This window comes from Levilactobacillus lindianensis, assembly GCF_003946095.1.
GTDB lineage: Bacteria > Bacillota > Bacilli > Lactobacillales > Lactobacillaceae > Levilactobacillus > Levilactobacillus lindianensis.
In genome coordinates this window covers 57672-99994 of record NZ_RHOD01000009.1, presented here as the reverse complement: position 1 = coordinate 99994, position 42323 = coordinate 57672, and the positions used below count along the sequence as shown (strand labels likewise).

Here is a 42323-nt window from a genome sequence, read left to right as displayed (position 1 = left end):
GTGCTAGTGCGCCACGTTGAAAACGTGATAAAGTAGATGTACCCAAAGTAATCACTCCCTATATTGGTTGGAATTAGCTACTACCATTGTAAGTGATTGCTTTGGGCTTTTTAATTTCTGTTCGGATTAATTATAGAATTTGCCAGATAATCAAAAAGCTTCGGCACTGCCGAGGCTTTTTTTCGGGTTACTATTCAAATGAGAGTTCCACGAGGTAGGTCTTTTCCGCAGTGATGTAGCCGGTGGTAATCCAGACCTCTTGGTAATCTAATTTGGAGCTAGTAGTGCGCTCAAAGAAGTCGGCCAGGAGATCGCCGTTCTTTGCCAGGAAGTCGTCATCCATCCGGCTAACCAAGAGGTGGTTAGCGGGGAAGTAGATTTCGGGGTCCGATACCGTTACGGAATCGGGGACACCAATGGCGACAACGTTGCTATTGACCTGTGGAATGAAGGTCACCTTTTGTGGGTGCCGATGAATATAGGTTAAGACATTATAGATTGAATCTGAATTACTCGCCACGGTTCGATTACTCCCTTCGGTGTCTTCATTGTAACAAATATTTGGGGCTTTACCAGTGTCTAGTTTGTTTCGAAATCCTGTATTGCAAACGGATTTCAGGCGAGTATAATTATCGCATATGTAGTTTATAGAGTTACTCGATTGTCAATTAAAGAAAGAAGGCCAAGATTCAATGATACGACTTGCCCGAAAACATTTGGACTGGTGGGCGGTATTCCTGGCAGTGGCATTTATGGTGGTTCAAGTTATCTGTGATCTGTCATTACCCACGCTGACCTCTGATATTATCGATAAGGGGATTGCTCAAAATGATATCGGTTATATCTGGTCAACCGGTGGACGAATGTTACTGTTAAGCTTCATCGGTGTACTGGGTTCCGCGGGGAACGTTTACTTTGCGGCAACTCAGTCGCAGAAGATGGGGCAACGCATCAGATCGTCGATCTTTAAGAAAGTGACGTTCTCCTCAACCGAAGAGTTTGAAACGGTGGGGAATGCCTCTCTGATTACCCGGACCACCAATGACGTGGTTCAGATTCAAAACGTCATGGTGCAAATGCTCCGGATGATGTTAATGGCGCCCATTATGTTGATTGGTGCTGGGGTTCTGGCTTACGTCAAGAGTCCTCAACTCACCATGGTTTTCCTGGTGGCATTGCCTGTATTGGCAGTGTTTACCGGTGCGATCATGTATTTTGCCGTGCCATTATTCAAGAGCTTACAAAAGAAGATTGATCGCATTAACTTAACCTTTAGAGAAGGGTTAACGGGGGTTCGTGTTATTCGTGCCTTTAACCAAGATCAATTTGAACAAGATCGGTTTGAAGAGGCTAACCAGGACTACACGAAGACTGGGATTAAGGTCTTCATGATTGTTTCCCTGATGTTCCCCGTGATCACACTTATTATTAGTGGAACTAATATCGGAATCGTCTGGTTTGGGGGACAATTGATTGCCAACCAAACGATGGCGGTGGGGAACTTAGTGGCGTTTATGACGTACGCAACGCAGATTCTGATTAGTTTCATGATGGTTTCGATGATCTTCGTCTTCGTGCCGCGGGCCCAAGCCTCAGCTGCACGGATTAACGAAGTCATGGATCTGAAGTCTAAGATTAACGATGCCGATCAACCCGTTAGCTTGAAGGACAGCAAGTCGAGCCTGGAGTTTGACCACGTGAACTTCCGCTATACTGGGGCCGAGGAACTCGCCCTAAAGGACGTGAACTTCAGTGCCACAGCGGGCCAAACGGTCGCCATTATTGGGGGAACCGGGTCAGGTAAGTCCTCACTGGTTAACCTGATTCCGCGGCTGTTTGATCCGGAGAGTGGTCAGATTCGGGTCAACGGGACCGCGCTAACGGCAATTAGCCAACACGATCTCCATGACGTGGTTTCAATTACCCAACAGAAGGCGGTGCTCTTCTCCGGAGATATTCGAGAGAACATGACCTACGGGATGGCTGATGCTACGGATGACCAAATTTGGCATGCCCTGGACGTTGCCCAAGCTAGCGACTTCGTCAAGGAAGAGGGCGGCCTCGAGGCCGTTGTCGAACAGGATGGGGCGAACTTCTCTGGTGGTCAACGGCAACGACTCGTCATTGCCCGGACGATCCTGAAGCGCGCCAGTGTCTATATCTTTGATGACTCCTTCTCCGCGTTGGACTTTAAGACGGATTCCCTGTTACGACAGGAATTACGCAAGGATCAACAGGTTCAAGACGGGGTGACCGTCATCGTGGCGCAACGGGTCTCAACGGTTGCTGATGCCGACCTAATTTTAGTGGTCGATGAAGGTCAAATCGTGGGTCAAGGCACGCACGATGAACTGAAAGCAACCAACAAGACTTACCAAGAAATTCTCGAATCTCAATTGCGGAAGGGGGATGTTGTCGATGCGTAATGGACGTGGATCGGCCATGAAACAACGGCCACAAAGTTTTTGGAAGACGACGTTCCGCTTATTCCGCTATATGAAGCACTGGTTGCTTGGGATCTTCATTGTCCTAGCCTTTGCCGCAGTTGCGGTTATTTTGCAGATTAAGACCCCTAAGATCTTAGGGAAAGCGACGACTGAGTTATTTAAGGGCGTCCTGAAGGGCCAAGCTGAACTGAAAGCGGGGCTACCAATTCATGGTTTCCCCGTTGACTTTGGTAAGATTGGTCAAATCTTACTGGTCGTTGGAATTATGTACGGGGTTGCGGCAATCTTTAACGTAATTCAGTCGATTATCATGAACTGGATCGCCCAAAAGGTGGTCTATCAACTGCGGAGTGACCTGAAACACAAGATGCAACGGTTACCAATCAGTTATTACGACACCCATAGTAATGGGGACTTGATGTCCCGGATGGCCAACGATATGGATAACATCGGGGGAACTTTACAACAAACCCTGTCACAATTGGTGACGAGTGTTCTGACCTTCTTTGGGGTCTTATACATGATGCTCACAATTAGTGGTTGGCTAACCTTAGTGGCCTTACTTTCCGTGCCACTGAGTCTGGTGGTTGTGATGATTGTGGCCCCTAAGTCACAACGCTTCTTCGCGGGTCAACAAAAGAACCTGGGGCTGTTAAACAATACGGTTGAAGAAACGTATGCTGGCCATACCGTGGTTAAGACGTTCAACCGGGAACAAGCCACACAGGAACAATTTGAAGAACATAACAAGAAGTATTATCAATCGGCCTGGAAGGCGCAATTTGTCTCCAGTCTGATCTTCCCATTGATGAACTTTGTAAAGAACTTGGATTACCTGGCTGTCGCCGTTATCGGTGGGATTCAGGTGGCGCATGGTCAAGTAAGTTTGGGGAACGTGCAGGCCTTCCTGCAATATACTAACCAATTCTCACAACCGATCACGCAGATGGCCAACTTGACCAATACGATTCAAGCGACAATTGCTTCCGCAGAACGGGTTTTCGCCGTGCTGGATGAGGATGAGATGACCGAACCGGAAACGACACCTTTGCCAACGGCTACCGCGGCTGGCGACAGTGTGATCGAATTTGATGACGTTGCCTTCCAATACAACGAAGAGAATCCGTTGATTGCGGACTTCAATCTGAAGGTCAAGCCGGGTGAGATGGTGGCCATTGTCGGACCTACTGGGGCCGGAAAGACCACGATTATCAACCTGTTGGAACGTTTCTACGACGTTAACTCCGGTCAAATCAAGTACCGGGGCCAGAATACGCAGACGGCCAAACGATCGGACCTTCGCCGGAACTTTGCCATGGTGCTCCAAGATACCTGGCTCTTTACCGGGTCGATCTTCGACAACATCAAGTATGGTCGTGAGAATGCCACGGAAGACGACGTTTACGCCGCTGCCAAGGCTGCTCACGCCGATACCTTTATCCGCCAATTACCGGAAGGGTATGACACCATCTTGAATGAGTCTGCAACGAACATCTCACAAGGGCAACGTCAATTGTTGACCATTGCCCGGGCGTTCGTAGCGAACCCAGATGTTTTAATTCTGGACGAAGCGACGAGTTCCGTGGATACGCGGACTGAAATGTTGATTCAACACGCCATGGAACGGTTGTTAGCCGGCCGGACCAGCTTCGTGGTGGCCCACCGACTCTCGACGATTCAGAATGCCGAGAACATTGTGGTCATGAATCATGGGCACATCGTTGAAACGGGTAACCATGACAGTCTGTTGGCTGCCAATGGATTCTACGCCGACTTGTATAACAGTCAATTTACTGGGAACAACCTAGCCTAATTTAGTCAATTGAAATGAAGGGAGTGAGACAAAAGTCTCACTCCCTTTTTGGACTGCGAGCGTCTACAGTCGAAACGTGCGACAAAAGGCAGTCAACTCCGCTTAACGCCGATAGACCAACCATCCAAGACCGGGATTCTACGTCGATCGACGTTAATACCCATTGACTAACCACCTTATGGCACACGCTCCTTTTGGTAAGCATTTGGTAAAGTTCTACCCTTCAATCGGAGACACCGTTGCATTCGGTGACGGCAGATGGGTAGAATGGGAGAAAGAAACAGGAGGTGGCAAGATGGGTTATCCACAAACGAAGGCGGCCCTTCAACGGCTCGTCACGGAACACGTGGTGCCGGGGGTTAGTTATGCCCTGATCGACGGCGATCGGGTCGAGACCGGTCAGATGGGGGTGGCTGCACTGGTTCCTCAGCTTGAAGAATTACGGCCAGGGATGCAATACGACGTGGCCTCCCTGACGAAAGTCGTGGGAACCCTGTCGGTAACCTTACAACTCCTGGCACAGGGTCGGCTTAGTTTAGAAGATTCGATTACCCGGTGGCTACCAGAATGGGGAGATTCGCGGGTCACGGTGCGTCACTTGTTGACGCATACCTCCGGAATTACGGGGTACATTCCTAACCGGAACAAACTACCGGCTGATGCCTTGAAGACGGGATTGTTGGGGCTCCATGTGGGACCAACATTTAATCAAAAGATGGTTTACGCCGATGTGAATTACATTTTTATGGGGTGGATCATCGAACAGATTCTAGGGATGCCCATCCAAGCGGCCATTACCCAACGGGTGTTGGAACCCTTGGGAATGCGGCACAGTACGTTTACGCCTAGTGATCCGCGACAGTGTATTCCGACAGCGGTTGAACCCGGGCGGGGACTAGTCAGGGGCATTGTTCACGATCCCAAGGGTTGGGTGTTAGGCCGTCACTGTGGTTCGGCTGGTCTGTTCAGCACCGTTGATGACCTGGTGCTCTTTTGCCAAGCCTACCTGCATCCCGAGACGGCGGCCGGGGTATTGCCGCCGACACTGGTTCATGACTTACTCCGGGACTGGACACCCACCGGTCATGCTGGCCGATCCCTTGGCTGGGCGCTGACCGCAGCCGCCTGGCCCCAGCCACATCGGGTGCTGTGGCATTCCGGGTTCACGGGGACCTATCTGGTTTTGGATCCCGTGGCCGATCAGGCGATGGTCTTTCTTTCCAACCGGGTTCATCCCGTGGCCCCGAATGAACCCTATCTCGATCAGCGAAACGCGGTGATCGGCACCTACTTAGCTGAGAAGACGCGTTCATAAAAATGATCATAAAAATGCCGCTTCGAGAAATATTCTCGAGGCGGCATTTGAATTAAAACTTAGAAGGTTGCGGGAATCGGTAAGGCTTCCTGTTGGCTGAAGTCAGCCGTGGGGAACTTTCGTTTCAGAGCAGCAACCAAGAGGTGTTTGGCGATATCACCGTTCCGGGTCAAGATCGGGCCGTGGAAGTAGGAGCAGTAAACATTCTTGTAGATCGCCCCTTCAGTACCATCCTCGCCGTTATTGCCCTTGCCGGAGACCACATTACCCAAGGGGCGTTCGTCGGTTCCGAGGAACGTCCGACCCTGATGGTTTTCAAAACCGTGGTAGGTTTCACCGGTCTCTTGATTCTTGATGACGATGTTGCCAATGAACCGGTTGTGGTCCTGGGCCAACGTATAGTGGTCGAGGGCGCCGATCCCAGGCAACTTTTCACCATCAGCCCCAATGTAGTAGTGGCCGAGGAGTTGAAAGCCCCCGCAGATGGCCAACAAGGGACCGCCAGATTCGATGAACTTAGTCAGTTCAGCTTTTTTGGTTTGGATATCTTGGGAAACGATGGTCTGCTCGAAGTCTTGGCCACCTCCGAAGAAGGCGAGGTCGTAGTCATCGGCATGGAAGTCTTCTTCCAGGCTGACTACCTTAACGTTTAAATGGACGTCCATTTGTTTGGCATAGTAGTTTAACGCCAGAATATTCCCGACGTCGCCGTAGGTGTTCATGAGGTCACCGTACAGGTGAGCCACGTTTAATTCGTAGGTCATACGCCCAATCCCTCCTTGATGTAGCCCTTGGCAGCTAAAATCTTACGCATCTGTAACATGGCCGTGTAGGTGGCCAGAACATAGACCCGTTCGGTTGGGACCTGCTTGATCTGTTCCACAACCTTTTCCAGGTCGGGTTCCACGATGTGGCGGCTGTCCGGAATTCCAGCTACCTTGAGGCGGAAGGTGATGTCCTTGTAGCGTTCACCACCGGTAATGACGGTGGGAATATCCAGATCGGCCAGTTGTTCAAAGTCACCATCCCAAATCCAACTCGTATCAATCCCATCGGCATAGTTGGCGTTGAGCAGGCCCACCAGTGAAAATTGATGGGTATCTGTGCCAATCATGTGGAGGACTTGGTCTAATCCCACAGGATTCTTGACCAGGATAATTGTGACCTGTTTGCCATCGACATCGATGACTTCTTGCCGACCAAAGACTCGTTCGTTAGCGGTAAAGGCTTGAGAGATCTGATCGGGTGAAACCTCAAGGAAACGACCCACGGCATAGGCTGCCAGGGCGTTGTAGATGTTATACGTGCCGCCGACCCCTATCGTGTAGGAATGGCCGTCTAAGTCAAAGGTTGATGATGTTGGTGTCTGTTCGCCCAACTTGGTCAAGCGATAAGTCAATTCTGGCCGGTGAAAGCCACAGTTGGGACAGAAATACTTCCCTTGATTGCTGTAGGTTAAGGAATGATAGTGTAGGATGTGTTCACAAACGGGACAGAGAACCCCGTCCGTGTTGGGCTTGGCCTTGAAGTCACCGTCTGGTTGGTCGTCAAAGCCATAGTATTGAATGGGGTTAGGGAGTTCCTTAGAGTTAAAGATCGGTGAATCCCCGTTGGCGATGATGGTGGCGTTGGGTGCGAGTGCCACACCATCTAAGATTTTCTGATAGGTCGTGTAGATCTCGCCATAGCGGTCCATCTGGTCACGGAAAATGTTCGTGAAGACAAAAGCCTTCGGTTGAATGTACTTGGTGACCTTGATCACGTTAGCCTCGTCGACTTCTAAGACGGCGATAGGCCGGCCAGTCTTGGGACGCTTGGCATTCAGAAAGGTCGTGACAATCCCTTGTTCCATGTTGGAACCGGTAGGGTTCGTCAGAATTGAGGGGTACTTCTGACCCAACACGGAGACGGTGAGGGCCGTGGTCAACGTCTTTCCGTTGGTCCCGGTGATGACGATGACGTCGTAGTTGGCCCCCAGTGACTTCAGAATGTTGGGGTCGAGCTTTAGGGTAATTTTTCCTGGGAGAGAACTGCCCCCGTGAAGGAAGGTGTGGAGAAACCAATAAGAGGATCTCCCCGCAAAGGTAGCAAAGCCGCTTCTCAATGACATGAATTGTCGCTCCTTAATCGCGCTAATTTTTTAAAATTGCCGTTTCATTAATATTCAAACATTCATTTTAGCATTTTTTCCGTAAATAGGGGAGCAGCGGGCCTGAACTTTGTTAAATCGCAAGGAAATTTTGCGCCGTCTAAGGTCGAATTTTCAGGTGTAATCAGCTATAATAGATAGAAACTGTCAAAAAGGTGGGAGTAACGTGGCACAGCTATTTTTTCGGTACGGTGCAATGAACAGTGGGAAAACGATCGAGATTCTAAAGGTCGCACATAACTACGAGGAGCAACACAAGCGGGTCATCATCATGACCAGTGGCCTGGACACCAGAGACCAGGTTGGTTACATTGCCAGTCGAATTGGGCTGAAGCGAGAAGCCCATCCAATTTTTTCGGAAACGAACTTATATGATGAGGTTAAGCGAATCGACGAACATGCCAACTGCGTGTTGATTGATGAGGCGCAGTTTCTCACCAAGGATCACGTGTTGCAACTGGCGCGTGTAGTTGATGAGTTAAAGATTCCCGTCATGACGTTTGGCTTAAAGAATGACTTTAGAAACGAACTGTTTGAAGGATCCAAGTACCTGTTACTGTATGCAGATAAAATTGAAGAAATGAAGACCATCTGTTGGTTCTGTGCCAAGAAGGCCATTATGAATCTGCGGTTCCACGACAATCAACCGGTTTACGAGGGCGAACAGGTCCAAATCGGGGGCAATGAAGCGTACTATCCCGTTTGTCGGCGGCATTATTTCAATCCACCTTTAGATCAGATCGGTAAATAACGAAACGAGGTTAAGTAGAGAATGGACGAGATGTTTGACAAATTGCAAGCTGTGGCTGACCGCTACGACGAGCTAAATGAATTAATTAGTGACCCCGCTGTCATTGCGGATACCCAGCGTTTCATGAAGCTTTCGAAAGAAGAAGGCGAGTTACGAGAAACGGTGGACAAGTATCATCAATTCGAAGATGTCACCCAGCAGATCAAGGACGACGAGGACATGTTGTATGAAAAGTTAGACGACGACATGGCCACCATGGTTAAGGACGAATTAAAGGACCTGGAAGCGCAAAAGGAACAGTTGGAAGAAGATATCAAGCTGTTGCTCCTGCCTAAGGATCCCAACGATGATAAGAACATCATCATGGAAATCCACGGAGCAGCCGGTGGGGATGAAGCCAGTTTATTTGCGGCCGATCTCTTCAGCATGTACTCCAAGTACGCCGAACGCCAAGGTTGGAAGATTGAAGTTGTCGATGAGAATGCCACCGAAGTTGGTGGATTCAAGGAAATTGTCCTCATGATTACTGGGGATAAGGTTTATTCGAAGCTAAAGTTTGAAAACGGTGCTCACCGAGTTCAGCGGGTACCCGCGACTGAATCAGCCGGTCGGGTGCATACCAGTACGGCGACGGTGGGGGTCATGCCTGAGGAAGAAGACGTCGATATCGACATCGATCCTAAGGATATTCGGACCGACGTTTACCGGTCTTCCGGTGCCGGGGGTCAACATATTAACAAGACCTCTTCGGCCGTGCGAATGACCCACTTGCCAACTGGGATCGTCGTGGCCATGCAAGACGAACGGTCACAACAACAAAACCGGGCTAAGGCCATGCAGATTTTGCGGGCCCGGGTCTACGATTACTACAAGCAACAGGAACGTAGCGCCTACGATGCCGAACGGAAGTCCGCGGTGGGGACGGGTGATCGGTCCGAACGGATCAGAACCTACAACTACCCACAAAACCGGGTGACCGATCACCGGATTGGATTGACCTTGAATAAGCTTGACCGCATCATGAACGGGGAACTCGATGATATCATTGACGCCCTGATCCTATCCGACCAAGCAGCAAAATTGGAAAACTTAAAGAACAATGACTAATGCCCACACTTACCTGACGGCATTGCGGTGGGGTGAGGACCAGTTACAGGTGACGTCGGCCGATTCGGTTGCAGCACAATACCTGTTACTGGAGAGCCATCAGTGGTCATTCACCCAGTTGGTCCAGCATTATCGTGAGCTAATGCCGAGTGTCGAGTGGGAGACGTATCAGAAACAGATTGCCCGGATCGCGGCCGGTGAACCGGCCCAATATGTTTTGGGACAGGCCCCGTTCTATGGACGAGATTTTCGGGTCACGTCAGCCACCCTGATCCCCCGCCAAGAGACGGAGGAGTTGGTGGCCTGGATCTTAGACGATGTTGTCGCTTCCGACTTACACGTTTTAGACGTGGGTACTGGGAGCGGCGCCATTGCCGTGACGCTTAAGGCTGAGCGACCCGAGTGGACGGTGACGGCTACGGATATTTCGGCAGCGGCCGTGGCGGTGGCTCGTGAGAATGCCACGACGCAACATGCCGACATTCAATTTGAAGTGGGGGATCTATTGGCCCCAGTGGCTGGCCAACGGTTTGACGTGATCGTGTCTAATCCACCGTACATCGATCGGTCTGAGACGGCCGTGATGGATGACAGCGTGAAACGATTCGAGCCCGACCAAGCCTTATTTGCGGCGGACCACGGTCTGGCATTTTACCAACGATTTGCCGCGACATTAGCTCAATATTTAACGCCGAACGGTCAGTTCTTTGCGGAGATTGGCTATCGCCAGGGAGCCGCGGTACGAGCTATCTTTGAGACGGCACTACCCGCGGCAACCGTGACGATTCGCCAAGACATCAACGGACAAGACCGAATGGTTCGGGTACAGCTCTAACTTTAGGGAATGGGAGAGAAGAGACGGAATGGAAACTAAGATTTTTAAACCCAATCAAATTAGCGAAGCGGCCGCTGCCATCAAGGCAGGCCAACTCGTGGCCTTTCCTACCGAGACCGTGTATGGTCTAGGCGCGGATGCCACGAATGAAGCCGCTGTGAAACAAGTCTATTTGGCCAAGGGACGTCCCAGTGATAATCCATTGATTGTCCACGTGACGGGTCAAGCGACCGTAGAACAGTATGCCGAACCCTTATCAGATAAGGCTAAGGCCCTCATCAAGGCTTTTTGGCCGGGTTCACTGACGTTGATCTTCAAGTTACAACCAGGGGTGTTATCACCAGCTGTGACCGGGGGATTGAACACCGCGGCCTTTCGGAATCCGGATAATCAGGTGACGCTGGACCTTATTAAAGCGGCTGGCGTGCCGTTAGTCGGGCCATCTGCCAACACCTCGGGCAAGCCTAGTCCAACCTTAGCCAAGCACGTTTATCATGATTTGAATGGTAAAATTGCAGGTATCTTGGATGATGGTCCAACCAGAGTGGGGGTCGAATCGACAGTCTTGGACATGTCGACCGACGTCCCGACCATCTTGCGTCCGGGAGCCGTAACTGAGGAAGAACTCGAGGCGGTGATTGGTCCTGTGCGTTCCACCCATCATAAGGTTGGTGCGACCGAAGTGCCTAAGGCGCCGGGGATGAAGTACAAGCATTATGCCCCCAACGCTCAGGTCTACATTGTCGACCACGTGACGGACTGGGCGGCGGCTCTTAAGTGGGCCGGCGAGCAGGACGCCGCGATTGGGGTCATGGCGCTCGACCACACCTTGAGTGGCTTAACGTTACCCCAAAATGCCGAATTCTTCTCACTGGGTCGCGACTTACCAAGTGCCAGCCACCGGCTATTTGCCGGATTGCGGCATTTTGACCTGGAGTCACCCGTCAAGGGGATCTTAGCCCAAGGCTTCTCAGATGAAGGTTTGGGAGCCGCTTATATGAACCGGATCAATAAGTCTGCGGGCCAGGTTCACTTCACAAAAGATCAATTATTATAAGTTTGATGAGCAAGGCGGTCCCGCCAGAGCTGAAAGTTTGGTAAAATGAAACCAACTACAGTTCAGGAGGGACCGCCATTGAATTTTAAAGAACAGGATCCAGCTTTATGGGGCGCCATTGCGCATGAGGAACAGCGTCAAGAGGATACGATTGAATTGATTGCCTCTGAAAACATTGTCAGTCAGGCCGTTCGTACGGCTCAAGGCTCCGTTCTCACCAACAAGTATGCCGAAGGTTATCCAGGCAAACGGTACTACGGGGGAACCCAGTACATTGACGTCGTGGAACAGTTGGCAATTGACCGGGCTAAGAAGCTCTTTAACGCCGAGTACGCTAATGTGCAACCCCATTCCGGTTCTCAAGCCAATCAGGCGGTCTATGCGGCCTTTTTGAAGCCTGGGGACACCATCCTGGGGATGTGTCTGGATGCTGGGGGCCATTTGACTCACGGCGCCAAGGTCAACTTCTCCGGGAAGCTCTACCAAGCTTACAGCTATGGCTTGAATCCAGAGACCGAACTTCTTGACTACGACATGATTCGTGACCTCGCCTTGAAAGTGAAGCCACAATTGATTGTGGCCGGGGCTTCGGCTTATTCACGCACAATTGATTTCCAAGCCTTTAGAGATATTGCCGATGAGGTTGGCGCCTACCTGATGGTAGATATGGCCCACATTGCTGGTTTAGTGGCGGCGGGACTGCACCCATCGCCAGTGGGAATTGCTGACGTGGTCACCACAACGACACACAAGACTCTTCGTGGGCCACGAGGTGGTCTCATCCTGTCTCAGGCAGAGAATGCTAAGCGAATTAACTCCGCCGTCTTCCCAGGCACCCAAGGGGGTCCTCTGGAGCACGTGATTGCGGGGAAGGCTGCCGCCTTCTTTGAGGATCTTCAGCCAGAGTTTACGGACTATGCCCAAGCCATCATCGATAATGCTCACGCCATGGCCGATGAATTTAACAAACTGCCAACGGTCCGGGTCGTTTCTGGCGGAACTGACAATCACCTGATGACCTTGGATCTTTCCGCGACCGACCTCAATGGAAAACAGGCACAAGAACTATTGGATAGTGTGATGATCACAACGAACAAGGAAGCCATTCCTAATGAAACCTTGAGTCCATTCAAGACCTCGGGTATCCGGTTAGGAACGCCAGCTATCACGACGCGGGGCTTCAATCCAGACGACTGCCGTGAGGTGGCACGACTGATCGTGAAGGCCGTTTTGAATCCTGATGACCAGGCAGTTCTGGCCCAAGTTCGTGAACAGGTTGCAACGTTGACCGCGGCTCATCCACTGAGTGCGTTAGATTAATTAGCGAAAAAACGTTTTCATTTTAAATTAGTCCGTTGCAATGGCTTAGATAATGGTACAATTGTAAGAAATCACAAAGGAGCGTTTATTCATGGGGAAGTTTCAAGTACTTGACCACCCGTTGATTCAACACAAGTTAACAATTATTCGGAACAAAAACTGCGGCACTCGTAGTTTTCGCGAGGTTGTTAACGAAATTTCGACGCTGATGGCATACGATGTTTCACGCGATATGCCACTGCAAGACAAGCAGATTGAGACGCCAATGGGTCAGATGACGGCAAAGGAGTTATCTGGTAAGAAAGTTGCCATTGTGCCGATCCTGCGTGCCGGTATCGGAATGGTCGATGGCATCCTAGAACTGATTCCAGCCGCTAAGGTGGGTCATATTGGGATGTACCGTGACGAAAAGACCTTACAACCCCACGAATACTTTGTTAAGTTGCCGTCTGACATTGACCAACGACAGATTTTTGTTGTCGACCCAATGTTGGCTACCGGTGGTTCTGCTATCATGGCAATCGATGCCTTGAAGAAGCGGGGGGCTAGCAATATGAAATTTGTGTGCTTAGTATCAGCACCAGAAGGCGTTAAAGCCTTACAAGAAGCCCATCCAGACGTTGACATTTACACGGCTGCTTTGGATGATCATTTAAATGAAGATGGCTACATTGTTCCGGGATTAGGCGATGCGGGAGACCGTTTGTTTGGGACAAAGTAAACTTAATTTTCAAGTCTGACCGAGTCCCCGGTCAGGCTTGTTCTTTTTATGAAAATATGATGAGTAAGCGACCAAATCGGCGGTCTAATGGGCTCTGACTGGAAGCGTTCTCATTGTTTTCACAGCGCTTTTTGCAAAGCTATGAAAGGAAATGATTTTCTTCGTGAAAAAAGGGAAATAGGCTTTGTCTTTTACCTATTTTGGTGGTATCATTTTTATTGTGTTTGAGCACGCTTTCTTGCGCTCAAAAATTCGCAACAATGGTCTTAAATGATTACAGGTTGAAAGGACCAGGCGAAAATGTCTTTGAAAAGAGGTGATATTAGGTGGGAAGTGGTACAGTTTCAACCTTTCAAATTTGGAAGTTAACATTTAGTACTGCTAATGTGTTGTCAGGTTTGGTGGTGTTCATCCTGGCATTCGCAGTTATCTTCTTTACGTCTCGACATGTTTCGATGCGGCCTTCAAAAGGCCAGAACTTTCTCGAATGGTTAATTGACTTCACCAATGGTATCTTAAAAGGGTCAATTCCAGCCAAGGAAGTTAGTGGATTTGGACTTTGGGGATTCACGTTATTCCTGTTTCTCTTTCTTTCAAACCAACTTGGTTTATTCTTCAACGTTGCAATCAATGGTTCTGCAATTGTTCGAAGTCCAACATCTGATCCAATTGTAACGTTGACGATGTCAATGATGACAGTTGTTTTGGCTAATTATGCTGGTCTCAAAAAATGGGGAACCAAGGGGTACTTGGCAAGCTTTGTTAAGCCATCGCCAATGTTCTTAGCATCGAACTTGTTTGAACAAGTCTCAAGTTTTCTGACTCTCGGTCTTCGTATTTTCGGGATTATCTTCTCTGGTGAAGTTTTACTGGAAATGGTTTGGTCTCTGGCTGAACTAAAAGGTATCCCTACGTTGATCGCGGCTGTACCAATTGAAATGGCTTGGCAAGGACTCTCAGTCTTCTTGGGCTCCATTCAAGCATATGTTTTCTTAACACTATCTTCAGTATACATTGGTCGACAATTAGAAGGTGAATAGGCAGTAAGCCTATTCCAAATTCAAGGAGGAAATATTAATTATGGGTGCATTAGCAGCAAGTTTTACTATGATGGCAGCAGCATTAGCAGGGGCATTCGGTGACGCGATCGTTATCGTTAAAACCCTTGAAAGTATGGTTCGTCAACCTGAAATGGCCGGTCAATTCCGTACCACGATGTTCATTGGTGTTGGGTTAGTTGAAGCTATGCCAATCCTGGGCTTCGTTGTCTCACTGTTGTTGATGAACAAGTAATGTTCCAGGTTACTTTGGATTCAGCAAAAGTTGACAATGAAGGAGGTGTCAATAGATGCTCTCACATTTAGTGATTGATGCAACTCTCTACAACGGTGATTCGATCTTTTACGTTGTAACCTTCCTTCTGTTAATGTGGCTCGTCAAGATTTTCGCTTGGGGTCCCATTACGAAGATGATGCAACAACGGTCGGATAAAATTTCCGATGATATTGACCACGCCGAGAAGTCACGGGCCGAAGCTGCTGATTTAGCAGACCAACGTCAGGAAGCCCTAAAAGGTTCCCGCGTTGAAGCCCAACAAATCGTCAGCACGGCGAAGAGTGATGGACAGGAACAACGGGGTCAGATCATCAATAAAGCCGAAGCCGATGCACAGGCCTTGAAGGCCAAAGCCAAGGACGACATTGCCCAAGAACGGGAAGCCGCTTTGGTTGGTGCACGGAACGATGTGGCGGATTTATCTATTGAGATTGCTTCCAAGCTAATTCAGCGTGAATTGAATGCTAGTGATCAAAAAGAATTGATCGATTCTTATATCGAAGGGTTGGGGAAGCCACATGAGTCTTAATCGAACAACTGCAGCGAAGCGTTACGCCAAAGCATTGTTTGAACTCCTGGCCGAAAAGGACCAGTTAGACTCCGGTTACAGTGATCTTCAACAGCTTCGGCGAATCTTCGAAGACAATCCTAGTTTGAGTACGGTACTTTCGAATGCTAGTTTAGAATTGGACAAACGAGAAGCCATGGTTGCTGATTTAAAGCGCGATGCTTCACCTTATATCCAAAATTTAATTCAAATGGTCTTTGACTATGATCGTATGGACATCATGGTCGCCATTATCGAGCAATTTCAAGTTTTATATGATGAAAAGCAACAAATTGTCTATGCAGATGTCACGACTGCTGTTCCGTTGGCTGGAAACCAAGCCGACGTCCTCAGCCAGACATTTGCCAAGCGCGTTGGGGCCAAGAAAGCAATTTTGCGGTGCCAAGTCGACGCTTCTATTCTGGGCGGAGCCATTGTTAAGTCTGCCGGGATTGTCTATGATGGCAGTCTCCAGACCCGCATGAACCAGTTGCGGCAACGACTTTTAGCTTAGATTCTATGGAGAAAGAGGTGAAACTTTCATGAGCATTAAAGCTGAGGAAATCAGTGCTCTAATTAAACAACAATTAGAAAACTATACAGATGAACTCTCAGTTGAGGAGACTGGTACAGTAACTTACGTTGGTGACGGGATTGCCCGTGCCCACGGTTTAGACAATGCCCTTCAGGGTGAATTGTTACTGTTTGATAACGGGGTTTATGGGATGGTCCAAAACCTCGAAGCCAGTGACGTTGGTATCGTTATCTTGGGTGATTTCACTGGAATCACTGAAGGCGACACCGTTAAACGGACTGGCCGAATCATGGAAGTTCCCGTTGGTGATCAATTGATTGGCCGAGTTGTTAACTCATTGGGTCAAGCAATCGACGGTAAAGGGGACATCAAGACCGATAAAACGCGACCAATCGAACATAAAGCACCAGGTGTTATGGAACGGCAAGGGGTTAGTGAACCCCTACAAACCGGGATCAAAGCCATTGATGCCTTGGTTCCAATTGGCCGAGGTCAACGTGAGTTGATTATCGGTGACCGTAAGACTGGTAAGAGTTCCATTGCGATCGATACCATCATTAATCAAAAGGGTCAGAACATGATCTGTATTTATGTGGCAATTGGTCAAAAGGACTCAACTGTGCGGTCACAAGTTTCCACTTTGGAAAAGTTTGGCGCCATGGATTACACCATTGTCGTCAGTGCCGGACCATCTGAACCTGCACCATTACTGTACATCGCACCATATGCCGGTGCAGCCATGGGTGAGGAATTCATGATGAACGGCAAGCACGTGTTAATCGTCTATGATGATTTAACCAAGCAAGCCGATGCTTATCGTGAACTTTCCTTGATCTTACGGCGGCCACCAGGCCGTGAAGCTTACCCTGGGGATATTTTCTACACCCACTCTCGTTTACTCGAACGGGCAGCCAAGTTGAACGATGAATTAGGTGGCGGGTCTATGACCGCGTTACCAGTTATCGAAACTAAGGCTGGGGACGTTTCTGCTTATATTCCAACCAACGTTATTTCCATCACCGACGGGCAAATCTTCTTGAATAGTGATTCCTTCTATTCAGGGATTCGGCCAGCCATTGATGCCGGGACTTCAGTTTCTCGGGTTGGTGGGGATGCTCAAATCAAAGCCATGAAGAAGGTTGCCGGGACCTTGCGGTTGGACTTATCCGCTTATCGGGAACTGGAATCATTCGCACAATTCGGTTCCGACTTGGATGCCGCTACCAAGGCCCGTTTGGACCGTGGTGCTCGGACCGTGGAAGTCTTAAAGCAAGGCTTGCATGAATCGGTACCTGTTGCCAAGGAAGTTATCATTCTTTACGCCTTGACCCACCGGCACCTTGACAAGCTCGAAGTGAGTGACGTTTTACGTTACCAAAACGAATTGTTTGCGTTTATGGACACGTCTTACAAGGCACTTGAAGATGAAATCACCAAGACTGGTAACTTACCAGAAGGCGATGCATTGGATGACGCACTTGCTGAGTTTGATAAGACTTTCCAACCGACCAAGCATAATGCTGAAGCGGACGACGATGATTCAGCAGAAAACTAGAATTGCTTGAAGGAAGGATGGTGAGAAAAAATGGCTGAATCTATCCATGACGTTCAACATCGGATTTCGTCAACCAAGGCAACCCGACAGATCACTGCCGCGATGCACATGGTGTCGACTGCGAAGTTGAACAAGATTCAGAAGCATACGGCTGGCTATCAAGAGTACGTCTCAAAGATCAAGTCAGTGGTCATGCGCTTATCTCAGTCTCAACTGTTTGATAATTCCTCAAACAAGTTACAGGCAGACCGTCCAGTTAAGAAAACGGCTTATTTAGTCATAACTTCTGACCGCGGTATGGTGGGGAGTTATAACAGTAGTGTCTTGCGCGAAGCCAATGAATTCATTGACAAGCAGACACCCAACCCAGATGACTATATGATTCTGGCTGTTGGGGGTACCGGTGCAGACTTCTACAAGAACCGGGGCATTAACGTGGCTTATGAATATCGTGGTGTTAGTGATGTTCCTGAGTTTAACGAAGTCCGGGAGATTGTAAAGACTGTGACGACGATGTTTGATAACGAAATCTTTGACGAACTCTACGTTTGTTATAACCATTTCGTTAACCGCATTACGTCGTCATTCCGGGGTGAAAAGACATTGCCAGTGGACCGTGAAACACTTGCGGGTGAAGCTGTTAGTGAGACGCCTACGTCCAATCTTGCCAACGATTATGAAACAGAACCTTCAGCGCAGGAGGTCTTGGATTCTATCCTGCCACAATACGCTGAGAGTCTGGTTTATGGTGCTATTTTGGATGCCAAAACTGCTGAACATGCATCAAGTTCCAATGCGATGCAGTCAGCCACTGACAACGCTGACGACCTGATCTCGGATCTGCAATTACATTACAACCGGGCTCGGCAAGCAGCGATTACGACTGAAATCACCGAAATTACTGGTGGTCAAGAAGCCTTAAAGAATTAATGACGGGAGGAATTAACGAATAATGAGTACTGGTAAAGTTGTTCAAGTTATCGGACCAGTTGTCGACGTTGAATTCCCATTAACTGATAAATTACCCGACATCAACACCGCCTTAAACATCAAGCGTGATGATGGCACTGTCCTTGTAACCGAAGTTGCCCTTGAACTGGGTGACGGGGTTATGCGGACGATTGCCATGGACGGTACTGATGGTCTTCGCCGGGGCATGGAAGTTGAAAACACAGAGTCTTCCATTTCTGTTCCCGTTGGTGACGACACCTTAGGTCGAGTATTTAACGTTTTGGGCGATCCAATCGACGGTGGTGCCGAATTTGGGCCTGATGCCCAACGGATGCCAATTCACCGTGACGCACCAAAGTATAGCGAATTGAACCCTACGACCGAAATCCTAGAAACTGGGATCAAGGTTATTGACTTACTCGAACCTTACGTTCGTGGTGGGAAGATTGGGTTGTTCGGTGGTGCCGGTGTTGGTAAAACCGTTTTAATTCAAGAATTAATCCATAACATTGCACAAGGCCATAACGGGATTTCCGTCTTCACCGGTGTTGGTGAACGGACTCGTGAAGGTAACGATATGTATTGGGAAATGAAAGGCTCCGGCGTTCTGAAGCAAACGGCCATGGTTTATGGTCAAATGAACGAACCTCCTGGTGCCCGGATGCGGGTTGCCTTGACTGGTTTAACAATTGCGGAATACTTCCGTGATGTTAAGGGCCAAGACGTTCTGTTATTTATCGATAACATTTTCCGGTTCACGCAAGCCGGTTCTGAAGTTTCTGCCCTGTTAGGTCGGATTCCTTCAGCCGTTGGTTACCAACCAACGTTGGCTACTGAAATGGGTCAGTTGCAAGAACGGATCACGTCAACGAAGAATGGGTCGATTACCTCGATCCAAGCCGTTTACGTGCCTGCCGATGACTACACCGACCCTGCTCCTGCCACGACTTTCGCCCATTTGGATGCCACGACTAACTTGGAACGTTCTTTGACGCAACAAGGGATTTACCCAGCCGTGGACCCACTGGCTTCAACGTCAACTGCCTTGGCTCCTGAAATCATCGGTCAAGAACACTATGACGTTGCAACCGAAGTTCAACACGTTTTGCAACGGTACCATGAATTGCAAGATATCATCTCGATCTTAGGGATGGATGAACTTTCTGAAGAAGAACAAACGATTGTTAACCGTGCACGGCGGATTCAATTCTTCCTGTCACAACCATTTACTGTGGCTTCCCAATTCTCTGGTTTACCAGGGAAGTACGTGAAGTTGGAAGATACCATTGATGGATTCAAGCAGATTCTGGAAGGCAAGTATGACAAGTTGCCAGAAGATGCCTTCCGTAACTGTGGTGGCGTCGAAGACGTCGTGGCTAAGGCCAAGGAAATGAATGACGCCGTCGCCAACAACTAGGGAGGAATTCTAATTGGCTGATAAACCAGTTTTATCCGTTAGCATTGTGACTCCCGATGGTCGGGTCTATGAACAGAAGGGTGACTTTCTGATTGTGACCACGTCCTATGCGCCGATGGGGATCTTGCCAAATCACGTTCCCGTCCTTGCGACGTTGAAAGTTGATGAGGTTCGTTTCAAGCATGACGGTGAACAAGACCGGATTGCCGTTAACGGTGGATTCATTGAGTTCTCCAATAACGTGGCAACGATTGTTGCCGACAGTGCCGAACGTCAGGCTGACATTGATGTCAGTCGGGCGCAAAGTGCTCAGGAACGGGCTAAAAAGGCGATTGAAAAGGCAAAGGCCGAGAAGGATCCCGATACCTTAGCACGGGCTGAAGTGGCATTACGCCGGGCTATTAACCGGATTAACGTTGCCAATCACTAAGCACGATGCGAGACAATAGTTCTGAATAGAACTCAGAAGCAACTTTCCTCTAGGGGAGAGTTGCTTTTTTGTTGCCATCGATCTCATTCTTTGGCGTTTTAAGTTGGTCGAATGAGCGTTACATATCGGCCAAAGTGGGGTAAAGTTCCTGGCTGATCGGCTTAAAAAACAAATTAATTTCCGAACGATAGGTGGCTTTTTAACTTGAAAATAGTGGTGACGATTCGCGGAGATCAACCGCTGTTTTTGAAATAGTTTCACGACGTAAAACCTTTTAGGTCACCGTTTGGTCGGTCACCGGTCACAAACGGATGAAATGTAATATTACAAACGCCGATTTTACAGGAATTTCGGGGACAACCATGAAAAATTATGATATAGTGAGTGAGAATGTTTAGAAAGGATTGGGCGAATGAAACTCATTGGGTTACAGGGAATATTAACGATTATTAGCCATTTAGCCTTTATTGCCCTCGCGTTTTGGGCAATATCAGCGTTACACATTGAACGGTTAATGACGTTTTACCCGCGTCAGTCACGAGTGCTTATCGTGATGCTGGCGGTGGCCATTGGCTTTGGCTGCAGCTCATTCTTCCTAGACTTCATTAATAATGTTCGTAATCTGGGCTATTTACTTTAAAGCAGCAAATGGCTCATAAAATTCTTTGGAGGTATCCCATGGAAAAAATTATCGTTCATGGTGGGAACCGCTTAACTGGTGTGGTTCAAATTGAAGGGGCTAAGAATGCGGTTCTTCCAATTTTGGCGGCGTCAATTCTTGGCCAAGATGGCCTCACCCACTTAGCAAATGTTCCGGTTTTATCTGATGTTTATACGATGAATAAAGTCTTACGCTTCCTGAATCTCCGCGTTGATTTTAACGAAGAACAACGGGAAGTCACGATTGATGCGACACGCCAAGTCTCTAGTGAAGCACCTTTTGAATACGTTTCCAAGATGCGTGCCTCAATCGTTGTGATGGGTCCGCTTTTAGCGCGGTTGGGTCATGCTCGGGTTGCCTTACCTGGTGGTTGTGCCATCGGGACACGCCCAATTGACTTACACTTGAAGGGCTTAGAAGCCTTGGGTGCCCGGATCGAGCAACACGATGGCTATATTGAAGCCTTCGCTGATCGTTTAGTCGGGAGCCACATTTACTTAGACTTCCCTAGTGTTGGGGCCACTCAGAACATTATGATGGCCGCTTGTTTAGCTCAAGGAACGACGGTGATCGACAACGTTGCCCGCGAACCTGAAATTGTGGACCTGGCCAACGTCTTAAACAAGATGGGGGCACACGTCCGCGGTGCCGGAACGGAAACGCTCCGAATCGACGGGGTAGAGAAGATGCACGGGACTGAACACAATGTGGTTCAGGACCGGATCGAAGCCGGAACCTTTATGGTCGGCGCTGCTCTGACTCACGGGAACGTCTTGATCAAGGACGGTATCGTTGAACACAACAAGCCACTGATCTCTAAGTTACAAGAGATGGGTGCCACGGTTACGGAAGAGCCAGAAGGTATTCGGGTCATTGGTCCAGAACAGTTACAACCAACGGACGTGAAGACCCTGCCTTACCCTGGGTTCCCAACTGATATGCAGCCACAGATGACCATTTTACAGTTGGCCGCTGCTGGCACGAGCACCATGACCGAAACCGTCTTTGAGAACCGCTTCATGCATCTGGAAGAATTACGACGCATGAACGCTCAGTACCAAGTGAATGGCCGAACTGTTGTGATGCACGGGCCAACTGACTTTAACGGGGCTGAAGTCGCCGCTACCGACCTGCGAGCCGCTGCGGCACTAGTCTTAGCCGGTTTGGTTGCGGACGGGTACACTCAGGTTACCAATCTGAAATACTTAGATCGTGGCTACTATGATTTCCACAAGAAATTAACGGCATTGGGCGCACAAGTTGAGCGCGTCACGGTCGCTGATAATGACACTGTGGTGTTAAAAAATTCACACGTAAATAACTAGACAACGAGGGGTGGCATAAGGCCACCTTTTTGTTTGATCGAGAAATCATTTAGAGTTTAATGAGAGTATGTTATAATGATATGTTGAAAATTGGCATTTAAAATCAGGAGGGCACATAAGTATGGCGAAAGATATTGGAATTGATCTGGGGACTGCGAACGTTTTAATTTACGTGGTCGGCAAGGGTATCGTATTAAATGAACCATCCGTCGTAGCAATTGACACGAAGACGGATAAGGTCCTGGCAGTGGGTTCAGAGGCTTACCGCATGGTGGGTCGGACTCCAGGGAATATTCGGGCAATCCGTCCCTTGAAGGATGGGGTCATTTCCGATTTCGACATCACTGAAGCCATGCTCTCCTACTTCATTAATAAGCTTAGTGTTAAGGGGTTCTTGTCCAAACCAAACATTATGATTTGTGCGCCAACCAACATTACCGAGATTGAACGGAAGGCCATCATTCAGGCGGCCGAGAAGTCCGGTGGGGCGAAGGTTTACTTGGAAGCCGAACCTAAAGTCGCCGCATTAGGTGCTGGGATGGATATCTTCAAGCCTAGTGGTAACATGGTTATCGACATGGGTGGGGGAACCAGTGACATTGCCATCCTGTCCTTAGGGGACATCGTGGCGAGTCGCTCAATTCGGGTCGCTGGTGACCGGATGAACACCGAAATTGTGAACTACATGAAGCATGAACACAATTTGATTATCGGGGAACGGACTGCGGAAACGATCAAGATTAAGATCGGGACGGCTTACCCAGAACCTGAAAATGAACAAAAGACGATGGCCGTTCGAGGCCGGGATTCTGTCAGTGGGATGCCAACGGAAACCACGATTACGGCTGCGGAAGTCGAGATTGCCATTCACGACTCCGTTGACCAAATTGTGGCGGCTGCCATGTCTGTGTTGGAGACCATTCCACCTGAATTGGCTGCGGACATCATTGACCGCGGGATCATGCTGACTGGTGGGGGTGCCTTGTTAGATGGTATTGACAAGCTCTTCTCAGAACGTTTGACGGTTCCCGTCATCATTTCCGAGGATCCCTTGGACAACGTGGCTAAGGGTGCTGGTGTCCTGCTGGAACACATGGATACCAAGACAGCCAAACAAAACAACGACTAGCAAACAGGAGGTGGCGTGATGCGTTGGCTATTGACGACTTTAGTACGTGGTTACCAGCGATTCATTTCGCCGCTATTTCCACCGACCTGTCGGTACTATCCGACTTGTTCGACTTACATGTTGCAGGCGTTAGCAAAGCATGGGGCGCTTAAGGGCGGCCTCATGGGGATGGCTCGGATCCTACGGTGCCATCCATTCGTGCGGGGCGGGATTGATCCCGTGCCGGACCACTTTAGCCTCCGTCGTAACACGAAAGCGGAAGCAGAATACCGAGCGGCGATGCATCTGGATCAGCTGCCGCCCACTAAATAAAGGAGAGTTGGCATGAGTAAACGAGAAAAAGCAGTGCAAGTGACCATTGATGAACAAAAATTACCAGACGGGCAGACGATGTCCGTTTTGAAAATTGGTTCAGAGACGATCGGAACCGTCACACCTGACGACGACCGGTTCTCGGCCCAGTTAAATGACGGTGATGTTTATCGCGTGAAGACGGTCGACGAAGGCGTCGAGCTGTTGCTACGCGATTACCACTTACACCGGGGATAATAAATTTTCGTAAAGTTGGCCGGAGTGCGACGTGTTCGTCCACTCCGGCCTTTATAATAAAGACAAATCTTAGTTTGAATTAAGGAGCAATCATAGTGGCAAAGAATGCGACAGAACAGCGGACCGAGACCGAGTCGCGTATCGACTGGGGGATTATCTTTTGTATCCTCATGTTGGCGTTGATCGGACTCGCCTCTATCTATGTAGCGGCGACCCACGATAGCGGGTCGACTAGCATTACTTCTGCGGTGGTTTCCCAATTGGTGTGGTACGTCATTGGGACCGTGGCAATTATTATTATCATGCAGTTTGATTCCGAACAGCTTTGGAAGGTGGCCCCCGTGCTCTATGGGTTAGGGATCTTCCTGTTGATGGCAGTGCTGGTCTTTTACAGTCGGACGTACTTCGACAACACCGGTGCTAAGAGTTGGTTTGCGATTGGGCCTTTGACCTTCCAACCTTCGGAAGTTATGAAGCCAGCCTTCATTTTGATGCTGGCACGAGTGGTGACGGAGCATAACAATATCAATCCGATTCACACGATGCGCACCGACTGGCAATTGATTGGGAAGCTAATCCTTTGGACCTTGCCGGTGGCCGCTCTCTTGAAATTACAAAATGACTTTGGGACGATGCTGGTGTTCTTTGCCATCGTTGGTGGGGTTCTGTTGGTTTCCGGGATTACCTGGAAGATTATCGCACCGGCTTTCTCCATCATTGCCGTCGTCGGTGGGAGTGTTCTCGCCCTGGTTACGACGGACGGTGGACGCAAGATCCTTGAGAAAGTGGGCTTTCAGGCCTACCAATTCTCCCGGGTTGACACGTGGTTGCATCCGTCGGCAGACACCTCCAATCAGGGTTATCAACTCTGGCAGAGTATGAAGGCGATCGGGTCTGGTGGAATCTTTGGGACGGGCTTTAACGTTTCACACGTCTACGTTCCCGTTCGCGAATCCGATATGATTTTTTCCGTTGTGGGAGAAAACTTTGGCTTCATCGGTGGGTGTGTCTTGATTTTCCTGTACTTCCTGTTGATCTACCAAATGATTCGGGTCACGTTCGATACTAAGAATGTGTTTTATGCCTACATCTCAACTGGGGTTATCATGATGATTCTCTTCCACGTGTTCGAAAACGTGGGGATGAGTATTGGTCTATTACCACTGACTGGGATTCCCTTGCCTTTCGTGAGTCAAGGGGGGTCCGCGTTGATCGGGAACCTCATTGGGATTGGCTTAATCATGTCGATGCGGTATCATTATAAGAGTTACATGTTTAGTCGAAACGAGTCTTTCGAATAAAAAGGAGCGGTTAGTATGGCTGAAATGGTACAGTATTTTTGGACGAAAAAGGTGGCTGATGGTACGCGAATTGGGCTGACCAGCGAGGGTCAATCCGAATTAGGCACGATCAGTTTTGCCAAGTTACCCGCTGTTGGCGACCACGTCGCTAATGGTGAGAATTTATTGAGTGTTGAAGCGGATAAAGCCGTTTCTGACATTCCGAGCCCCATCACTGGCACTGTTACGGCGGTTAACCCCGCATTAGAGGCGGATTTTGACGCCCTGAACGGGTCCGATACGGTCGCAGCGTGGTTCGTCGATGTGCAAGAAGCTTAAACTAATTATTAAGGTGACCGACTCTTTGCTGGCAAAGGGCCGGTTTTTTAGTGGTTTCCTAGTCAGTCGGGTATAATAAGGATAGTTGACGTTTAGGGGGGCGGTGTGCGCCGCCTGGCTAGACCGACCAAATGGGAAATGGAGTGAGTCCAAATGAAAGAAAAGAATGTCGTTCACATGAACGGGTATCTCGGACTACTGTTAGTCTTGGCGTTGATTGCCTTCGCTGGCTGGTTGATTGTCATGGCGGGGATGCTGGTGACGGGAACGGTCCTTCTGATTGTGGCAGTTCTAGCTGCCAGCAGTCTGACGATCATCAGTCCCAACCAATCCAAGGTGCTGACGTTCTTTGGTCAGTATATTGGAACGATTCGTGAGTCGGGACTGTTCCTGACAATTCCACTGACCAATAAGGCCACGGTGTCCTTGCGAGTTCGTAACTTTAACAGCGCGATTCTCAAGGTCAACGACCTTCAAGGGAACCCCGTCGAAATTGCCGCAGTGATTGTCTTTAAGGTTGTGGATACCAGCAAGGCGCTCTTCTCCGTTGAAGATTATGAACAATTCGTGGAAATTCAAACGGAGTCGGCTGTGCGTCACGTGGCTTCGGAATATGCCTACGATAACTTCGGTGACGGTGAGGCCTTGACCTTGCGGAGTAATCCCACCGAAGTCTCGAACCGGCTGACTCAGGAACTCCAAGAACGGCTCGACGTTGCCGGGGTAGAAATCATTGAAACTCGGTTGACACATTTAGCCTACGCGACGGAGATTGCCTCAGCCATGCTGCAACGGCAACAGTCACAGGCCATTCTATCGGCTCGGAAGATTATCGTCGAGGGGGCCGTCTCGATCACGGAGGGTGCGATTAGCAAGCTCGCCAACGAGACAGATTTGCAGTTAACGGACAATCAAAAGATTCAATTAATTAATAACATGATGGTTTCAATTATTAACGAACGGGGCTCACAACCGGTGCTCAATACCGGAAAGATTGAGTCTTAGTCGGATACTCAGGAGGCTTATTTGATGGATGAACAGATTGGGACGCTACAGAAACAACTGGCGGACCTCAATGCGGAATTGAAGGCGGGACAGGTATATCAGTCCCTGGGTCATCGAATTGGGATGGTTATGGATGGTATTCACCGGCGTCGGCGAACGACCGTTACATTACCGGACGATGCGGATGGCATTCAGGAACTCCTGGACCAACTCAATGACCAGCTTACTCATCAGAAAAAGTTAGCCCTGACACCGGCCAATTTGCAGTTTCTCTTACGCCATCTGGCATCGCTCGATCCTAAGATTCGATACAATGGGGTGAACTTTACCCTGTATGACGCCTTGCAGCAGGATGCCATTGGTGAGCAGGGGATGCGGCGGCTAATTTCAACGCTTAGCAGTGACCAGGTGCTCTTTAACCACGTACTGGAACCCATGAACGTCGCGGTCTTTGGCCGGGCCAGTGCGGCGTCGTTACTGGCCGTGGTTCTGCACTTTGTAAATGAACAGACGACACCATTAGATCTGAACTGGCATCGGTTGGTGATTCAGGTCGCCACTTATATCAGTGTCGAGACGGACACTCGCGGCTTCGTCAATCAACAGGGGTGGGCTCACGCTTACGCCGCTATGGTGGACCTACTGGCCGTGTTGGCGGCTAGTGACCAGCTGACGCGAGCGGACAAGCTCTTTTTGCTGGTGACCTACATGGAACGGCTTAAGCGGGTGACGACGCCACTGATTTATGGAGAGAACGACCGGATGGCGGCTTACCTGGTGGAACTGACGAATCGTCACAGCCTGTATGAGACGGCCTTTCTGGACTCATTGAAGCGGTGGCGGCAAGAAGTGGCCAAGCGACGACGGCCAGATAATTTGGCTGGCTGGAACCAGTTCTTCAATCGGAAACGTCTCTTAGACGCCTTGCGGTTGAAGGCGGGACTATCGCCTGCTATTAAAAAATATTTAAATTCAACTATCGATTTTTTAGGCTAAAAAATATACGCATTTTTTTTGAGAAATGGTATACTGAAGGCTAACCGAAATCTATACGATAGGATGAGTGACAAACAAGATGGAGAAGAAAACAAAGTTACACGTAGGTCTACTATTCGGTGGAAATTCTTCGGAGCATGACGTTTCCAAGCGTTCGGCCCACAACATTTACGATGCGATGGACAAGTCCCATTATGACGTTAGCCTGTTTCTGCTGACGCGTAGCGGTTTTGTTCTGAGCGACGCTGCTTCACGGCGCGTATTTGATGGCGAGGACGAGGCAACGGTCGCTGCAGAAGAACTCACCAAAGTAGATTCTTCCAACCCCTTGGCACCCATTTGGAATTTATCTCAGGCAAAGGACATTGATGTTTTCTTCCCAATTATTCATGGTAACTTGGGTGAAGACGGTACGATCCAAGGGCTTTTCCGACTTTTGAAAAAGCCTTTCGTGGGGAGTGGCGTCTTAGCATCAGCGACGTCTTTTGATAAGGACTTAACGAAGCAAGTGTTGACGACGCACGGTATCCGGAACACCAAGTATGTGGTGATTACGCCGGACAACCGTAACGAGAACGACTACGAAACGATCAAGGCTAAGCTGGGGTCTAATGTCTTCATTAAGCCTGCTAACCAAGGATCATCCGTGGGGATTCACAAGGCAACGAATGCAACGGAATACAATGAAGGCATTGCCGATGCTTTCCGTTACGACTTTAAGGTATTGGTTGAAGAAACCATTGCTGGTCCGGAAGAAGTTGAGATTTCCATTTTGGGTAACGAGAAGCCACAAGCTTCCCGTCTGGGTGCCATTCGGGTCCCAGAATCCGATGTCTTTTATGATTACAACAACAAGTTCGTGGATGCCAGTGGCGTGACCTTTGAAGTGCCAGTCGATCTACCAGCCGATCTGACCACTGAAATCACGACGATGGGCCTGCGGACGTATGCGGCTCTGGGCTTAAAGGGCATGGCGCGGATCGACTACCTGGTTTCAAAGGATGGCGTGCCATATGTTGGTGAAGTCAACACCTTACCAGGGTTCACGAACATTAGCCTTTATCCACAGCTGTGGCAGGCTTCCGGGATCAGCTATGCTGACCTGATTGACCGATTGATTCAGTTGGCTCTTGATGAATTTGATTATCAAGACGAATTGGCTTATGACTTTATTCCGTTGGACAACGCGTCAGCGGCATCGACCTACAAGCCTAAATCAAAGTAATTTTAAACATCGGTGGGCCACGGTAACGTGACTTGCCGATTTTTTTATGGGAGGATTTTCTTGTGCGACGGTATCGACACCAGTTGAATCGAATGTGGCGACTGAGTCTCACGCAACCCCAGCTTTTAGCGGGGTGGGGGCACTGATCAGTTGCTTATTAGGGGTGCGCTGGCTGAGCAATCGGCCGGGCTGGTCGGTGGCTCTAAGTGTGAGCGTCATTGTCCTGGGATTGACCTTAGTCTGGCAACTCACGCGGCTGGCAGCTGCTAGCTTTGGTAAAACGATAACTTGGATAGCAACCTGGCACCGAATTTGGCAGCGAAAATGGGCATGGTTACTAAGCCTCTTGGTATCAGTGGGGGTGGCGTTGCCATTTGGCTTGTGGGGCTTAGGCAGCCGCTTCTGGGCCCGGCTGGTTCTACCGGCGCCCCTGATTAATTTCGTCACGCTCAATCGTCGACCGGTGTTGCTGGTAGTAGGGGGACTCTATCTCCTGCTGGCCGGAATCTGTTGGTTGTGGGGTTCTCGTTGGTGGTTTCGACGAGATACGGGTAACCACGGCGGTTCACCGCGTCAGATTGGCGCAGCCTTGAGTGTTTGGGGTAGCCTCGTGGTCCTCTGGTTCGTCGGAAGTGAAGGGTTTGTGGCCCTCCTCCACGTGATGACTGGCCGAATGGCGTTGACCATGGCCGTCTTCGTGGTCCTGTTCGGCTTCTGTCTCATGACGATTCTAGGGCTGACTACGCTGGTCTGGGCCTGGTGTGGGCAACCTCACCAACCGGATAGCAGACGCCAGGCTCAGGGTCAATCCTGGGCGCTGGGGCTATCAGTTGTTAGCCTGATATTGATGGGGCTGGTAACGATGCAGACGGTTGACCCACAACCCACCTGGGGATCGACCACGCTGATTAGTCACCGCGGTGTGGACCACGGCCGGGGTGTGCAAAACACGGTTGGGGCCTTACGCCAGGTGGTGGCCCACCACCCGACTTACGTTGAAATGGATCTGCATGAGACCCGCGATCATCAGTGGGTGGTCTTACATGACGAGAATTTGCAGGCGTTAGCAAGACGACAGGTGACCCCTCACGATCTGACCCTCAGCCAGCTGCAACAGCTGACCCTTCATGAAAATGGCCAGCGAGCGCGGCTTAGCAGTTGGCCGGCCTACCTGCGCGTTGCCGAGGCGCATCATCAACGGCTAATGGTGGAGATTAAAACGACCCCGCACGACTCGCCGGCGGCCATTCAGAATTTTGCAACCACTTATGGCACGCGTTTACGGCGTGATGGGAGTGTCGTTCATTCACTGGATTACCGTGTCGTTCAGCAGTTGCGTCGGTTACAGCCCCGGTTAAAGGTGGGGGTAATCCTCCCGTTTAACTGGGTCAACCCGCGGTCACTTCCCGCCGACTTTTACTCCTTTCAACGGCTGTCGGCGAGCCAGCAGTTCATTGCGGCGGCTCATCAACAAGGGGCGGCGGCTTACCTGTGGACGCCGGATACCACGGCAACTATGACGCGGATGTGGGCGTTAGGGGCCGATGGCCAGATTACCAATGAATTGTCCCGTTTGCGGTGGGTCACGCGCCAGTCGGTAGCGACCACACGGTGGGCAATCTTACAGAATTTTATTTTGAGCTATACATAGGTTGTCGGGTCAGCAGCTTAATCGATTATTTACGTACGATAGAAACTACGACGGACAAGTTGTCCGCCTTTTTTAAAATTAATTATTACGATATTTATATAAAAATGAGTGAATGGACTAGACAGATTAGATTTTCTTAATGATATCGCATATTGCTTGTAATTCTCTATAAATCGCCTATTATTGTAATTAACGATAAACAGGCCGAGTCTGGCCAGTCATTACCAGGGGCTGAATATTAACGGCTGCAATAACTTAAGTGTCGGGGAATGGTCGTTAGTCACGTTTTGAGTAATGTTCGGTTTTATCATGTTGACGGTACCTAACGTTACGACTCGTGAGGGAGAGATGAGATGCGTTTATTAGGGAGTAAAGTTAAACAATATCGGAAGCAGAAGAACTTGTCACAACAGGAGCTGGCCGAAGGGATTTGTACCCAAGCCACGGTCAGTTTGATGGAAAAAAAGAACAAAGTACCTAGCATCAAGATTATTTTACAGATTTGCCGGCGGCTCAACATCTCATTGAATGATGTTTTATCCGGCCTCGGGAGTGGGATGGATGAACAATTCGATGATGTTGCCGGGGCGATCCGTCGCGAAGACTATGCACTTGCGGATGATCTGCTGGGTAAGGTTAATATGACGAATGTTCAAAATGCCTTTGACCGCGAGCGGTATCACTACTACCGCGGCTTTGTGGAACTTGGTGCTCGTAATCGCCCGGACGAAGCAATCTTTCACTTCAACCTGTTGCTTCATCGGGCCTACCGGATGCCGTGGGATTTGTATGCCATTGTTGGTAACGTCGGTATGGCGACGGCATACCTCAACCGACAGGAACTCGACAAAGCCCGCTTTTATTTGAATGCGGCGGTCGGTTACCTCGATGATTTCGAATGGCACGATGAGGACAACTTCAAACGACTTATCTGGGCTCGTTATCAGATTGCTCAGATGTACCTGAAGTTGGAACAGCCCCAACTGGTGATTGATAACGTGGAAGCCGCTTTGCGGGCCGTTAAGCACCAGGGGTCACTGTATCTGATCGATGTCCTGTACGAGATGAAGGGGGAGGCTGAGAAGGCCTTGTTGGCCACAACGGCTTCCAAACGAAGCTTGACCATTGCCCGGACCTTGGCTCTGGTAACGCACAACGTTGCCTTGCAGGAACGCCTAACGCCTCAGGTAGGTAGCACCATTATTGCCGAATAACTTAATCATATAAAAAAGTCGTTGTCCCAAAGGGGGCAACGACTTTTACTGGTTAATGAGGCTTAGTTTTCTGGATGAGTCTTCTTGGCGGGCTTGTTGTCTAAATCAGTCCGAACCACGATAACGTCGCAGACAGCCGTCCGAGTAACATATTCGGTAACTGAACCAATCAAGAGACGTTCAACGGCATTTAGCCCCGTTGCCCCAATCATGATCAAGTCGGTATCGTTATCCCGGGGAACATCACGGGCAATGATCGTCTTCGGCGCACCATACTCAATTGCGTAGTCAATGTTGTCTAGGCCAGCAGCCTTAGCATCGGCAACGTATTTATCAAGTGTCTTCTTCGCCGTTTCCGTGACTTGTTCAACCATGCTGGTATCGAAGCTGGAAATGTTTTGGAAAGCCCGCGTATCAACAACGTGAACGAGATGTAAATCAGCATCGTTACGCTTAGCCACAGCGACCGCTTTCTTGAAAGCTAATTCTGCTTCGTAGGAACCGTCGACTGGTACTAAAATGTGCTTATATTGTTGTAACATATTGTTCACCTCTCATTACTTTATACTCTTATCATACGTTATTTATGAGCAAATAAAAAGCAAAATGGCAGAAATTCTTGGATAAAATGAAACCGGTTACGCCTTGGGCAACCACCGAACCATTAAAATTTGGAGGGCCAAAATGAGGATAATGCCCGCTAAGAGGGCAATGATGATAAGGATCGTGTTGTTCAGAGCGGTGGCAATTGCTGATAGAATACCGACCAGCAGGAGTAGAATGCCACCAACCTTCAAGATGGTACTGAGGGCCGCGTTTTCTTCGGGATGAAAGACCAGAAATGGTCGGTTACGGTGGCTATAAGCCCCCCAACCGATACCGAGGGCTAACACGGTGTAGCAGATCATTAGAATAGTTATAAGCACGGGGAGTTCCTCCTTAAATTTGAAAAGAAAAGGACCATTCAATGGAATGGTCCTCAAAGCTGAGCTTTGGTTGATCTAAGTGGTGCCGTTAATTGTCCAGTCATGTTGACCCGCGATGACAATGCAGGGGGGAATGTCTGTTGGAGTGTCTGACTTCCAAGTGAAAAGGCCTGCCATCTTCTCCACCATAGAACATTCCCATATATAAATTACTTGTTCGGCAACTTGTAGTGAGACAACGCGTACACCTTAGAACCACCTTGATATTAGCATATTATAGGGTAAAGTTCAATTTATCACTGCCGATTTGCCTGCCGGAGTCGTTGATATTGTTCAGCCAACTGACTTTCAAAACGACCGTTCATTTTAGGGTGGTAATACTGCGCTGACTTGAGGCTGTCCGGCAGGTACTGTTGCTTGACCCAGTCGTTGGGAAAGTCGTGAGGAAACTGGTAACCATTGCCGTGTCCCAGTTTCTTGGCGCCGCTGTAATGTGCGTCCTTGAGGTGTTCAGGCACGGCGCCGTTGTGGCCACCCATGACGTCTTCCAGGGCGTCGTCGATAGCGGCAATCCCCGAGTTGGACTTAGGAGACAGACAGAGCTCGATGACGGCGTCTGCGAGAGGAATTCGCCCCTCGGGTAGGCCCAACTGTTGGGCCGCTTGTACGGCTTGTACGGTACGTCCTGCGGCAGGCAAGTTAGCGAGGCCGATATCCTCGTAGGCAATGACCATCAGCCGTCGACAGATCGACGGAAGATCACCAGCCGCCACCAGTTGGGCCAGATAGTGGAGGGCGGCATCGGTGTCACTCCCTCTGATGGACTTCTGAAAGGCAGAGATGACATCGTAATGCGCATCCCCGTTCTTGTCACCCACCAGAGCCCTTCGTTGCAGGCAGGTTTCCGCAACCTCGCGGGTCACGTGAATCTTACCGTCCTCGGCTGGTGGGGTAGATTGGGCGGCCAGCTCCAGGCCATTTAAGGCACTGCGGAGATCCCCATTGGTAGCCCCGGCAATGAAGTCTAGGGCATCGGTGGCAACCTGCAGGGGTAGCTCACCGAGTCCACGTTCCTTGTCGGTAATGGCCCGATTCAAAGCCACCTTAATGTCAGCTAAGGAGAGGGGATGAACCTCGAAGATCTGGGTTCGACTCCGAATGGCGGGGTTGATGTTGATGTAAGGATTTTCAGTGGTGGCCCCGATGAGAATGATGCGGCCGCTCTCCAGGTGGGGCAATAAGAAGTCTTGCTTGGTTTTGTCTAATCGGTGAATTTCATCGAGTAACAGGATTACCGTCCCGCTCATCTTGGCTTCGGCCGCGACCACCTGAAGATCTTTTTTGGAGTCCGTCGCGGCATTCAATTTGCGGAAGGCATATTTGGTGGATCCAGCGATCGCACTGGCAATGCTGGTCTTCCCAGTTCCTGGCGGGCCATAGAGAATCATGGACGACAGGAGCTTGGCTGCGACCATGCGGGCGATAATCTTGCCAGGTCCCACCAAGTCTTGTTGGCCCACGATGTCTTCGAGTCGTTGAGGCCGCATACGATAGGCTAATGGATGTTGTGCCAAAGTGAAGTTCCTTTCTTTAGTGGTGACCGAAGAGGCGGGCTAACCAACCAGGTTGTTTAGCTGGCGGTGTGGCCTGAGTCTTGGCCGGAGTTGTGGGATATTTAGCCGTTAAGCTAATGGGATTCTGGTCGATCGCGTGGTCACTAGCGACGACGAGTCCCAGATCCGTGGCCTGATGGCCGTAGAAGTCATCTTGGCGAATCGTAAATTTTAAGTTGTGTTGACCGGTGGCCTTGAGATAAGGGGCTAGGTCACTCTGGTCGATGTGGCCGTTAAAGATTACCTGCAGGTCCGGATGGGCATTGATTTCACGCGTGAAGGCTCGAACATTCTGGGCGTTGGTAACCTCGGCAATCGTCATGGCGAGGGAGACACGTTCGCGAAATGTCCCCAGGTAATGGCGTTGTTCATCGGGGTGAACTAGCGGTGTGCCATAGACTGAATTCTGTAGATGTTGTTCCATTTGATTCTTCTCAGCCATGAGGATCCCTCTTTTCAAGTTAGTTCTATTAGTATAACATGGAATTTAATGAACGTTTAGAAGGGGGATTAGGTGATGTACGAGGACCAAGATTTCCGAGTATTTGCGGACCCAACGTTGCCTGGACGGCTGGGCAAGATTAGGGAACGGATTGATCCCAAATTTATGGTAACGGTAGCAGATCTCCAACCGGTCTTTGCCACGTTAGCCATGCCAATCTACGATCACGTTTCCAAGCATTTGCGACGGACCAAGAACCCACCAACCGATACCTGGGTGGCTTTCAGTACGTCCAAACGAGGCTATAAGATGTTGCCACATTTGGAGATTGGTTTTTGGGATGACCGCTTCTTCATCTGGCTGGCTGTGTTACAGGAGGCCAAGAATCGTCAGGCCTTGTTGAGTAGCCTAAAGGAAGATCTCGTCATGGCCTTGCCTAGTGATTTCGAGTGTGGTGACGACCATACGGATAAGGATTCCGGGGTGCCTTTAACGTGTGAGGCTTACCAGGCTCTAATGGCGACCCAGACCGATCGACATGCCGAATGGCAGGTTGGCCGGCAGTTCCATCGCGGGGATGCCTTCTTTACGTTGACACCGGCGGCGCAGGCAGCCACAATTAGAGAGATTGTGACGGCATTGTTGCCGGTGTATGACCAATTGATTCGAATTTAACGTGATAAATTAGAGGAGGAGTTCTTGTGATTGCATTTCTCAAACGGACCTGGCAAAATCCGTTGACGATGACTTACATCGCCTTAGTCTTATTAATCTTTATTGCCTGGCAGGTCCGTTCGTTTCTGTCGTTAGCCTTATTTACGGTGATTTTTATTTACCTGGGAAACGCCGCCATTGTGGGAATTGAACGACATTTACATCTGCATCACCTGTGGGCGACCTTATTGGCCTATATCCTGTTTCTGGGGATTCTAGTAGCGGCCTTTTCACGAATTATTCCGCCGCTGGTGTCAGAGGCATCGAACCTCCCGCACACGATTGATAAATTAATCGATACTTACCCCCAACTTCAGAGCCAGCTGACCAAGATGGTTAAGAATCTCTCGCAAAATGCGTCGGTTATTAGTAATGGCAAGACCTTATTGACCAGTGGGATTGGGCAACTTTCCCGACTGAGTTCTGGCGTAGAAACGATTCTTTTGGCGTTCTTCTTCAGTTTTATTTTCAATCTGACCAAGGTTCAGCTCCAGACGTTTGTCCACGCCTTCACTCGGAGCCGGTTTGCTGGCTTGTTTGTCCCCATGGGCCAGCTGATTATGAAGTTTGTCCACATCTTCGGGACGGTCATCGAAACCCAGTTACTGATTTGCACGATTAATACGGTTTTGATGGTCTTGGGCCTGTGGGCCCTTGGCATGACTAGCTTGTTAATTCTAGGGATTATGGTCTTCTTCCTAGGACTAATTCCTGTAGCTGGGGTGTTGATCTCATTGATTCCCTTAACGATTGTGGCCTTCGTGACGGGCGGATTAATCCGCGTGATTGCGGTGCTGGTGCTGGTCATTTTGATTCATATGTTTGAATCCTACTTCCTCCATCCCCGGTTAATGGCTAACGCGACTAACTTGCCAATCTTTGTAACTTTTATCACCTTAATTGTCAGTGAACAGGTCCTGGGAACTTGGGGATTACTGGTAGGTGTTCCCTTGATGGCCTTCTTCCTGGATGTTTTCGATGTTCAGTTGAAGCCACATCGCGTGACGTCGGAAGACGCGGACGTAAACTCATAAATAGAAAACATTCTTGAAAGGAAGCGGCGTGATGAAAGAAAAGAAACAAGGCTGGTTTACCAAACAGTCGAAGTGGCTGTGGGGAGGTCTCATTGTCTTGGCCTTAGTTGGTACCTTCACGCCATTTGTCCCGAGTAATGCGGTTCGCCTGAGCATCCTTCAACAGGGGCATCCTATCGCGGCTTTATTATCAGGACCTTGGAAGGTGTCGAAGTCGGCGGTTAAAGATTACGCCGGGAGTCCCAAGTCGCAATACTACCAAGTCAGTGCGCGTTTCTCCAACGACAGGTCGGATGTTCACGTGCTGACGGTTGATAAGGTTTCGGGATTTCATATCCTTAATCGGTATGTGGCTAAGCCTGCTACGCAGAAGAAGTAGTTGGGAAGGCAATAATTTTAGATATAACAAAAGCAGTCGCAAGCCACTTGGAGTGGGGGATGCGACTGCTTTTGTTATTTATTTCATACTTAGTTTGACAATTCGGCACATAACAAAAAAGACTTGCCACAAGGACAAGTCTTTCTGTGAACCGAAATAAGAACTGCGTCTTACCGGTTGTAGTATTCAACGATAAGAGCATCGTCGAGTTCTGCATCTAATTCTTCACGTTGTGGCAAACGGGTAAGGGAACCTTCCAGCTTGTCAGCGTCGAATTGAACGTATTGTGGACGGCCAACAACGGCTTCCACAGCACCCTTGATAACAGCTAAGTCCTTGGACTTTTCACGAACGCTGATCACTTGACCAACTTCAACTTCGTATGAAGGGATGTCCAGACGCTTGCCGTCAACAGTGATGTGACCATGGTTAACCAATTGACGAGCTTGGCGACGAGTAGTAGCCAAACCTAAACGGTAAACCATGTTGTCGAGACGACGTTCGAGTAAGATCATGAAGTTAGTACCATGGGTACCTTCAGCGATCTTGCCGGCACGCTTGAACAAGTTGTAGAATTGACGTTCAGTCATGCCGTAAGTGAACCGGAGCTTTTGCTTTTCACGCAATTGCGTACCGTATTCAGATAACTTTTGACGACGACCTTGACCATGATCACCAGGTGCGTAAGGACGACGGTTTAATTCTTTACCAGTGCCGGAAAGGGATACCCCTAAACGACGGGAAATACGCCAGCTTGGGCCAGTGTAACGAGACATAGATAGTTCCTCCAATAAAATATTATTTGGAGTAAAATAAGCTGTATATAAGTTTAGTATTCGTGCAGATTGCTTTGCAGGTTTCACCGTATGCAGCCGCAGGTTACTTCCTGAACCAATGTAACGGCAACAATCTGTTGACGAGCTTACCACTTATCGCTGCATTATTTTACACAAACGCCATTATACCCAGGTTAACTAGGCTTTGTCAATGTGTTTCAGCAAAACCCGGGCGAATTCCTCGAGAACCGCCTGATCGTTGGTCGTGAAATGCCCCTTGATGGGGGAGTCAATGTCGAGGACACCTAACTTGGTGCCATCGGCTAAGGTAAGTGGAACGACAATCTCGGAGTTGCTGGCGGAGTCACAGGCAATGTGACCGGCAAAGGCGTGGACGTCAGGGACCAACTGTGTTTCCTGTGTGGCTAGGGCAGTGCCACAGACCCCATGACCATTCTCAATGTGGACACAAGCCACGTTGCCTTGGAAGGGACCAAGGATGAGGTCATCGCTGGCCGGTTGGTAAAGGTAGAAGCCAGCCCAGTTGATGTCGGTCAACGTTTGTTTCAAGAGAGCGGAGGCGTTGGCAAGGTTCGCCACAAGATTCGTTTCTTCATATAGAAGTGCATCGAGTTGCTCGGTAAGTAAGGGATTAATTTGGTCACTCATGAAAAGGCCTCCAATGTGATAAGAATAAATAGTCGCGTATAGGTAAAAAGGTTAAGAGAATCGTGAAAACGTAGTGAAGCCTAGGCGTGACTTATGCTATAATCGAGATTAGATTAAATTGTAAGATGAACCGAGTGATTTTGCAACTCGTTAAACGTTGAAATGTGGATGAAGGATGGGGTCAATATGGTAGCTGTGCTAATTGGAATTGTCATACTGGCGATTATCGTGTATGCCGGTGTGCTGGTTTACCAGCAACGAATTCGCCGACAAGTCACGGCGTTAACCGCAAAAAAAGAAGCGATGGTGGAAATTCCACTAGAAGAAGAGCTCCATTTAGTGGGGCAACTCAGCCTGACGGGGCAATCGGCTGATCAATATGATCAGCTGAAGGCCGATTTTGTGGACATTAACGACAATCGATTTGTGCGTATTGACGAACAGTTGACCCAATTAGATGCCAACTCACGGGGGATGAACCTCCTGCAACTCAATCAGCAATTGACTAAGGTGACCACTTTAGTCGACCAGACCCAGGAACTCATTCAAACGGTCCAAGGCCAGTTGACCCACTTACAAGAGGTCGACAAGCAACATCGCCAGGCCGTTAAGGAACTCGAACAAGAGTACCAAGGTTTACGAAAGACGTTACTGGCTAAGAATTTTGCGTTTGGACCCAGCATTGATGGGCTCGAGGAACAGCTGAGTCACATTGAAGATAACTTCGACACCTTCTCTCGGCTGACCGATGAAGGGGACCATGAACGGGCCGCCGATGTTTTGACCCAATTACAGGAAGATACTGAGAACCTGAAGGCTCTGATCAAAGCCATTCCACCGGTCTACAAGGACTTGACCGTGGTCTTCCCAGACCAAGTTAAGGAATTGCGAGCGGGTTACGATCAGCTAACGGCGCAAGATTTCAAGTTTGGTGAGGCTGATGTTCCGGCTTTAATCAAGGCAATTGAGGACCGGGTTAAGGAAAACTTAGATACCTTGAGTCAGTTGCGTCCAGACGATGCCAAGGTAGTCAATGACCGTATTGCCAAGCAGATTGACCAAGTCTACGATGTGATGCAGACGGAAATTGATGCCAAGGATCCGGTTGAAGCCAACCTGGATGGGGTTGCAAAGTTTATCGCACACGCCCAGAATCAAAGCCACACGCTATTGAGTGAACTGGATCGGTTGGGTCAGAACTACACGTTGGACCATCAGGAATTGGAAACGGCGCGTGAATTGAATGAGCAGTTGCGGTCGATCGATGGCATCTATCAAAAGGATGTTCAAGATCTGACAGCTAAGAAGGCAACCTTCTCGCAAGTGTTGGCCCACCAGCAGCAACAACAAAAAGACGTGCAACAGATTGAAGAGCAACAGGGTCAGATTATGCAGAGCGTGGCCGGGTTAGCCGACGAAGAACGACAGGCACGAGACACGTTACAACAGTTTGATTTCAACTTACATAGCTTACGGCGTCAGGTCGAAAATATTAACTTGCCGGGAATCCCTCAAGATTATCTGGATTACTTCTTCGTTGTTCGCGACGAGGTGGCCCAGCTGGCCAATGATATGGACCAGCCCCAGATTGATATGGAGCGGATTACGAAGCAATTGTTGATTATTCAGACTGATTTAGATACCTTACAGGAAAAGACCGATGATCTGATCGACAGTGCTGAACTCGCTGAACAGCTGTTACAGTACGCGAACCGGTATCAGACTAGTCATCCGAACGTTGCTTCTGCTAGTAAGGAAGCTTCCGAGTTGTTTGAAATGAAACACCAATATGCCAAAGCTTTGGAAACCATTGCCACGGTATTGGATGAGGTTGAACCTGGGTCGTACAAGCGTCTGGAAGATGCTTACTACCAGAGCAAGGGGAAGACGGCTCCCCATCGTGGCGAAGCCAACAATTAAATTGTGGATGAAGAGCCTGGGGCGACCCGGGCTCTTTTTTTCTGGTCAGAGTTTTAGCCAGTAACCCTCGGGTGAAACCGCAATCACGAGGCATGGGGCTTGTGATCGGTGAATTTTGTGTTTATAATTAGAAAGAATTTCTATCGGAGTCGAACCAATAGAAAATAGAATAAGAGGGTTCAGTATGATTTATTTTGATAATAGTGCCACGACCAAAGCCGCACCGGAAGTGGTTGATACGTACGCCAAAGTTAGCGCAAACTACTGGGGAAATCCTTCTAGTCTGCATAAGTTTGGGGAACAGGCTTTTAACCTGCTGGAACAATCGCGCCAACAGATTGCCGATCTCGTTGGGGCCAAGCTCAGTGAAATTCTTTTCACGAGTGGCGGTACCGAGGGCGATAACTGGGCCATCAAGGGAACAGCGATGGCTAAACGTGAGTTTGGTAATCACCTGATCACCACCGAGGTTGAACATCCAGCGGTTCACAATTCCATGGAACAGTTGAAGCAGCAAGGCTTTGAGGTCACTTACCTCCCAGTCGATGAGAATGGACGGGTCTCTGCTGCCGATTTGCGGGCGGCGATTAAGCCCACCACGATCCTGGTCTCAACCATGGCCGTTAACAATGAAATCGGGGCGGTTCAACCACTTGATGAAATTGCCGACGTCATGCGCGACTTTCCACGGATTCACTGGCATATTGATGCCGTTCAAGGAATTGGGAAAGGCTTAGCTGACAAGATTTTTAATGATCGGGTCGACTTTGTGACTTTCTCTGGCCATAAGTTCCATGCTCCACGAGGCATTGGTTTTATGTACAAACGCCAAGGGCGTCAAATTACGCCGTTAATGGCTGGTGGGGGTCAGGAACGGAATTTGCGTTCCGGAACCGAGAACCTACCCGCCATTGCTGCAATGGCTAAAGCCTTGCGGTTACTGTTAGACGGTGAGGATGCTAAGGTTAAGCGTCAACGTGAGATTCGTTTAGCAATCTTACATCATGTCGCGGCTTTTCCTAATGTCACGATTTTCTCAAAGGATTTACCAGTATTTGCGCCGCACATTCTGTGCTTTGCCATTGCCGGTGTCCGCGGCGAAACCGTCGTGCACGCCTTTGAGGAACATGATATCTACATTTCAACGACCAGTGCTTGTTCATCGAAGAAGCACGTGGAATCCAGCACGTTACAAGCCATGAAGATTGACGATGGCATTGCTACCAGTGCCGTTCGGATTTCCTTGGACGAACACAACACCATGGCGGAAGCCGAAGAATTTAACCGCGTATTTGACGAACTCTATACGCAATTTGAAAAGTTAGCCTAACTACGAAAGGGGTCGCGCAATGGAATACAGTGAAATTATGGTCCGTTACGGCGAGCTGTCGACGAAGGGGAAAAACAAGAAAGACTTCATCAAGCAGCTAGGCCAAAACGTTCGCAAAGCTCTTAGCGAATTTGACGGAATAGAAGTCCGCGCACAACACGACCGGTTACACGTCACACTGAACGGGGCAGATTCCAGCGCCGTCATGGACCGCCTCAAGGGCGTTTTTGGGATCGAAAACTTCTCACCTTCCGTGAAGGTTGATAAGGATCTCGACACCATTAAAGAAGCCGCGGTGGCCATGGTCAAGGAAGTCTTTGAACCGGGGATGACGTTTAAGATCAACACACGTCGTCAGGACAAGGAATTCAAGTACGATACTTACCAAATGAATAACATCATGGGTGACACGATCTTGGACAACGTTCCCGGAATCACTGTCCAAATGAAGCATCCTGATATCGAACTTCGGGTCGAAATTCGAATGAACGGCGTCTACCTATCCGGTAAGACCATTCAAGGTGCCGGGGGCTTACCCGTCGGAACTGGTGGTAAGGCCGTGATGATGTTATCTGGTGGGATTGACTCGCCGGTCGCCTCCTACTATGCTATGCGTCGTGGCGTTAAGATTGATATGGTACACTTCTTCAGTCCGCCATACACGTCCGAACAAGCCCTGGCTAAGGCCAAGGAATTGACGGCTAAGTTGGCCGGTTATTCCGGTGGCATTCAGTTCATTCAAGTGCCTTTTACCAAGATTCAGGAAACGATCAAGGAAAAGGTGCCCGAAGGTTATCTGATGACGGTTCAACGGCGCTTGATGCTCCGTTTGACCGTAGCTGTGGCCGAAATGCGTCATGC

General features: G+C 49.3%; 44 protein-coding genes and 1 other RNA gene (1 of these 45 only partly in view). 35 read left to right on the top strand and 10 right to left on the bottom strand.

All coding sequences use genetic code 11. From position 1 onward, the window contains the following. Positions 1–190: 190 nt before the first annotated feature. The gene (locus EKM70_RS05445) at positions 191–520 is read right to left on the bottom strand and encodes a hypothetical protein (protein WP_125545984.1); all 330 of its coding nucleotides are present in this window, start codon (positions 518–520) and stop codon (positions 191–193) included. Positions 521–692: 172 nt separating this feature from the next. Here EKM70_RS05445 and EKM70_RS05440 point away from each other — a divergent pair, with 172 nt between their 5' ends. The 3 genes from EKM70_RS05440 to EKM70_RS05430 all read left to right on the top strand — a co-directional run bounded on the left by EKM70_RS05440 (position 693) and on the right by EKM70_RS05430 (position 5575). Continuing rightward, positions 693–2426, top strand: coding sequence for an ABC transporter ATP-binding protein (locus tag EKM70_RS05440; RefSeq protein ID WP_125545982.1), 1734 nt, complete (start codon positions 693–695; stop codon positions 2424–2426). After that, a complete protein-coding gene (locus EKM70_RS05435) occupies positions 2419–4260 on the top strand; it encodes an ABC transporter ATP-binding protein (RefSeq protein WP_125545980.1) in 1842 nt (613 codons plus the stop codon). Before EKM70_RS05440 ends, EKM70_RS05435 begins: the two co-directional genes overlap by 8 nt. Before the next feature lie 295 nt (positions 4261–4555). Further along, positions 4556–5575, top strand: a complete 1020-nt coding sequence (locus tag EKM70_RS05430; RefSeq protein WP_125545978.1) for a serine hydrolase domain-containing protein — start codon at positions 4556–4558, stop codon at positions 5573–5575. Positions 5576–5634: 59 nt separating this feature from the next. Here EKM70_RS05430 and EKM70_RS05425 read toward each other — a convergent pair whose 3' ends face one another. Further along, entirely contained in the window at positions 5635–6339 is a 705-nt protein-coding gene (locus EKM70_RS05425) for a type 1 glutamine amidotransferase (RefSeq protein ID WP_125545976.1), read from the bottom strand. After that, positions 6336–7685, bottom strand: coding sequence for a Mur ligase family protein (locus EKM70_RS05420; RefSeq protein ID WP_125545974.1), 1350 nt, complete (start codon positions 7683–7685; stop codon positions 6336–6338). The genes EKM70_RS05425 and EKM70_RS05420 overlap by 4 nt, the downstream gene beginning before the upstream one ends. 205 nt (positions 7686–7890) lie before the next feature. On the opposite strand from EKM70_RS05420, the gene EKM70_RS05415 reads away from it, so the two are divergent. The 26 genes from EKM70_RS05415 to EKM70_RS05290 all read left to right on the top strand — a co-directional run bounded on the left by EKM70_RS05415 (position 7891) and on the right by EKM70_RS05290 (position 31659). Next, positions 7891–8475, top strand: a complete 585-nt coding sequence (locus EKM70_RS05415; RefSeq protein ID WP_125545972.1) for a thymidine kinase — start codon at positions 7891–7893, stop codon at positions 8473–8475. Between the two features lie 21 nt (positions 8476–8496). Further along, positions 8497–9582, top strand: coding sequence for a peptide chain release factor 1 (gene prfA, locus EKM70_RS05410; protein ID WP_125545970.1), 1086 nt, complete (start codon positions 8497–8499; stop codon positions 9580–9582). After that, positions 9575–10417, top strand: a complete 843-nt coding sequence (prmC, locus tag EKM70_RS05405) for a peptide chain release factor N(5)-glutamine methyltransferase (protein ID WP_125545968.1) — start codon at positions 9575–9577, stop codon at positions 10415–10417. Before prfA ends, prmC begins: the two co-directional genes overlap by 8 nt. Before the next feature lie 28 nt (positions 10418–10445). Beyond that, complete coding sequence (locus tag EKM70_RS05400) at positions 10446–11474, top strand: L-threonylcarbamoyladenylate synthase (RefSeq protein WP_125545966.1); 1029 nt, start codon at positions 10446–10448, stop codon at positions 11472–11474. A 78-nt stretch (positions 11475–11552) separates the two neighbouring features. Further along, on the top strand, positions 11553–12794 hold the full coding sequence (gene glyA / locus EKM70_RS05395) for a serine hydroxymethyltransferase (protein WP_125545964.1): 1242 nt from the start codon (positions 11553–11555) through the stop codon (positions 12792–12794). Between the two features lie 91 nt (positions 12795–12885). Continuing rightward, positions 12886–13515, top strand: coding sequence for a uracil phosphoribosyltransferase (upp, locus tag EKM70_RS05390; RefSeq protein WP_125545962.1), 630 nt, complete (start codon positions 12886–12888; stop codon positions 13513–13515). A 326-nt stretch (positions 13516–13841) separates the two neighbouring features. Continuing rightward, positions 13842–14555, top strand: a complete 714-nt coding sequence (gene atpB, locus EKM70_RS05385; protein WP_125545960.1) for a F0F1 ATP synthase subunit A — start codon at positions 13842–13844, stop codon at positions 14553–14555. 40 nt (positions 14556–14595) lie between these two features. Beyond that, on the top strand, positions 14596–14808 hold the full coding sequence (gene atpE, locus EKM70_RS05380) for a F0F1 ATP synthase subunit C (RefSeq protein WP_057878635.1): 213 nt from the start codon (positions 14596–14598) through the stop codon (positions 14806–14808). Positions 14809–14863: 55 nt separating this feature from the next. After that, positions 14864–15379 carry a F0F1 ATP synthase subunit B gene (gene atpF, locus EKM70_RS05375; protein WP_057878634.1) on the top strand — a complete coding sequence of 172 codons (516 nt, stop codon included), beginning with the start codon at positions 14864–14866 and terminating at the stop codon, positions 15377–15379. Then, positions 15369–15911 carry an ATP synthase F1 subunit delta gene (atpH, locus tag EKM70_RS05370; RefSeq protein WP_125545958.1) on the top strand — a complete coding sequence of 181 codons (543 nt, stop codon included), beginning with the start codon at positions 15369–15371 and terminating at the stop codon, positions 15909–15911. The genes atpF and atpH overlap by 11 nt, the downstream gene beginning before the upstream one ends. A 28-nt stretch (positions 15912–15939) precedes the next feature. Further along, positions 15940–17487, top strand: coding sequence for a F0F1 ATP synthase subunit alpha (gene atpA / locus EKM70_RS05365; protein WP_125545956.1), 1548 nt, complete (start codon positions 15940–15942; stop codon positions 17485–17487). 30 nt (positions 17488–17517) lie between these two features. Next, on the top strand, positions 17518–18417 hold the full coding sequence (locus tag EKM70_RS05360) for a F0F1 ATP synthase subunit gamma (RefSeq protein ID WP_057878631.1): 900 nt from the start codon (positions 17518–17520) through the stop codon (positions 18415–18417). A 22-nt stretch (positions 18418–18439) separates the two neighbouring features. Further along, positions 18440–19855, top strand: coding sequence for a F0F1 ATP synthase subunit beta (atpD, locus tag EKM70_RS05355; protein ID WP_125545954.1), 1416 nt, complete (start codon positions 18440–18442; stop codon positions 19853–19855). Between the two features lie 13 nt (positions 19856–19868). Then, the gene (locus tag EKM70_RS05350) at positions 19869–20285 is read left to right on the top strand and encodes a F0F1 ATP synthase subunit epsilon (RefSeq protein ID WP_125545952.1); all 417 of its coding nucleotides are present in this window, start codon (positions 19869–19871) and stop codon (positions 20283–20285) included. A 412-nt stretch (positions 20286–20697) separates the two neighbouring features. Further along, a complete protein-coding gene (locus EKM70_RS05345; RefSeq protein ID WP_125545950.1) occupies positions 20698–20925 on the top strand; it encodes a DUF1146 family protein in 228 nt (75 codons plus the stop codon). Between the two features lie 38 nt (positions 20926–20963). Next, positions 20964–22271: a UDP-N-acetylglucosamine 1-carboxyvinyltransferase gene (gene murA, locus EKM70_RS05340; RefSeq protein WP_125545948.1), complete on the top strand. Its 1308-nt coding sequence runs from the start codon at positions 20964–20966 to the stop codon at positions 22269–22271. A 121-nt stretch (positions 22272–22392) separates the two neighbouring features. Then, positions 22393–23400 (top strand): rod shape-determining protein, encoded by a 1008-nt coding sequence (gene mreB, locus EKM70_RS05335; RefSeq protein WP_125545946.1) that lies wholly within the window; start codon positions 22393–22395, stop codon positions 23398–23400. A gap of 18 nt (positions 23401–23418) precedes the next feature. Then, positions 23419–23712 (top strand): membrane protein insertion efficiency factor YidD, encoded by a 294-nt coding sequence (gene yidD / locus EKM70_RS05330; protein WP_125545944.1) that lies wholly within the window; start codon positions 23419–23421, stop codon positions 23710–23712. 12 nt (positions 23713–23724) lie between these two features. Further along, a complete protein-coding gene (locus EKM70_RS05325; RefSeq protein ID WP_125545942.1) occupies positions 23725–23949 on the top strand; it encodes a DUF2969 domain-containing protein in 225 nt (74 codons plus the stop codon). A gap of 95 nt (positions 23950–24044) precedes the next feature. After that, on the top strand, positions 24045–25250 hold the full coding sequence (locus EKM70_RS05320; protein ID WP_125545940.1) for an FtsW/RodA/SpoVE family cell cycle protein: 1206 nt from the start codon (positions 24045–24047) through the stop codon (positions 25248–25250). Positions 25251–25265: 15 nt separating this feature from the next. Continuing rightward, complete coding sequence (locus EKM70_RS05315) at positions 25266–25568, top strand: glycine cleavage system protein H (protein WP_125545938.1); 303 nt, start codon at positions 25266–25268, stop codon at positions 25566–25568. A gap of 153 nt (positions 25569–25721) precedes the next feature. Then, positions 25722–26573, top strand: a complete 852-nt coding sequence (locus EKM70_RS05310) for an SPFH domain-containing protein (RefSeq protein WP_125545937.1) — start codon at positions 25722–25724, stop codon at positions 26571–26573. A 24-nt stretch (positions 26574–26597) separates the two neighbouring features. Beyond that, positions 26598–27569: a DUF2785 domain-containing protein gene (locus EKM70_RS05305; protein ID WP_125545935.1), complete on the top strand. Its 972-nt coding sequence runs from the start codon at positions 26598–26600 to the stop codon at positions 27567–27569. 79 nt (positions 27570–27648) lie between these two features. Next, complete coding sequence (locus EKM70_RS05300; protein WP_125545933.1) at positions 27649–28794, top strand: D-alanine--D-alanine ligase family protein; 1146 nt, start codon at positions 27649–27651, stop codon at positions 28792–28794. Between the two features lie 46 nt (positions 28795–28840). Then, positions 28841–30445, top strand: coding sequence for a glycerophosphodiester phosphodiesterase (locus tag EKM70_RS05295; RefSeq protein WP_125545931.1), 1605 nt, complete (start codon positions 28841–28843; stop codon positions 30443–30445). A 353-nt stretch (positions 30446–30798) separates the two neighbouring features. Continuing rightward, a complete protein-coding gene (locus EKM70_RS05290; protein WP_125545929.1) occupies positions 30799–31659 on the top strand; it encodes a helix-turn-helix domain-containing protein in 861 nt (286 codons plus the stop codon). Positions 31660–31721: 62 nt separating this feature from the next. Here EKM70_RS05290 and EKM70_RS05285 read toward each other — a convergent pair whose 3' ends face one another. The 5 genes from EKM70_RS05285 to EKM70_RS05265 form a co-directional block, all read right to left on the bottom strand. Next, positions 31722–32201, bottom strand: coding sequence for a universal stress protein (locus EKM70_RS05285; protein ID WP_057878616.1), 480 nt, complete (start codon positions 32199–32201; stop codon positions 31722–31724). A gap of 96 nt (positions 32202–32297) precedes the next feature. Then, positions 32298–32585, bottom strand: coding sequence for a hypothetical protein (locus EKM70_RS05280; protein ID WP_125545927.1), 288 nt, complete (start codon positions 32583–32585; stop codon positions 32298–32300). A 68-nt stretch (positions 32586–32653) separates the two neighbouring features. Further along, a non-coding RNA gene (gene ssrS / locus EKM70_RS05275) (6S RNA) lies at positions 32654–32844 on the bottom strand. A gap of 37 nt (positions 32845–32881) precedes the next feature. Beyond that, positions 32882–34132 (bottom strand): replication-associated recombination protein A, encoded by a 1251-nt coding sequence (locus EKM70_RS05270; protein WP_125545990.1) that lies wholly within the window; start codon positions 34130–34132, stop codon positions 32882–32884. A gap of 43 nt (positions 34133–34175) precedes the next feature. Continuing rightward, the gene (locus EKM70_RS05265; RefSeq protein ID WP_125545925.1) at positions 34176–34640 is read right to left on the bottom strand and encodes a YueI family protein; all 465 of its coding nucleotides are present in this window, start codon (positions 34638–34640) and stop codon (positions 34176–34178) included. Positions 34641–34715: 75 nt separating this feature from the next. Here EKM70_RS05265 and EKM70_RS05260 point away from each other — a divergent pair, with 75 nt between their 5' ends. The 3 genes from EKM70_RS05260 to EKM70_RS05250 are packed head-to-tail and all read left to right on the top strand — an operon-like array spanning position 34716 to position 36767. Beyond that, a complete protein-coding gene (locus tag EKM70_RS05260; RefSeq protein WP_125545923.1) occupies positions 34716–35315 on the top strand; it encodes a DUF1054 family protein in 600 nt (199 codons plus the stop codon). Positions 35316–35341: 26 nt separating this feature from the next. Further along, on the top strand, positions 35342–36388 hold the full coding sequence (locus tag EKM70_RS05255) for an AI-2E family transporter (RefSeq protein WP_125545921.1): 1047 nt from the start codon (positions 35342–35344) through the stop codon (positions 36386–36388). A 31-nt stretch (positions 36389–36419) separates the two neighbouring features. After that, positions 36420–36767 carry a hypothetical protein gene (locus tag EKM70_RS05250; RefSeq protein WP_125545919.1) on the top strand — a complete coding sequence of 116 codons (348 nt, stop codon included), beginning with the start codon at positions 36420–36422 and terminating at the stop codon, positions 36765–36767. A 170-nt stretch (positions 36768–36937) separates the two neighbouring features. Here EKM70_RS05250 and rpsD read toward each other — a convergent pair whose 3' ends face one another. Next, complete coding sequence (gene rpsD / locus EKM70_RS05245) at positions 36938–37543, bottom strand: 30S ribosomal protein S4 (RefSeq protein ID WP_057878082.1); 606 nt, start codon at positions 37541–37543, stop codon at positions 36938–36940. Between the two features lie 198 nt (positions 37544–37741). Then, positions 37742–38212 carry a GAF domain-containing protein gene (locus EKM70_RS05240; protein ID WP_125545917.1) on the bottom strand — a complete coding sequence of 157 codons (471 nt, stop codon included), beginning with the start codon at positions 38210–38212 and terminating at the stop codon, positions 37742–37744. Between the two features lie 186 nt (positions 38213–38398). Between EKM70_RS05240 and ezrA the strand changes: the two genes are divergently transcribed. The 3 genes from ezrA to thiI all read left to right on the top strand — a co-directional run. Then, positions 38399–40132 (top strand): septation ring formation regulator EzrA, encoded by a 1734-nt coding sequence (ezrA, locus tag EKM70_RS05235; RefSeq protein WP_125545915.1) that lies wholly within the window; start codon positions 38399–38401, stop codon positions 40130–40132. A gap of 184 nt (positions 40133–40316) precedes the next feature. After that, complete coding sequence (locus EKM70_RS05230) at positions 40317–41462, top strand: cysteine desulfurase family protein (protein WP_125545913.1); 1146 nt, start codon at positions 40317–40319, stop codon at positions 41460–41462. A 19-nt stretch (positions 41463–41481) separates the two neighbouring features. Then, on the top strand, positions 41482–42323 hold the 5' portion of the coding sequence (gene thiI, locus EKM70_RS05225) for a tRNA uracil 4-sulfurtransferase ThiI (RefSeq protein ID WP_125545911.1). 376 nt of this gene lie beyond the right edge of the window; the window shows 842 of its 1218 coding nt (coding positions 1–842); its start codon is at positions 41482–41484; its stop codon lies beyond the right edge, outside the window.

Excerpts from the sequence above, each read along its gene's own strand:
- EKM70_RS05265 (WP_125545925.1), bottom strand. The coding sequence starts at position 34,640 with ATGGCTGAGAAGAATCAAATGGAACAACATCTACAGAATTCAGTCTAT.
- EKM70_RS05250 (WP_125545919.1), top strand. The coding sequence starts at position 36,420 with ATGAAAGAAAAGAAACAAGGCTGGTTTACCAAACAGTCGAAGTGGCTG.
- EKM70_RS05440 (WP_125545982.1), top strand. The coding sequence starts at position 693 with ATGATACGACTTGCCCGAAAACATTTGGACTGGTGGGCGGTATTCCTG.
- atpA (WP_125545956.1), top strand. The coding sequence starts at position 15,940 with ATGAGCATTAAAGCTGAGGAAATCAGTGCTCTAATTAAACAACAATTA.
- EKM70_RS05315 (WP_125545938.1), top strand. The coding sequence starts at position 25,266 with ATGGCTGAAATGGTACAGTATTTTTGGACGAAAAAGGTGGCTGATGGT.
- EKM70_RS05230 (WP_125545913.1), top strand. The coding sequence starts at position 40,317 with ATGATTTATTTTGATAATAGTGCCACGACCAAAGCCGCACCGGAAGTG.
- EKM70_RS05435 (WP_125545980.1), top strand. The coding sequence starts at position 2,419 with ATGCGTAATGGACGTGGATCGGCCATGAAACAACGGCCACAAAGTTTT.
- EKM70_RS05400 (WP_125545966.1), top strand. The coding sequence starts at position 10,446 with ATGGAAACTAAGATTTTTAAACCCAATCAAATTAGCGAAGCGGCCGCT.
- EKM70_RS05240 (WP_125545917.1), bottom strand. The coding sequence starts at position 38,212 with ATGAGTGACCAAATTAATCCCTTACTTACCGAGCAACTCGATGCACTT.
- atpH (WP_125545958.1), top strand. The coding sequence starts at position 15,369 with ATGAGTCTTAATCGAACAACTGCAGCGAAGCGTTACGCCAAAGCATTG.
- EKM70_RS05325 (WP_125545942.1), top strand. The coding sequence starts at position 23,725 with ATGAGTAAACGAGAAAAAGCAGTGCAAGTGACCATTGATGAACAAAAA.
- EKM70_RS05310 (WP_125545937.1), top strand. The coding sequence starts at position 25,722 with ATGAAAGAAAAGAATGTCGTTCACATGAACGGGTATCTCGGACTACTG.
- rpsD (WP_057878082.1), bottom strand. The coding sequence starts at position 37,543 with ATGTCTCGTTACACTGGCCCAAGCTGGCGTATTTCCCGTCGTTTAGGG.
- mreB (WP_125545946.1), top strand. The coding sequence starts at position 22,393 with ATGGCGAAAGATATTGGAATTGATCTGGGGACTGCGAACGTTTTAATT.
- EKM70_RS05290 (WP_125545929.1), top strand. The coding sequence starts at position 30,799 with ATGCGTTTATTAGGGAGTAAAGTTAAACAATATCGGAAGCAGAAGAAC.
- yidD (WP_125545944.1), top strand. The coding sequence starts at position 23,419 with ATGCGTTGGCTATTGACGACTTTAGTACGTGGTTACCAGCGATTCATT.
- atpE (WP_057878635.1), top strand. The coding sequence starts at position 14,596 with ATGGGTGCATTAGCAGCAAGTTTTACTATGATGGCAGCAGCATTAGCA.
- EKM70_RS05300 (WP_125545933.1), top strand. The coding sequence starts at position 27,649 with ATGGAGAAGAAAACAAAGTTACACGTAGGTCTACTATTCGGTGGAAAT.
- EKM70_RS05260 (WP_125545923.1), top strand. The coding sequence starts at position 34,716 with ATGTACGAGGACCAAGATTTCCGAGTATTTGCGGACCCAACGTTGCCT.
- EKM70_RS05430 (WP_125545978.1), top strand. The coding sequence starts at position 4,556 with ATGGGTTATCCACAAACGAAGGCGGCCCTTCAACGGCTCGTCACGGAA.
- prfA (WP_125545970.1), top strand. The coding sequence starts at position 8,497 with ATGGACGAGATGTTTGACAAATTGCAAGCTGTGGCTGACCGCTACGAC.
- EKM70_RS05270 (WP_125545990.1), bottom strand. The coding sequence starts at position 34,132 with ATGCGGCCTCAACGACTCGAAGACATCGTGGGCCAACAAGACTTGGTG.
- prmC (WP_125545968.1), top strand. The coding sequence starts at position 9,575 with ATGACTAATGCCCACACTTACCTGACGGCATTGCGGTGGGGTGAGGAC.
- upp (WP_125545962.1), top strand. The coding sequence starts at position 12,886 with ATGGGGAAGTTTCAAGTACTTGACCACCCGTTGATTCAACACAAGTTA.
- atpF (WP_057878634.1), top strand. The coding sequence starts at position 14,864 with ATGCTCTCACATTTAGTGATTGATGCAACTCTCTACAACGGTGATTCG.
- EKM70_RS05345 (WP_125545950.1), top strand. The coding sequence starts at position 20,698 with ATGAAACTCATTGGGTTACAGGGAATATTAACGATTATTAGCCATTTA.
- atpD (WP_125545954.1), top strand. The coding sequence starts at position 18,440 with ATGAGTACTGGTAAAGTTGTTCAAGTTATCGGACCAGTTGTCGACGTT.
- EKM70_RS05420 (WP_125545974.1), bottom strand. The coding sequence starts at position 7,685 with ATGTCATTGAGAAGCGGCTTTGCTACCTTTGCGGGGAGATCCTCTTAT.
- EKM70_RS05295 (WP_125545931.1), top strand. The coding sequence starts at position 28,841 with ATGGGAGGATTTTCTTGTGCGACGGTATCGACACCAGTTGAATCGAAT.
- EKM70_RS05285 (WP_057878616.1), bottom strand. The coding sequence starts at position 32,201 with ATGTTACAACAATATAAGCACATTTTAGTACCAGTCGACGGTTCCTAC.
- murA (WP_125545948.1), top strand. The coding sequence starts at position 20,964 with ATGGAAAAAATTATCGTTCATGGTGGGAACCGCTTAACTGGTGTGGTT.
- EKM70_RS05305 (WP_125545935.1), top strand. The coding sequence starts at position 26,598 with ATGGATGAACAGATTGGGACGCTACAGAAACAACTGGCGGACCTCAAT.
- ezrA (WP_125545915.1), top strand. The coding sequence starts at position 38,399 with ATGGTAGCTGTGCTAATTGGAATTGTCATACTGGCGATTATCGTGTAT.
- EKM70_RS05425 (WP_125545976.1), bottom strand. The coding sequence starts at position 6,339 with ATGACCTACGAATTAAACGTGGCTCACCTGTACGGTGACCTCATGAAC.
- EKM70_RS05360 (WP_057878631.1), top strand. The coding sequence starts at position 17,518 with ATGGCTGAATCTATCCATGACGTTCAACATCGGATTTCGTCAACCAAG.